The organism is Ruegeria sp. AF8 (assembly GCF_056541825.1).
The window spans coordinates 112,381-168,025 of record NZ_JBQFYW010000004.1 but is presented as its reverse complement, the minus strand read 5'-3'; the positions used below and the strand labels follow the sequence as shown (position 1 = coordinate 168,025).

Genomic DNA, 55,645 nt, shown 5'->3' with positions numbered 1-55,645 from the left:
CCGGCGACCTCACGGTTGCCTGTGCCCAGCAGGGCGTGAATCGGCTGGCCGGTGATCCAGTGCATCTGCAGGAACGTGTCCACCGGCCGGTCGATGCGCCCGGTCGCCGCCAGCAGCCGTTTCGCGGCATTTTTCCCGACCATCTGGCATACGCATTGCAGGGCGATAATTTTGGGCAGGATCAGCTTCAGGTCGCCCCGTTCTTCCAGCACCTGCGCGGGAACCTCGCGCTGTTTCACCGGCAGACGGATATAGTGATCCGGCGTTGCATGGTCCCGCAGCAAATCCAGCGCTTCCGCGAACCTGTCAGGATCGACCTGCAGATCGTCCTCGGTGATGATCGCCAGATCGATGTCTTCTTCGACCAGCTTGCGCCACACCCGCCGGTGGCTTTCGAACACCCCGATCTCGGTCGGGCGCAAGGCGAACGGATAGCGGGGGCGATAGAGGTCGCCATTATGCAATTCGACCTCGGAGATCTGCGCGGGGTCGCGGCCATTGACCGCCTCGAACAACTCGGCGCCGGGCAAGTCCGCGCACAGCCGTTCGGCATTTGGCCGCCGCGCCGTGCTGGAAGACATATGAATGACAAAAGATCGCATGCCCCCGTGCATAGAACACGAGGGCATGCTGTGGAAGCGAAACCGGGACGGTGGCTTCCACCAGGGGATCAGAAATTGAAACGCACACCGAAATTGACGCTGAACGTGTCCAGATCGTCCTCAACCGTTCCGGTCGAAACGCCGTTTGGCGCCAGACGCGGGCTTGAGACGTCAAAAGCGCGCGAATACCGCGCATCGAGCGTCAGGGCGGTGGCGTCGTTCAGGTCATAAGCGACACCCGCGATCAGTTGCGCCGCGAAATTCGTGTCATCACCGTCGATCGCGACACCGGGGCCATAGACGATATCGATATCCGAATAGGTCGCACCGATGCCGAACCCTGCATAGGGGGTCAGTTGGCCGCTCCGCTTGAAATCGAACAGCACGTTGGCAAACAGCGATGTCTGGGTCACGTCGCCCGACACGTTGCCTTCGGCGCCCGGACCGTTGCCCGAGAAATTGACCCCGTCCACGTCATTGTCGCGATAGGACAGTTCCAATTCGATCCGGGTGCCGATATTCCCGTTCGACCATTGCGGAATTTCCCGGCCAATCGCGACGCCCAGGCCATAGCCGGTGTCGAAATCGGTGTCGACGCTCTGAGCCGAGCCGCCGATCACACCCGAAAAATCGGTGTCCTGCAACTGGCTGAAGCCGGCGTAGCCCTGGAAATACGTGCCTTCGGGAAGGCTTTGGGCCGACAAGGCGGTGGCCGACAGCGCCAACAAAGCGGCGGCAGAAAGTGGGCGGAAAGTCATGTCTGGGGATCCTCTGTTCCGGATTGTGCGGTGTGCAAAACACATCTGGTGACGCGGAACCCAAAGAAAAGAACTGGCCGGATCACATACCGTCACGGCTGCTTTGATAGGCGTGAGCGTGCATCCGAAACGAAAAAGACCCCGGCAATTGCCGGGGTCCTGCAGATCAGTCCGAGGGGCGGTTTATTCCGCGCTTTCCTCTTTCTTTTCTTTTTTCTCGGGCACGACTTCTTCGCCAGTTTCCTGATCGACGATCTTCATCGACAGGCGCACCTTGCCACGATCGTCAAAGCCCAGCAGCTTGACCTTCACTTCCTGACCTTCCTTCAGAACATCCGACGGATGGTTCAGGCGGCGGTTTTCGATCTGGGACACGTGGACCAGACCGTCGCGCTTGCCGAAGAAGTTCACGAAGGCGCCGAAGTCGACGATCTTGACCACTTTACCGGTGTAGATCTGACCTTCTTCCGGCTCGGCCACGATCGAATAGATCATGTCATAGGCCTTCTTGATCGAATCGCCGTTGGGCGAGGCGATCTTGATGACGCCGTCGTCGTTGATGTCGACCTTGGCGCCCGAAACCTCGACGATCTCGCGGATGACCTTGCCGCCCGAGCCGATCACTTCGCGGATCTTGTCGGTCGGGATGTTCATGGTCTCGATGCGCGGGGCGTGGACCGAGAATTCGTTGGTCTCGGACAGGGCTTTGCCCATCTCACCCAGGATATGCATCCGGCCGTCCTTGGCTTGCGCCAGGGCCTTCTCCATGATTTCGGGCGTGATGCCCGCAACCTTGATGTCCATCTGCAGCGAGGTGATGCCATTTTCGGTACCAGCCACCTTGAAGTCCATGTCGCCCAGGTGGTCTTCGTCACCCAGAATGTCCGACAGGATGGCATAGTCGCCGTCATCTTCCAGGATCAGACCCATGGCCACACCGGCAACCGGTGCTTTCAGCGGAACGCCTGCATCCATCATCGACAGCGAGCCGCCGCAGACAGACGCCATCGAGGACGAGCCGTTGGATTCGGTGATCTCCGACACGATGCGGATCGTGTAGGGGAAGTCGGTCGCCGCAGGCAGAACCGCCTGCAGGGCGCGCCATGCCAGCTTGCCGTGGCCGATCTCACGACGGCCCGGGCCACCCACGCGGCCAACTTCACCAACCGAATACGGAGGGAAGTTGTAGTGCAGCAGGAAATTCGATTTGAAGTTGCCATGCAGCGCGTCGATGAACTGTTCGTCATCACCGGTGCCCAGCGTGGTCACAGCCAGTGCCTGGGTTTCACCACGGGTAAACAGGGCGGAACCGTGCGTCCGGGGCAGCATCGAGGTCTCGGCCACGATGGAACGGATATCGGTGGTAGACCGACCGTCGATCCGCTTGCCGCCTTTGACAACGTCGCCGCGCAGAATGCCGGCTTCCAGCTTTTTCATTGCGGAACCGAGGTTGCCGTCTTCCAGCTGTTCTTCGGTCAGTGCTTCCTTGATCGCTTCACGGGCAGCGGCAACAGCGGCAGTGCGCTCCTGCTTGTCGGTGATCGCGAAGGCGGCGCGCATCTGCTCTTCACCGGCGGCCTTAACGGCAGCGGACAGTTCGGAGTAATCCGGTGCCTGGAAGTCGAACGGCTCTTTGGCAGCTTCTTCTGCCAGCGAGATAATCAGGTCGATCACCGGCTGAATCTGCTCATGTGCGAAGTTTACCGCGCCCAGCATTTCCGCCTCGGACAGCTCATAGGCCTCCGATTCCACCATCATCACGGCGTTCTTGGTGCCAGCCACGACCAGATCCAGACGCTGTTCGGGGTTCAGGCGCAGGTCCTGCATATCGTCCACGGTCGGGTTCAGGACATATTCGCCATCCACGAAACCAACACGGGCACCGGCGATCGGGCCCATGAACGGTGCGCCGGAAATGGTCAGCGCAGCCGAGGCGGCAATCATCGCTACGATGTCGGGATCGTTGACCAGATCGTGGCTCAGCACCGTGCACATCACCAGAACTTCGTTCTTGAAACCGTCAACGAACAGCGGGCGGATCGGACGGTCGATCAGACGCGCGGTCAGCGTCTCTTTCTCGGTCGGGCGCGCCTCGCGCTTGAAGAAGCCACCCGGAACCTTACCGGCGGCATAGTATTTTTCCTGATAGTGGACGGTCAGCGGGAAAAAGTCCTGACCCGGTTTTTGCGCCCGTGCAAAGGTCACGTTTGCCATGACGCTGGTTTCACCCAGCGTGGCAATCACGCTGCCGTCGGCCTGACGGGCAACCTTGCCGGTTTCCAGTGTCAGCGTCTCTTCGCCCCACTGCATAGATTTCTTTGTTACATCAAACATATGCGTATCCTAGATGGGAGCACTCCCGCCCCTGCGGGTCTCCCGTTTGCATGGCGGCCCCATTGCCGCCGACCCCATTTTAGCTTTCGTCTGAGTGCCGGGGTCAGGGCACAACGTCTCAGATGTTGGGCGCATACATGAGATTGGGGAGGAAGGGAAGGGTTGGTGCGAAAGTGATCCCGGCTGATCGGTTTACCGCCTTTGCATCGGCTTCAGGTGCCTACTTCGGCCCGGACAACGACAATCGCCACACATTTGGACGCCCCCACCCGCCGATAACTGTGCTCGGGTGAGGCATCGAAATACATTGAATCGCCCTCTTCAAGGCAATGGGTACGTTCAGCGACGCGCACTTCCAGATGTCCGCAGATGACATAGATCATCTCGACGCCGCGATGGCTGTGCGGATCGGTGGCCCTGTTGCCCGAGAACTCGGCCAGATAGCTTTCAACCGCGCGGTCGGGAACGGGAAAATCCAGGCTTTCGAAATGAAACTGCGGGCGCCCTTCGGTCGTGTTCGGCAGTTTCAGCCGATCTGCCCTGCGCACGACCGCAAGGGCAGGCTGGTCCTTTGGCGTCATGAAAAAATGTTCGAGCCCGACCCCGAACACCATGGCAATCCGCAGCAATGTCGGCAGCGTCGGAAAGATCTGGTTCCGCTCGATCCGTGACAGCATGCTGGCCGACAGCCCCGTGTGCTGTCCCAACTGTTCCAGGCCTATGTCCTTTTCGGTCCGAAGATTGCGAATCGCGGCTCCGATCCCGTAGGCTTCCAGCCCTTTGCTCAGCGTTTCCGACAGCATTTCCGGCCTCCCGTTTGCATCATATGCAACTTTTTTTCGCAAATTTCACCCTGGTTTAAAAAAGAGTGAATTTGCCAAAATTTCGGTTGATGCAAAACTTTTGCATATTTAGCAAAAGTCAGCAACCGCATAAACGCGGGCGCGTTCAACTCTTTCCCGAAAGGACTTGGAAATGACACATCTCTTTAAGCTTCTTCCCGCAGCCGCCCTTGCACTGGCCGCGACCACGGCAAATGCCAACAACATCGTCGATACCGCGGTAGAGGCGGGACAATTCTCCACGCTCACCGCAGCTCTCGAAGCCGCAGGGTTGGTGGACACGCTGAAAGGCAAGGGGCCGTTCACGGTTTACGCCCCCACGGATGCAGCATTTGCCGCATTGCCCGAAGGGACGGTCGAGACGCTGCTGAAACCCGAGAACAAGGCGAAACTGGTCAACGTCCTGCTGTACCACGTCGATGACCGAAAGCTTACTGCCGGAATGATCCCGGCGGGTTCCACTTATTTCAAGCCGGTCCTCGCCAGCGAACGCCTGTGTATTACGGCCGGTTCCAACGGGGTCACGATTGCGGACGGCACCGGCTCGGTGGCCAATGTCATCGCGGCCGACATTATGGCCGACAACGGAGTCATCCATGTTGTCGACAAGGTGTTGCTGCCCGGTACACGCCCGAGCTGCGGCTAGGGGCTCAGCCCCTCGTCACGGCCGACCCGAGTGCGAAACATGGGTCGCGAACACAATGACCGCCCGCCAATTGGCGGGCCACGGCCCTGTCACCCGCCTGCAGTCCGATCCGCAATCAGAGGTGCCATGGCCAGACGGTCCAGGATCTCGCGGTCTTCCTCGGGTAGGATCGGTGTCACGGCCAGAATGTCGGGGTGATGCCCCAACTCCGCGATGCGTGGGACCATCTTCCCGGCGGCATCCGATCGTCCCGCACGGCGAAAAATCTCGGCTTTGAGCGCCAGGAAAATGCGGCAGGTCGAGCGGAGTTCAATCGAGGTGTCGATATGCTCCAATGCGGTTTCGAACCGCCCGTCCAGCATTGCGGCAAGCGCTGCCAGAAAGCAGATATAGGGCCGATCCATGTCGCTTTTGAAACTGCGGAAATACGGGACCAGTACCTCCTCGACAGCGGCATAATTCCCCTCCGCCAGCGCCAGTTCGGCCTCCACCTCGAACCGCAGGTGATAGTCGGGGTTCAGCGCCATAATACGGGCGTTGTTTCGCCGCGCGCCCGCAAAATCGCTAAGAACGTTGATCATCACCTCGGATCGCACCTTGCAGACAAAGTCGCTGCGCGGAGCGTTCTCAATCGCGATGTTGGACAGTTGCACCATCCGCTCCAATATTTCCGGCTCAGGCGGCTGCGCACCGCACCGGATCAGGCGCAGCCGGGCATGAGACCACATGGCCTGCGCCATCGGATCGCTGGGTGACAGGGACAGGCAGCGATCCAGCACCTCGATCGCCTTGAGATAGCCTTTGATGGTCCCGCGATAGAAATTCTGTGCCGCGCGCGCACGCAGTTCGGACGGATTCAGTGCATCATCCGGCAGATCCGTCAACCGTTCGGCATCGCGAGCGTTGATCTCGGTGCGCAAATCCTCGTCACAGACCTGAGCCGCTTGGGTAACCAGTTCATACAGGCGGTCAGGCCTGTCCTCAAATCGGTTCGACCAGAATACCTGTCCGGTCCGGACCCGGACCATCGAGGCCACCAATTGCGCCGAGTTGCGCAGACTCAACCGGCTTTGGAAACGATAGGTTGGCGCTGGGTTGGCACCCTTTGTGGCGGATGACACCTGGATTCCGGTGCGCCGGGACAGGCGGTAGATCATCTGTTCGTGGAACTCGTCGGCCAGTTCCCGCAACTCCGCGCTTTCCGGGGAAACGCGGGTACGCTCCACGCCGATGACAGGGATTTCATCGCGATTGTCCGACCGACGAAATTTTGGCCGCCATTGGTGTGCCTGCACCGGATACGAAATATTCTTGAGTTCGAACGTTCCCGCTTCGGAAAACTCGGCCACCAAAGCCCTGTCGAGTTGCCGCCTGGTTTCCTCCGAGATCATGAACCCACCCGGCGGTGCCTCGGATTGCAGACGAGCCGCTATGTTCAGGCAGGTGCCATACAGGTCCTCGCCATCATCGACATATTCGCCAATGTGGATGGCGGCACGGATTTTGATCGCGGAGTTCTGGCCAAGTTGGTTCTGCAACACGCGGGCACATTCCACCGCATGGGTTGCGGCGTCGAAACCGACGATCCAACCATCTCCCATGCGCTTCAGGATCATCCCGCCATGAGTAGAGACCGAAGGCTCCAGACATTGTTCGTAAAGCTGGCGCACATGGGCGATGGTGGCGGCCTGATCCGCCTCCATCATGCCGGAATATCCGACCACGTCCGCAGTCAGAATGGCGGCGAGCCTGCGTCGCATCTCTGGCCCCTCCCCTTGACCGGAATCTAGACCAAACCGGTTCGGGTTGTCATCAGCCGCAGCACTCGCGAACGAAAACGCCCGCCAAAACGGCGGGCGTACAAACCGGACAATGCCGGTTTCAAATCCTGTACGAACCGTACAAAACGCGCTTAGCGGCGGATGCCCAGGCGTTTGATGAGGTCCTGATAGCGGGCCTCTTCTTTGCCCTTCAGGTAGTCCAGCAGCTTGCGGCGCTGGGCAACCATCTTGAGCAGACCACGACGACCATGGTTGTCTTTCTTGTGGGTCTTGAAGTGCTCGGTCAGGGTGTTGATACGCGAGGTCAGGATGGCAACCTGAACTTCCGGCGAGCCAGTGTCGCCTTCCTTGGTTGCGAATTCTTTCATGACGCGTGCTTTTTCAACGGCAGTAATCGACATCGGGGTCTCCTTTAAAAGGTTAGAGTGAATGGCGCAGGCCGGGATGTCGTCCAGCACAGGCCCATGGAGAAAACCGCCCTGATTCCAGAGCGGATGCGCGCGTATAAGCGCATTTTCAGCAGATGGCAAAAGGATTTTGCCCGTCTAAGCGTCAAATCCGTATTGCGCCAGATCGCCTTCGCGTATCAGCTGGATGTCGGAATCCGTGATGGCGCCGTCGCCATAAAGCGCGGCGATCTCATGCCCGGCAACCAGAACATGGGTCAGCTGCGCGTTCTCCTCGTCCGGCCTGATCTCAATTTCGGGCGGTTCGTCCTGATCCCAGGTCACCAGCAACCGGTCTTCGCCCGGCTCAAAATCCATCACGGTCACGACATCTTCGGCCGCCTGCGCGCTGACAATGATGGTGTCCGCATCCGCGCCCAAAGTCACGATATCCCCCTCACCGGCCAGAACGGAATCCTCGCCGGACCCGCCATTGAGATAGTCGACCTCTGCCCCTTCTACGTCGCGCCCGGACAGCGTGTCGTGCCCGTCGCCGCCAAACAGCGTGTCCGAGCCGGCACCGCCCGACAGACGGTCGTTCCCGTCCCACCCATGCAACGCATCGTCGCCCGCATCGCCGGACAGGTCGTCATCACCCTGCCCCCCTGTCAATGTGTCCTGCCCGTCGCCGCCCGCGATCCGGTCGGCACCGAAATCTCCGTAGAGCGAGTCGTTTCCGCCCCCCCCAAACAGATGATCATCCCCATATTCGCCATGGATTTCATCGTGCCCGTCTTCACCCCAAACGGAATCGTCTCCGCCGGAACCGTGCAACGTATCATTGCCCGCGCCGCCCCGGATATCGTCATGACCGGAATAGCCGTTGATCTGATCATTGCCCCCGCCGCCACCGAGGAGGTCGTTGCCATCATGCCCCGCGATGACGAGATTGCCCTCGAAATCGCTGACAATCGAATTGTCGGCAACGGCACTCGGGCGGTCCGTATTCTCGGGCAATTCCCCGATCACCAAAAGATCGCCCATTGTTTCCTGCTCTTCGCAGCTGTCTTCGCTCTGGACGTCCGGATCTTCATCCTCATCCGATGTGTCGCCACCAATGAGGTAAGCGGCGCCACCGGCGGCAGCCACGCCCAGCAACCCAGCAATCCAGAACATACCCGCCCTCCGCACAACTTGCGCCCAGCCAGGGAAACATCCCATCTTTCAGCGGGTTCGGTCAAAGCCGAACTGAACACCTGGTTAACGAGCCGTCTACACGAGCCACCGCTCGGGTTGCTGGGTATATGCGATATACAGCGGATGTTTCGGGTGCCCCGCCTTGGTCAGCCCGAGATGAAACAGCGGTTGACCAGAGCCGCGCAACAGCCGTTCCACTTCGGGTCCCCGCTTCAGATGGGCGCCATGGGTGCCCCAGGCGGCAATGACCTGATCGGCCCATTTCACTCCGTCCAGAATGGCGTCATCATTCGCAGGCCCCACCGGATCGGTGGCGGCGCGCATCTTGCGCGGATCAGTGTCGCGCCAGGCAAATATGTTGGTCACCTGAAACGCGCCGAACCCCAATGCCCGCGCACGGCGTTCGCATCGCTCGACGGTTGGGTCGTTCTGCACCTCGGTCGCGGTCGAGGGGTTCAGCATCACGAACAGCGCCCTGCGCCCGTCCGGGTCCCAGATGCGGGTCAGGCTATAGCGATAGTTCTCGCAATCGGAATAGATGGCGGTCGAGGGCGCGTCGCCCTTGGTATGGGAACGGGTGATCATACCGCTGACCTATCACGCCCGATCAAGCAGGGCCAACGACTATGTCCAGAAAAACCTATATGCCGATTCTGCGTAAATTTCTGGTCAGTTTGACCGGATCAACTCATTGACATAGCTGGGGACGCCGCGCCCTCCTGCCAAGTGCAAAAAAGAGTATAAGCGCCGCGGCCAGCAAAGCGAACGGTGCAGGAAGCGGAATGGGGCTCATCGGCGGTTCCTGCGATATTGAGTACTCGCCAGAATTAGTTACAGTACCTGGAAATCCGCCGACTAGGGGGAAGATTGCAAAAAGAGGCGGTTCGACTCCCGGATTTCCCGAGTCCTCCAACGACAGGATGCACTCCGTTGCCAGACAACCTCCACCGGCCATGGAATTCGATATAAACCCTTCCGTACCCGGATTCCCGCGGATGTCATTGGCCACCGCATCATATACAGGCGCAGCGTTTCCGACGCCAAGAGTGTCAAAGGTGACGCCATCAATGGTAATCTCAAAACTCGAAAGAAGACCACCGGTATCCGGCGCTTCAAATGTGCCAATCGCACCGTCGATTTCGATTTGGTACTGCAATGTAATTGCGTGTGCCGCCGGAACGGAAAAAAAGGCCGCCGTAAGTGCAACAGCAATTGCTCTTATCAACTTGTCACTCGAGAAACTCAACATAGCCACACTCCGAAAAGTTCAAGCGATAATGCTGATCACATCAAATTTCAGGCTTTTCGTCCAATTTACCTGATACAGCCTGGTTCCCGAATGCGGTGGTGCAATGTCCGATTTACTTGTGGGCGTTTGCTCTCGTTCTATCAGACCGGCTGAACGAAGACCCGGCTGGGCTGCAATTCGCCGGATTTGTAGATACCGACAGCCACGGCCTTGCCGTCCAGCGAAGCCCAGGCCTCGTCGCCATACTCAACGTCAGATGCCAGCACCATACCCGGATTGCCGTTGCGCAGGCGCGCGGCACCTTCAGGGGTACATTTCAGCTCGGGCAGGTCCGACAGGCCGGTTTCCAGCGGGTGCAGGTAGTCGTCCAGCGCGGGGGTTTTGGCCATCTCGTCGATCTGTTCGATGCTCAGCCCGTCTTCGGCCTCGAACGGACCCGACCAGATGCGGCGGAGTTCCTTGACATGGCCGTGGCAGCCCAGCGCCGCGCCCAGATCGCGGGCGACGGAGCGGACGTACCCGCCCTTGCCGCAGGTCATTTCCAGCACGACGTGATCTTCGTCGGGCCGGTCGACCAGAACCAGTTCCTCGACCCACAGTGGCCGGGCGGCCAGTTCCACATCCTCGCCATCGCGGGCCAGATTATAGGCGCGCTGGCCGTCGATCTTCACGGCCGAAAACTTGGGCGGCACCTGCATGATCTCACCCAGAAAGAGCGCCAGCGCCTGTTTGATATCCTCATCCGACGGGCGCGCGTCGCTTTGTGCAATCACTTCGCCCTCGGCATCGTCGGTGTTGGTGGCCTGACCCAGACGCACGGTGAAGGTGTAGGCTTTCAATGCATCGGTAATATAGGGAACGGTCTTGGTCGCCTCGCCCAAAGCCACGGCCAGAACACCTGTTGCCTCGGGGTCCAGCGTGCCCGCGTGGCCCGCCTTTTTGGCGTCCATCGCCCAACGCACCTTGTTGACCACAGCGGTCGAGGTCAGACCTGCGGGCTTGTCCACCACCAGCCAACCGGAAATGTCGCGACCCTTGCGTTTGCGTCCCATCTTGCACCTTGCCTTTTGCCGAGGCGCGCGAGTTAGCGGATCACTCTGCCCCTGTCAATTTCAGGGTGCATCTTCGACCACGCCGACGATCGGCCCCAGCGAAAACCCGACATCGGACCGATTGCTTGCGCGATCATACATGCGAGAGATATTGCCGTCGAAGAATAACGCATTCGGCGTGTTCAGCACATCGCGAAACAGGCTGCCGAACTCGTGGAAGGTAACGTAATCCTCGGAAATCGCGAACACCGCACGCGTGCCATTGTCACTGGTACCCACCCCATTGCGGATATAGCGCGAGGTCGAATCGGGCAGGAACCGCGGGTGCAGCGCGCCGTCGATCACCAACATCGGGCCGCTTTGTGTGGCAAAGCGGCAGTCCGGGGCCTGATCGACATAATCCAGCGTCTCGAACACATCGGCGCGGCCGTCGCGAATGCAGAACACCCCATTGGGCAACAGGCCGAAGTTGCCGGGGCCGGGGTTCGGGATCACGCGCATGATCTCTTCGCCCTTTTCCACATAGTGGCCAACGGGCGAACGGTCATCGTGGTACATGCCCGCGTTCATCGCAAATGCCAGACGCTTTCCACCGGTTTCAAGCGCCTCGTTCACCGAGGAAAAATGCCCCAGCAGATCGCCGTTTTCATCATTCAGAAAAAGGCGCAGCTCTTCGTTGGCGGCGTCCACTTGGCAAACGGTGTACCGCTTATCCTCATGGGTCAGCCTTTCGCACGTGACCGCAGAGGCTTGCGCGGCCCAGAAGACCGCGCCCAAAGTGGCCAGTGTGCGGATCACTCGTCCAGATCGCGGCGCACCGCGTCCTGTTCGAACATGCGGCGGGTGTCGTCCAGACGGTCAAACGTGTCATCCAGACGGAACCGCAGGTCGGGCGAGAATTTCAGGCCCACCTTCTTGCCAACCATCCGCCGCAGCTCGCTCTTGTTGCGGGCCAGCAGTTCGATCACGTCCTCCTGCCCTTTGCCGCCCAGCGGCAGCACATAGGCGGTGGCGATCTTCAGATCGGGCGAGGTACGGACCTCTCCAACAGTGATCGACATACGGTTCAGGTCGGGGTCGTGGACATCTCCGCGTGCCAGAACCTCGGACAGGGTGCGGCGGATCAGTTCGCCGACACGCAATTGCCGTTGGGACGGGCCGGGGCCATCGTGGAATTTGTTCTTTGCCATGTCTCCGATCTAAGCCCAAAGCTGGGCTTTGCCAAGCGGGCGCGAACCGGTTAGGAGGCTTTGAGCCGACCAACGCAAAAGGATAGGTACAATGACCCATATTCCGGGGATCGTTATCACAGGGGCTTCGGGCCGTATGGGGCAGATGCTGATCAAGACCGTGTCTGACAGCGATCAGGCGCGCCTGGTCGGTGTGGTCGAGCGCAAGGGGCATGACTGGATCGGTCGCGATGTGGGTGAGGCAATGGGCGGTCAGGCGCTGGGCGTCAAAGTGACAAGCGACCCACTGGAAGCCTTCGCGCAGGCGCAGGCCGTGATTGATTTCACCGCGCCCGAGGCGACACTGGAATTCGCCGCATTGGCGGCACAGGCGCGCTGCGTGCATGTGATCGGCACCACCGGCATGAGCGACGAGCAGATCGCGGCGCTTGAGCCGGCCGCGCGCCATGCGGTGATCGTGCGGGCGGGCAATATGAGCCTTGGCGTAAACCTGCTGGTGCAACTGACCAAAAAGGTCGCGGCCGCATTGGACGAGGATTTCGATATCGAGATCATCGAGGGCCACCACCATCACAAGGTCGATGCGCCTTCGGGCACCGCGCTGATGCTGGGCGAAGCCGCTGCCGAAGGGCGGGGGGTCAACCTGTCCGAGGTCTCGGACCGGGGACGCGACGGGATCACCGGGGCGCGTAAGCGGGGCGATATCGGGTTTCATGCGGTGCGTGGTGGCGACATCGTGGGCGAGCATGACGTGCTATTTGCCGCCCCGGGTGAGCGTATCGTGTTGCGCCATCTGGCCACCGACCGCAGGATCTTTGCGCGCGGTGCGCTGAAAGCGGCGCTGTGGGGGCTGGGCAGGTCGCCCGGCCAATATGACATGGTGGATGTGCTGGGTCTGTGATGTACCCATGGCCGCCGCGCCAGTGACCCGGCGCTGGATCTGGCCTAAGGTCGGGACATGTTGAGATCATGGTCGGGCATAGCGGCAATTCTTCTGTTGTCGCTGTTCTATCTGACGCTGTTGCCATTTGTGGTACATGGGTTCGGAATGCTCGGGGTCGGATTGTCCGCGGACGCCGCTGGCCAAAGCTATCTGTTTGCCGATGAGCGCCCGGTGGCGAATTTCGCCATGCTGCTTCATATTCTGGCCGGGTCGGTACTGGTGATCCTGGTGCCGCTGCAACTTCTCAGGGTGCTGCGGCTGAAATATAACCGTTTTCACCGTGCTCTCGGGGCGGTGCTGATCGCGCTGGCGCTGATCACGGGCCTTGCGGGGATGACCTATATTCCCCTGCGCGGCACCATCGGCGGACCGGTCATGTCCGCCGCCTTTTTCCTCTATGGCCTGTGCCTGTTTACCGCCGCGCTGATGCTGGCAAGGATGGCCCTGTCCGGCAACCGCGAGGGGCATTGGGCCTGGGGACTGCGGCTGTTCTGGCTGGCGCTGGGGTCGTGGCTGTACCGGCTGCACTATACGCTGTGGTATCTGCTGACCGGAGGGCTGGGGTCCGAGCCCGATTTCTCGGGCCCGTTCGATCAGATACAGAATTTCGCCTTTTTTCTTCCCTACCTGCTGGCGGTGCAGATTTGGATTTCAAGGCGGCGCTTTGCCCATCGCGGGGCGTTGATCACAAGTCCCTGATCTTGTCCGCGCGCAAGGGACAGGCAAGGTAGACGCCGAACTCTTTGCCGATATCGGCGCTGACCCGCGCATGAACGCGGCCTTGTCGGTCGAGGAAACGCTGCTTGTCCTCAACCGGGAAAATCCCCTCGTGCCAGATGCCGGGATGGATATACAGGCCGCGCGAGCCGTCGCACCAGAACGCCACCACCTTGTCCGGGGTCAGATTGTCGCCGGGCAGGGCGGCGGGGATGATGAAGGGCTTGTTGTCCAGCGGCCAGAACATCTGCCCGCCATCGGGGTGGTAGTTCATGTGCCACAAGAGCACCTGATCACGCGGCGCTGATTGCCGAGCGGTTTGCGCCTGCTGCGGGTCGGTCGACCAGCCCAGAACATAGTGGCCATTAACCGCCTCGTTCTCACCATAAAGCACATCGCCCTGCCATTCGCCGCGAAAGGTGCCCTCGACCCAGCCGCCTTCGTCGCCGGTGCCTTCGTCGATGGGCCGCCAGCCTTGTTGTGGCCAACGGGTGATCTCGATTTCAAAGCTTTCGGGATCATCGACCAGACAGCCATACCCCTTGACGCTTTCATCCGTCGCGCGGATCAGTGGAACCTCGTGCCAGGGCAGCGAGGGCTTTGTACTTGCTTCAAAGATATATTCAGGGGCGTTCATGCGGCCTCCATGTGCTTGTCGACCATGCGCTGCACCATCGGCGCAAAATGTGCAAAGTCGGGGGTTTCCATGTCAGCGCGCTTGCCCGCCTCGTCCAGATAGCGGACCTGAATGATCTCTCTCAGGTTCGGGTTGGCCTCGAACGCGGCGACTTCTTCGCCGTTCATCGGGCCACCCTGCAGTTCCAGCGTGTGAACGGAGGCTGCAGACAGGCGATTGAAATACTCGGGCTTGGTAGCGCAGAGATAGCGTTTCGCCGCCACATGATAGCGGCAGCAATCGGTGATGACCGAAGGGAAGAACTGCTCCAGCACTTCTGCGCCTGCGTCCTCGTGATGGCGATCCTCGGTATCATCGGGATGATAGGTGCCAAATTCGGATGTGAAATGGCCGATATCATGCAGCAGCGCGCCGACGATGATTTCCTCAGGCATACCGTTCTGTTCGGCAATCGTTGCCCCCTGCAGCATGTGCTGGGCCATGGTGACGGGTTCGCCCAGATATTCTTCGCCGCCGCGGCGGGCGAAGATATCACCGATGAAGGCCACGATATTGTCGCGGGTCAGAGTCGAGAAATCGGGTTTCATTCCGCCGCCTCCGGTTGTGCCATCTGCATTGCCGCCAGCGTCGACAGCAAGCCATCCTTGTCGGCGTAGCAGCCCTGCAACCAGCGCGACCCGGCACCGGAATAGCCCAGACGCGCGTGCAAGACGCGGGTGTTGTCGACAATGAAGCTTTCGCCCGGTTCCAGCTTGAACGACACGCCCATCGCCGGGTCGTCGATGATCTCGCCCAACTGGCGATAGGCGGCGTAATAGGCCTCCATCCTGTCGAAAGGCACGTCCACGAACGGTGCCGACGAGCGGTTGTTGAAGCGGATGCCGATCAGTTCGCCATCCGGCGACAGTTCGATCATCGGGCGACGCGACCGCAGGCAGACCCCGTCCGCGCCCTTGTATTCGAACCGCGCCGGGTAACCAGCCAGCAGTGCAAAACCTTCGGGGTTCTGCTCGCGCAGACGTTCGGCGGCGCGGAAGCCGTCCACCACGATGGAATCGCCGCCCTCGGCGCTGTTCTCAAGGCAATAAAGAATTTGCAGCGTCGGCACCGGATCGCGATAGGGGTTGTCGGTATGAGCCTGCAAACCCAGCCCGGTATAGGCGAGGTTGGTGGGGTTCACCTCGGTCCGGACCTCGAAATAGGGGCCATAGTTGGTCTCGCGCACATAGCCGAACAGGTCGGCTACTTTCAGCAGCGATTCCGGCGCGGTCGGGCCGCCCGTCAGTTTGGCAAAGCCGTATTCGGCCACGGCGGCCAGCCAGTCGCGCTTGGTGGCGGAGTTGGCGTGAACCTGTGTCCAGTCCGCGCCAGGCGCGTCGATGCCGCGTTCCCATGTGGTGATGCCGGGAGCGATGCGCCCGAATTCAGCGGCCTGATCGCGGTCATAGACATGCCCGGCCAGCCAATCGGCGGGAAAGGTCACGGTCTTGCCCTCGGGCTGGAAGGTGATCGACAGGTCGCCGTTCACCACTTCGGTGGCGCTGACCGAGATATCTGCCGGAATGTCGCCAATGGTGATCAGGCGCTGGCCATTGCCGGGCGCGCGGGTATCCGGATCAAGCGCATTGTCGCGCAGCCAGATGGCGTGAAAACGGGCGCGGGTGCCATCGGCGAAATCCAGCGTGACAACAGATGTGTTGTGGGTGGCGGTGCGCAGCATTGGGTGTCTCCTGTTCGGCGCGGCTATACTTGAGGAAATACCTCCACTGTGGCATTACGACAATTAATCCTTATTTCGGCTGAGGGTCGGAAAATCTTATGGGTGAAAGAAAGCGCGGCCTACCACCGCTGGATTGGCTGCGGGTGTTCGAGGCGGCGGGCCGCCTGGGTGGATTTTCAGCCGCCGCCCGCGAATTTGGACTGACGCAGGCCGCTGTCAGCCAGCGCATCGGAAATCTCGAGGCCTGGCTGGGCCGGTCATTGTTCGTGCGCGAGGCGCGCGGCGTATCGCTGACGGTCGAAGGCGAAAGCTATCTGCCGCTGGTACAGGAAAGCCTGACCGCGCTGGAACGCAATACCGAGGACCTGTTCGGCAAATCCCCAAGCGAACTCCGCGTCGCGGGCATGAGTTCTCACATCAATGCTCTGGTGGTGGCGAGATGCGCCGATTTTCACGTGAAGTACCCCGAGGTGCGGTTGGTCACCGAGTCCCTTGCGCTGAGATCGGAACTGGACGAGGCGCGGACCTGGCTGCAGGTCCGCTCCGGTCGCGGTATTTGGCCGGGACGCGAGGCGCAACTGATCGCTCAAGAGGTTTTGACCCCCTTGGCGGCCCCGGGAACGGATTGGGGGGCACCCGTGATCGAGTTGCGAGGCGAACGCCCCGGCTGGCGCGAATGGGGGCGCAACACCGGTCAGCCGGACGTACCGCCCGCGCTGCTCAGCGTCGATTCGATGGGGCATGCGCTGACGGCGGCGGAACAGGGGCTTGGCGTAGTTCTGGGATCTATCGCTCTGGCGCAAAAGGCATGTGAGGCGGGCCGGTTGCGCCCGCTTGGCCTGCCCGCGATACAAACCCGCGACGGGTACTGGCTGACATGGCCCGAAGGACGGTTTCAATCCCGGCGACAGCGGGCGCTGGTGAACGGCTTTCTGGAACTGCTTCGTCAGGACAAATGAAATACCGTGCCTGCACCGGCTCCGCACAAATCGGACTGATTTTGAGGCGCTCCCGAATTGCGGTATCCTGCACGCAGGAGATTTCCGATGCCTGCAGTTGTGTTCCGAGTTCTGGTGGTCATCCTGATGTCTGCCCTTCCCGCCGCAAAACTGGCGGCCCAAGGCCCGCAAGAGCTTGTTCAATGGATCTATGTGTCGCTGTCGCAGCCGGGTCTTCAGGGTGTGCCTTACCTGACCGCCCCAGAGAGGCGGCACCAGTTCTTTACCGATCGTCTTGCCCGCCTTTTTGCCGAGAACGAGAGGCGTGACGCCAATCATCAGCCGCCCTGTATCGGGTTCGGGGTGGACGTATCAGGGCAGGACTACGACGCGGCAGAGATTCTGCGGACCCTGCATATCGACTCCGTAAACGACGGCGCTCGCCACATCGTGCATGCGCGGTTCCGGAACTTCGGGAAGCCGGCAATCGTGAGTTACGAGTTTATCCCGGTCGATGGCCTGTGGCGGATCGATGATATTTCCGGTCAGGGATGGCGCTTGTCAGAAATACCGTGCGCCACAACCGGAAACGCGGCGCCTCCCGTGTTTACCGGGTATTGCTATGTCCAGGACGGCGCGACGCTGAGGATCGAGCTTGACGGCACAGGCGCGGGAATTTTCGACCTCATAATCTTTGGAGCAACCGGTCATTCCTGCGGGATTAGCGGGGCGCTGAGCCCGACATCAACTGGCTGGTACTATCGGGAACAGTTGACTGGCGGGCTGCTATGTCGCGTCGAGCTTGAGGTAACACCTGACCAGGGGGTCAGAATCCGCGACAGGGAAAATGCGTGCAAGTCAGTTTATTGCGGAATGCGAGCGGTGATGGATGGCGCCGAATTCCCCCGATCGTCGCAAGTCGATTGCGCGCAGATCCCGCGTGAGTGGAACTGAGCTTGATCAGAAGTCGATCGCGATGCCCTTCTTCTCCCAATCGCCGTAGCGTGCCGGGTCGGGTCCGTCACGACCGCCCAGTTCCTTGGGCATTTCCCGGGCCTCGGCGGCGGCCTTTTTGCGGCGCTCCTCGGCCTCGGCCAGGGCACGCAGCGCGGCGGCAGGGAGCTCTTTGCGGTCATCGCTCATGTCTTCGGGTTCCTTTTCGTCCGTGGCCCTGATATACGCCCACGTCCGTCCATGGCAATGCGGGCGGAAGTCACAGGCAAAAGGCGGCACTCATGGCAGACAGCGCAACTTCGGCGCGGCGCAGCGCGATCTATCTGCTGGACCAGATATTGGGCGAAGGCCGGTTGCTGTCCGAATGTCTGGCCGCAGGCGCTTTGGACCGGTTGCAACCCGAAGACCGGGCGCGGGCGCAGCGGCTGACACTGGAAACCCTGCGCGGTCTGGAACGCGCCGACCGGTTGCTGAGCGGTCACTTGCAGAAAACTCCGGCGCTGACGGTCAGGAATGCCCTGCGTCTGGGAACGGTCGAACTGTGTCAGGGCGAGGCGGCGCATGGCGTCGTGAACGCGATGGTCGAGATCGTCGGGCGCAACCGAAAGCATGGGCGTCTCAAGGGGCTGGTCAATGCGGTTCTGCGCAAGATCGCGGCGGAGGGGCCGGACGCGTGGCCACGCATGCGTGTGCCGCGCATGCCCGGATGGCTGCGCGAACCGCTTGTGGATGCCTGGGGCCAAGAGGCCGTGACCGGGATGGAGCGCGCCCATTTCGCGGGCGCTCCGCTGGATCTGACCATGAAACCGGGGGCCGCAGGGCCAAAGGGCGATAGCCTGCCCACCGGTTCGGTGCGCCTGCACGATACCCGTCAGGTGTCCGCCCTGCCCGGCTTTGTCGATGGCGACTGGTGGGTTCAGGACGCGGCGGCGGCATTGCCGGTCAGGGTGCTGGCTCCGGGCGCTGGCGAGCGCGTGCTGGATCTGTGCGCGGCGCCCGGCGGCAAGACGATGCAACTGGCCGCCGCCGGGGCCAGTGTCACGGCGCTGGATATCTCCGAAACGCGGATGGCGCGGGTACGACAAAACCTGAAACGAACGGGATTGAAGGCCGAGCTGATTACGGGCGACGCGCTGGAACACTCGGGTACTTACGATGCGGTCCTGCTTGACGCGCCCTGTTCCGCGACCGGCACAATCCGGCGGCATCCAGACCTTCCCTACGCCAAGGACGGTTCGGAATTTGGCGCATTGATCGAGTTGCAGATGCAAATGCTGGCGCATGCCTGGGGGATGGTGCGGCAGGGCGGCCGGATGGTCTATTGCACCTGTTCGCTGTTGCCGGACGAAGGCGAGGTACAGATCGAAGAGGCGCTTGAGCTGTTTCCGGATATGACAGTGGACCGGGATGCGCTGAAACTGCCGGGAATCGATCCCGGCTGGGTGACCGAAGAAGGCGGCCTGCGCCTGCGCCCAGACTATTGGCCGGACCGGGGCGGGATGGACGGTTTCTATATCGCGAGCCTGCGCAAAGCGGGCTGAGGCGGACTCTTTTCGGTGACTTGGCACCGATCACCGGCTATCTTCGCCTCAAACGCCCACAGAGCGTAAGAGGCAGGTTAACGAGATGTCCGGTCCGGATACATTTTCAACCAGATGGGTGCGGTTTCAGAACCGTCTCTATGCGCGTCTCAGCCAGCGGCGCAAATCGGCCGGCGGGTTCGTGTCCCGGCCCGAACCTCGCACCGTCGGGTCTTATGCGCGCGGGCGACAACTGGTGGCGGGCAATCTGCTGTTCGCAGGTTATCTCGTTGAATCCCGGGACAGCGGATTGTGGGAGGTCGAGGCGCCAAATGCCGCCTTCGATGCCGAGCGGCACGGATTCGCCTGGCTAGACGATCTGGCGGCGGTCGGTGACCCGAAGGCGCGCGAAAAGGCGCAGTTTTGGCTATGGGGCTGGATCGGGACGCACGGTCGGGGATTCGGTTCGGGATGGGCGCCGGATCTGACGGGCAGACGCTTGATCCGCTGGATCAATCATTCGGATTTCCTGCTGCGCGGCATGGACAATGCCCGGAACGAGGCATTTCTGCGGTCGCTGGCCCAGCAAACGTGGTATCTGTCGAAACGCTGGCACCGCACGACGCCGGGCCTGCCGCGTTTCGAGGCGCTCTGCGGTCTGATCCATGCCAGTCTGGCCCTGGAAGGGCTTGAGGCCATGGCCGATCCCGCCATCATGGCGCTGGGCAAGGAATGCGAAGTGCAAATCGACGGGTCCGGCGGTATTCCGACGCGCAATGCCGAAGAGCTGCTGGAAGTGTTCACGCTGCTGACCTGGACCGCGGCGGCGCTGCATGACGTTGGCCGCGGTACACCATCGGCGCACACGGCGGCGATCAGGCGAATTGCGCCGACCCTGCGCAGCCTGCGCCACACCGATGGCGGGCTGGCCCGGTTTCACGGCGGCGGTCGCGGACTGGAAGGGCGGCTTGACCACGCGCTGGCGCAAAGCGGGGTCAAGCCGCAGCATCCGGTTGGTCTGGTCATGGGATATGCCCGGCTGTCCGCCGGCCGAACCAGCGTCGTGGTCGATGCAAGTTCACCGCCCACAAAGCAGGCATCTTACAACGGCCACGCCTCGACCCTGGCGTTTGAACTGACCTCGGGGCGGCGGCCCCTGATCGTCAATTGCGGCTCGGGGGAAAGTTTCGGGATGGAGTGGCGCCGCGCGGGCCGGGCAACGCCCTCCCATTCGACAATTTGCCTGGACGGATTTTCCAGCGCGCGCCTGACCGGATTGCAAAGGAGCACCGAATTCGAAGCCTTGGTGGATGGCCCCGCGAATGTACCCGTAGAGATCGAGGAAACCCATGGCGGCGTCCGCTTTCAAGGCGCGCATGACGGCTATATCAAGGCGTTTGGACTTACTCATGCACGAACGCTGGACCTTACCTTTGATGGCCGTGAGCTGGCAGGCGAGGATCTGTTGCTTGCCTTGGGCGATGCCGCCAAGCGCAGGCTCGACGGCGCGGTGGACGCATCGGGGCTGAAAGGTATCGGATTCGATACCCGCTTTCATCTGCATCCCGACATCGATGCGGCGCTGGATCTGGGCGGCGCGGCGGTGTCGATGGCACTCAGAAGCGGGGAAATCTGGATTTTCCGCCACGACTCGCCCTGCGAATTGTCACTGAAACCAAGCGTTTATCTTGAAAAAGGCCGCCTGAAGCCACGCGCGACAAAACAGATCGTTCTATCCGGGCGCGCAATGGAGTATGCGACACGCATCCGGTGGTCGCTGAGCAAGGCGCACGACACTGCTGTTGCCGTTCGCGACGTAAACCGGGACGAACCCGAATTCGACTGATCCGCACAAGGACCCCGAACACATGACTGACCTTCACCCCGTGCGCCGCGCGTTGCTTTCCGTTTCCGATAAGACAGGACTGATCGAGCTGGGAAAGGCTTTGGCGGACCGGGGGGTCGAGCTGTTGTCGACCGGCGGCACCGCCCGCGCGCTGCGTGATGCCGGGCTGGAGGTGAAGGACGTCAGCGAGGTCACCGGCTTTCCCGAAATGATGGATGGCCGGGTCAAGACGCTGCACCCGATGGTGCATGGCGGCCTGCTGGCGTTGCGCGACAACGACACGCACGTCGCCGCGATGGAGGAACATGGCATCGGCGCCATCGACCTGCTGGTGGTGAACCTTTATCCGTTCGAAGCGACCGTGGCCAAGGGTGCGGGTTATGACGAATGTGTCGAAAACATCGACATCGGCGGCCCGGCGATGATCCGCGCGGCGGCCAAGAACCATGCCTTTGTCAACGTCGTGGTGGATGTCGAGGATTACGACAAGCTGCTGGGCGACATGGATCAGCACGACGGCGCGACCTGCCCCAAGTTCCGTCGTAAACTGGCGCAAAAGGCCTATGCCCGCACCGCCGCCTATGACACGGCCGTGTCCAACTGGCTGGCCGATGCGCTTGAGCTTGAGGCCCCCAAACGCCGCGCCTTTGCGGGTGAGTTGAAACAGACCCTGCGCTATGGCGAAAACAGCCATCAATCGGCGGCATTCTACACCGACGGCACGGGCCGCCCGGGCGTGGCCACCGCCGTTCAGCATCAGGGCAAGGAACTGAGCTACAACAATATCAACGACACCGACGCGGCCTTTGAGCTGGTGGCCGAGTTCGATCCCGCCGACGGTGCCGCCTGTGCCATCATCAAACACGCCAACCCCTGTGGTGTAGCCAGGGGCGCGACACTGTTGGAGGCCTACAAGGCTGCTTTCGACTGTGACCGCACCTCGGCCTTTGGCGGCATCGTGGCGCTGAACCAACCGCTGGACGCTGAAACAGCGCAGGAAATCACAGGCATTTTCACCGAGGTGGTGATCGCGCCGGGTGCCTCGGATGAGGCCAAGGCGATCTTTGCGGCCAAGAAAAACCTGCGCCTGCTGACAACCGACAGCCTGCCCGATGTGACCGCCGGTGGAAAGACCGTCCGTCAGGTGGCCGGTGGCCTGCTGGTACAGGACAAGGATAACGGTTTTGTCGGCATGGATGACCTGAAGGTGGTGACCAAGAAAGCCCCGACCGAGGAACAGATGCACGACCTGCTGTTTGCCTGGAAGGTGGCGAAACACGTCAAGTCCAATGCTATCGTCTATGTCAGGGACGGCGCGACCGTTGGCGTGGGCGCCGGTCAGATGAGCCGCGTCGACTCGGCCCTGATCGCCGCCAAAAAGGCCGAGCGCATGGCCGAAACGCTGGGCCTGCCGCAACCGCTGACCATCGGCTCGGCGGTGGCGTCGGATGCGTTCTTCCCCTTCCCGGACGGTTTGATGGAGGCCGCCGAGGCGGGCGCAACCTGTGTGATCCAACCGGGCGGCTCGATGCGCGATGACGAGGTGATCGCGGCGGCGGACAAGGCAGGTCTGGCGATGGTCTTTACCGGCATGCGGCATTTCCGGCACTGATGCGGTACGGGATTCTTTTCTGGACCGGGCTCGCGGCCTTTTTGGTCGACCAGATCAGCAAATTTCTGGTCGTGCATGTCATGGACCTGGCCCACCGCAACAGCATCGACGTGTTGCCGCCCCTGTTGGTGTTCGTCTACGGCGAAAACCGCGGCATCAATTTTGGGTTGTTCCAGGGCAATGGAGACGCGGGCCGGTGGTTTCTGATCGGCCTGTCTCTGGCCATCTGCCTTGCGGCTCTCATCTGGCTGCGCCGCGCACCACGGCCGAAGCTGATGCTGGTCAGTGGCGGGCTGCTGATCGGCGGGGCTCTGGGCAATGTCGCAGACCGTCTGATTTTCGGCTATGTGCAGGACTTCCTGAACATGTCCTGTTGCGGCATACGAAACCCCTTCGTTTTCAACGTGGCTGACATTTTCATCTTTGCCGGCGCTATCGGCCTTGTGATGCTGGACGGCAAAAAAGGCCCCGTGACGGGCCGGACGAAATAGGCTAAAAGCGCCTGAAACTGGCTGGAGAAAACCATGCGGATGCCGCTGGCGATAATCGTTGTGACTGCCGCTGTCGCAGTGACGGGATGCTCGAACAAGGGGCTCAAGAATATCCGTGCGCAAGGGGCCGGACCGGATGAATTCTCGGTTCTGCCGGTCAAACCGCTGACCTCGCCCAAGGATTACCAGTATTTGCCGGCGCCCACACCCGGTGGCGGCAACCTGACCGATCCGAATCCGGTCGAAGAGGGAATCATCGCCCTTGGCGGCACCGCCGCCGCGCTGAACGCCCAGGCGGTTCCCTCGTCCGACGCCGCGCTCGTGACGGCAACCAACCGGTATGGCGTGCCGTCGAATACGCGTCAGGTCGTGCAGGAAGAGGACGCCCAGTTCCGTGAGCGTCAGGGCCGCCTGTCGGGATTCCGCCTTTTCCCGGTAGACCGGTACGAGCAGGTCTATCGCAGCCAGTCAATCGATCCCTACGTTCAGAATGACGCATTGCGGAGTCAGGGCTATACCACCCCGTCGGCGCCCCCGGCGGCCGATGAATAATTTTTAACTTTCCGTCATCTCTCTTGAACCCGCGCGCCGCCATCGTAGGTTGACACCTGAAACGACACGGAGGATGCCGCATGGTCCGGGCATTGGCATTGTCAGCCGCCCTGCTTTCCGCAACCCCGCTTTTCGCCAGCGACGGGCGGGAAGCGGTCACGACTTTTACGTTGGACAATGGTATGGACGTGGTGGTGATCGAAGACCACCGCGCGCCGGTGGTTCAGCACACGGTCTGGTACAGGGCCGGATCTGCCGACGAACCCGTGGGTTCGTCCGGCGTGGCGCATTTTCTGGAACATCTGCTGTTCAAGGGCACCGACACGCTGAAGCCTGGCGAATTCTCGGCCACCGTGGCGGCCAATGGTGGCACCGACAATGCGTTCACCTCTTACGATTACACCGCGTATTATCAGCGGGTCGCGGCGGACCGGCTGGAGCTGATGATGCGGATGGAAGCGGACCGTATGCGTAACATCCGCCTGACCGAAAACGACATCGCAACCGAACGCGGCGTGATTTTGGAAGAACGCAACCAGCGCACCGAAAACAGCCCCCGTGCCCTGTTCGGCGAACAGATGAATGCCGCCCAGTACCTCAACCACCGCTATGGTGTACCGATCATCGGCTGGAAGCATGAGATGGAGGAGCTGGACATGGAGGACGCCCTGTCCTTTTACCGGACCTACTATGCGCCCAATAACGCGATTCTCGTCGTGACCGGCGATATTGATCCGGATGAGGTCAAAACCCTGGCTGAAACGTATTACGGGGTGATACCGGCCAACCCGGATCTGCCGGAAAGGATGCGTTCGCAAGAGCCGCCGCAAACCGCCGAACGGCGATTGATCTACAAGGACCCGCGCGTATCGCAGCCCTACGTTCAGCGCAGCTACCTTGCACCCCAGCGGAATGCGGGAAGCCAGGAACAGGCCGCCGCGCTGTTCATGCTCGCGGAGCTTCTGGGCGGAGGCACAACATCCTACCTGAACGAAAAACTGCAGTTTGAGGCGCAAAAGGCGGTCTATACCGGCGCGTTTTACAAGGATGTCTCGCTGGACGACACCAGTTTCGATTTCATCGTGGTGCCGTCCGAAGACGTATCGCTGCAGGAAGCGGAAGAGGCGATGGATCAGACTATTGCCGGTTTCATTGCCGAAGGCGTCAAGCAGGAGGATCTGGACCGGATCAAAATGCAGTTGCGCGCCGCGCTGATCTATGAGCGCGACAATGTCGATGGCATCGGCAACCGGTATGGCGCCGCATTGACCAGCGGCCTGACGGTCGAGGATGTGCAGGCCTGGCCGGATATTCTGCAGGCCGTGACCGGAGAGCAAATTATCGCCGCTGCCCGTGACGTGCTGCGGCCCGAAGCCTCGGTGACCGGTTGGCTGATGCGTGACGAGGAGGTGACGCAATGAAGGCATTCTTCACAACCGTGATAGCGTTTCTCATCGCCCTGCCCGCCTGGGCGGAAATCGAGATTCAGGAAGTCACCTCGCCCAAAGGCATCAAGGCGTGGCTGGTCGAAGACGACTCGATCCCCTTTACCGCGTTGGAGCTGCGGTTTCGCGGCGGCACTTCGCTGGACGACCCCGACAGGCGGGGTGCGGTCTATTTGATGAGCGGGCTGCTTGAGGAGGGCGCGGGCGATATGAATGCCCAGAGCTATGCGCGCGAACTGGAATCGTTGGCGGCGTCGTTCTCATACCAGGCGACGGATGATTCCGTGGCGATCTCGGCGCGGTTCCTGACCGAAAACCGCGACGACGTTGTCGACCTGTTGCATATCACGATTCACGAACCACGATTCGATCAGGACGCAATCGACCGGGTGCGGGCACAGGTGCTGTCGGGTCTGAAATCGGACGAAAAGGACCCCAACGACATTGCCGGGCTCAACTTTGCCACAATGGCCTATGGCGATCATCCTTATGGGACCGACGGCAAGGGAACGCGTGAAAGCGTGTCGTCCCTGACCCGCGAAGACATCGTCGCGGCCTATGAAGGCGTGTTTGCCCGGGACCGCCTGTATGTTGGGGCGGTCGGGGATATCACACCCGAGGCACTTGGCGCGTTGCTCGACGAATTGCTTGCCGACCTGCCCGAAACCGGAACACCAATCCCGGGCAAAGCTGAAGTCAACATTCCCGGCGGGATCAGCGTAGTCGAATTCGACACGCCGCAATCGGTGGCGCTTTTTGCTCAAAAGGGCATCGACCGGGACGATCCTGATTTCTTTGCCGCCTATCTGCTCAACCACGTCCTTGGCGGCGGCGGCTTCGAAAGCCGCCTGATGCAGGAAGTACGTGAGAAGCGCGGGCTGACCTATGGCGTCTATTCCTATCTGGTGCCCAAGGATCTGGCTTCGGTCTATCTGGGCTCGGTCGCGTCGGCCAATGAACGGATCGCGGAAGCGATTGAGGTAATCGAAGCGGAATGGGCGCGTGCGGCGACCAACGGTGTAAGCGAGAAGGAACTGGCGGATGCCAAGACCTATCTGACCGGTGCCTATCCCCTGCGTTTCGACGGCAATAGCCAGATCGCGGGGATCATGGTCGGTATGCAGATGGAAGGGTTGCCCATCGACTATATCGCGACCCGCAACGACAAGGTGAACGCGGTGACGCTCGACGACGTCAACCGGGTGGCGCGCGAGCTGCTTGACCCGGAGGGTCTGCATTTCACGGTAGTCGGAAAACCGGTTGGGCTGGAAACCACCAACTGAAAGGGGGGACAAGGCTTTTGCAAACGCCTTGAAGCGGTTTGAAACCGCTTAAGCCGCTTTCAAGCGGCTTTACTCCCGCCGCAGCGGTATCTGGCGAAAGACCCGTTGTGCCGATATATCGGACCATGGCCAATCCGGTGTGTCCAGAGCCGAAAATTCCAGCAGGCCTCGAATGGGGCACCCTACTCGCCGTAGGGCACCCAGACATTTTTTACTTCGGTCGCCGCCTGCAGAAAGCGGCGGGAATGGTCCGTGTTCCAGTCAAAAGCCGCCGCGTTGTTGACCCAGGTCCGTTTCAGGTTTCCGGCTGAGGCTTTCTCGATCTCCGCCGACAGATCGGTGGAGGAGAAGCTCCAGACCGCATCGACGTTCAGATGCGCGGCAAGCGGCTTGGCCAGTTCCGCATGGCTGCCGGTCAGGATGTTGACCACGCCAGCAGGGACGTCCGAGGTCTCGAGGATCTGGTAGAAATCCGTTGCCGCCAGCGGATAGGGTTCGCTTGCCGCCAGCACCACCCGGTTGCCCATCGCAATCGCGGGGGCCATGGCCGAGACCAGACCCAGCAGAGGGGCCTCATCCGCGCAGAGAGCACCGATCACGCCGACCGGTTCCTTCATGGCAATGGCAACGCCCCGGATCGGAACGCCATGCACCTGTCCGTCATACTTGTCGGCCCAGGCGGCGGCGGTGAACAGGCGCTGGATCGAGGCTTCGACCTCTTTCGCGCCATCTTTCTTGCCGGTCATGGCGTCGATACGGGCCGCAAACTCACCTGCGCGGGCCGAGAGGTTCTCGCCGATGTAATACAGGATCTGCGCCCGCAGATGGCCTGTGGTCCTGGACCAGCCCTTGGCCCCAGCCGCGGCTTCGACCGCATTTCGGACGTCCTTGCGGTTGGCGAGCCCTACATGGCCCAGCAGGCCGGACTTGCCCCAGACGGGTTTCGAATAGCCGCTATCGGGTCGTGCCTGCTTGCCGCCGACATACATCTTGGCTGTGCGGTCGATGGGATCGACCGGGGCGCCTTCGCCCGTTGTTGCCTCGATCCTCGCCAGCGGCTTGGCCTTGGCCTTGGGCCTGGTGTACGCAGCCAGCCCTTCCCAACCGCCTTCGCGGCCAAAGCCGCTTTCGCGCACCCCGCCAAACCCGGCGGCGGCGTCGAACAGGTTGGTGGCATTCACCCAGACCACGCCCGCAACCAGCTTGGGCGCAGTGTCCAGCGCGAGGTTCACGTTCTCGGTCCACACGGTTGCCGACAGACCATAGCGGGTGTTGTTGGCCAGCTCGACCGCCTCAGAAGGTGTGCGGAAGGTCGAGGACACCAGAACCGGGCCAAAGATCTCTTCCTGCATCAGCGGGTCGGATGTTTCGAGGCCCGAGATCAGTGTCGGCGGGTAGTAGCAGCCGTTTTCGGGCAGTTCGCAGGCAGCGTGATGCACGTGGCCGACGGTATTGCTTTCGACCATGCCTTTGATGGTCTGCAACTGGACCGGGTCCACAACCGCACCGACGTCGATACATTTGTCCAGTGGATCACCTACACGCAGCTTGTCCATCCGCGCGCGCAGCTTGTCGTGAAAGCGGTCGGCGATGCCTTCCTGCACCAGCAGACGCGAGCCCGCACAGCAGACTTGACCCTGATTGAACCAGATCGCATCGACCAGACCTTCGATCGCTGAATCAATATCGGCGTCGTCAAAGACGATATAGGCGGACTTGCCACCCAGCTCCAATGTCAGTTCCTTGCCCGAGCCCGCCGTGGCTTCGCGGATGCGGCGGCCGACGACGGTCGAGCCGGTAAAGGCAATCTTGTCCACGTCAGCAGCCACGATCATCTCGCCTACCGCACCATCGCCGGTGACGAAGTTGACCACGCCTTTGGGCAACCCGGCCTGCGTGCAGATATCGGCAAATAGCAGCGCAGTCAGCGAGGTGTATTCTGCCGGCTTCAGAACCACGGTATTACCCATTGCCAGCGCAGGCGCAATTTTCCATGCCAGCATCAGCAGCGGGAAGTTCCACGGGATGATCTGCCCGCATACACCCAGTGCCTGCGCGTCGGGCAGTTCGCTCTCCATCAACTGCGCCATTCCGGCGTGGTAATAGAAGTGCCGCTGCGCCAGAGGGATGTCGATGTCGCGCGATTCACGGATCGGTTTGCCATTGTCCATGCTCTCCAGCACCGCAAACAGGCGCGAATGTTTCTGCAACAGACGTGCAATGGCGTAGAGGTGTCGTGCGCGACCCGCGCCACCCAGCTTTTCCCATTTCGGCTGCGCCTTGCGGGCGGCGGAAACGGCGGCATCCACATCGGCTTGTTTCGCCTGCGTCAGCTGGGCCAGAACTTCTCCGGTCGCCGGGTTGCGGCCATCGAACCCTTTGCCGGGTTTGGTGAAGGCACCGTCAATATAGTGACCGAACTTGTCGCCCTGATCGACCAGCCAGGCCAGAACCTCGGCAGCGCTTTCGGGGGCAGGGCCATAGTCCATGTTTTCGAAAATCTCTTTGACTGTCATTGTTTTGTCCTCAGCCCATGGAGTGACGGTAGCCAGCGGAGTATGCGCCGGTGACATAATGTTCCAACTGCCGCTCAATGTCGCCCAGCAGGGATGATGCGCCAAAGCGGAACAAGTCGGGTTCTAGCCAGCGGTCGCCCAGTTCGTCCTTGATCAGCGACAGATACACCAGCGCGTCCTTGGCTTTCGAGATGCCGCCCGCAGGCTTGTAGCCGACGCGATACCCGGTGCGGTCATAAAAGTCGCGAATGGCGCGGATCATCACGAGGCTGACGGGCAAAGTGGCGTTCACGCTTTCCTTGCCGGTCGAGGTCTTGATGAAATCCGCCCCCGCCATCATGCACACCAGCGAAGCGCGGGCGACGTTGCGCAGGCTGCCCAGCTCACCGGTGGCGAGGATGGCCTTCACATGCGCATCGCCGCAGGCCACGCGGAAGGCCTTCATTTCATCGTAAAGGGCCTGCCAGTCGCCCGACAGCACATGGCGGCGCGAGATCACGATGTCGATCTCTTCGGCTCCGGCCTTCACGCTTTCTTCGATCTCGGCCACACGCAGGTGGAAGGGCGACAGGCCCGCCGGGAAACCGGTCGAAACGGCGGCAATCGGAATACCGGTGCCCTTCAGCGCCTCGACTGCAGTTTCGATCATATCGTGATAGACGCAGACCGCCCCGGTTGTGATCGGCGGCATGTCCAGCGCTTGCAACACCGACGGCGCCACGGGTTGCCGCGCCTTGGCGCACAGGCGGCGCACGCGGCCCACGGTGTCATCGCCCGACAGGGTGGTCAGGTCGATCATGGTGATCGCCTTCAGCAGCCACGCCGCCTGATAATCCTTTTTAACCGACCGCCGTCCGGGCAGGGTCGCGGCGCGTCGCTCGATTGCCGAGGTGTTGGCCTGTACCCCACGCACCCAGTCCAGATCCAGATCCATCCCCGGATTACGGGGTTCGGTCACTTGCGGCAGATGCGCGGTGCGCACGGGGCTCTGCGTTTCCATCATCGCTTCCTTTGGGAGGTTTGCGTCAAAATCGCACGGGACGCACAGGAATGGAAGGTGCCTGAAGCCATGGCGTGTGAATTTTTTGACCAAATGGACAAAACACGCATTTTCTTGCGAATGGTTCTCAATTGCATTGACTTAATTGCGAATGGTTCGCATATTCATATCGAACACAGCGCGAAAACAGGAGTCACCATGATTCGCCGCAGCTTTATTCTGGCATTGGGACTGGCCACGGCACTGCCTTTGGCGGCCTGGGCCGAGGCGCCGCTCAAAGTCGTCGCCACAACCGGCATGATCGCGGACGCCGCCCGCCAGGTGGGTGGGGATCAGGTCGAGGTCAAGGGGCTGATGGGTCCGGGCGTCGACCCGCACGCCTATCGACAGACCCGCAGCGACATCGTGGCGATGACCCGCGCCGATCTGGTTCTGTGGCACGGCCTGTATCTGGAAGCGCAGATGGAAGAGTTCTTTCACGATCTCGAACGCAAGCGGAACGTGGTGGCCGTGGCCGAGGGGGTCAACAAGAACAAGCTGCGTGCGCATGACGATTATGCCGACAAATACGACCCGCATGTGTGGATGACCCCCGAGTTGTGGCGGGATGTTGTGGTTCAGGTGCAGGCGGCCCTGACCGAAACCCGCCCCGAAGCGGCCGGCATCTTCGCGGCCAATGCCGAGCGTCACCTTGCCGATATCGACCGCCTGACCGCCTATGCGCAAAAGACGCTGACGACCGTTCCGGAAAACAACAAGGTTCTGGTCACCGCCCATGACGCATTCGGTTATTTCGGCCAGAGCTTCGGGTTCGAGGTCATGGGCATTCAGGGTATCTCGACCCAGTCCGAAGCGGGTCTGAACCGGATCGGAGAGTTGGTGGATACGCTGGTCGAACGCAGGATTTCGGCCGTTTTCGTGGAAAGTTCAGTCTCGGATCGTTCGATGCGCGCCCTGATCGAAGGCGCTGCGGCCAAGGGGCATGAGGTTTTGGTCGGCGGCGAGCTGTTCTCGGACGCGATGGGCGAGGACGGCACCTATGAGGGTACCTATCTGGGGATGCTCGACCACAATATCACCGTGATTGCTGGAGCGCTGGGGGCAGATGTGCCGGCACGCGGCATGGACGGCAAACTGTCGGCGGGGTTTTGAACGGTGCTTGAGCTTGCAACCAGCCACGGCGCCGAGGTCCAGTCGCCCGATTTTTCCGACAGCCCGCTGGCGATCCGGGGTATGACGGTTTCCTATGGGCAGAAACCTGCGGTGTTCTCGCTGGATATGACGGTTCAGGTCGGGGCCATGACGGCAATTATCGGCCCCAACGGCGCCGGGAAATCGACGCTGCTCAAGGCTGCTTTGGGGATCGTCAAGCCACTTTCGGGACAGGTCACGGTCTTTGGTGAGCCGCTGGAAGCCCAGCGCGGCCGCATCGCCTATGTTCCGCAGCGTGCCAGCGTGGACTGGGATTTTCCGACCCGCGTGATCGACGTGGTGCTTATGGGCCTCTATCGCCAGCTTGGCCTGCTGGGACGGGTGCGCGCCCGCCATCTGTCGCGCGCGATGGATTGCCTGAACCGGGTTGGCATGCGTGATTTTGCCGACCGGCAGATCGGCCAGTTGTCGGGTGGTCAGCAGCAACGGGTATTCCTGGCCCGTGCACTGGCGCAGGATGCCGATCTGTATCTGCTGGACGAACCCTTCGCCGGAGTCGATGCGGCCACCGAAAAAGCGATCATCTCGGTTCTGAAATCCCTGAAGGAGGACGGAAAGACCGTCATCGTCGTGCATCACGATCTGGCAACCGTAACCGATTATTTCGACCATGTGCTGCTGATCAACACCAGCAAGGTCGCCGAAGGCACCGTGACCGAAGCCTTTACCGCCGAGACCCTGCAAGCTGCCTATGGCGGTCGCCTTGCGACCGCACAGATCGATCAGATTTCAAGCGCTCTGGGATAGGCATATGCTTTGGGACGCCCTGACCCTTCAGCTTGGCTACAACGCCACGCTGGTTGCCATTGGCGCAACACTGCTCGGCATATCCGCCGGCGTGACCGGCACATTTCTGTTCCTGCGCAAACGTGCCCTTGTCAGTGACGCCATCAGTCACGCCACCCTTCCGGGCGTCTGTATCGCATTCATGGTGATGGTGGCGCTGGGCGGCGACGGGCGTAACCTGGTCGGATTGCTCGCCGGATCGGCCGTTTCGGCGTGGATCGGTCTTTTGTGCATGAACTGGCTGACCAGCCGAACCCGCCTTGCCGAAGACGCCGCCATCGGATCGGTCCTGTCGGTCTTTTTCGGCTTTGGCGTGGTCTTGCTTACCGTGATCCAGACCATGGGCGTCGGGCGGCAGGCGGGGCTGGAAGGCTTTCTTCTGGGATCAACCGCGGGAATGCTCTGGACCGACGCGATGGTGATCGCGGTGGGCGGCGCTGCGACGCTTGCGCTGGTCATGCTGATCCGCCGCCCGATGATGCTGGTGGCATTCGACCCCGAATACGCCGCCGCGCGCGGGTTGCCAGTGAACCGGATCGACCTTGCGATGATGGGCCTGGTCATGGCGGTCACGGTCGTGGGCCTGAAAATCGTCGGGCTGATCCTGATCGTGGCGCTACTGATCATCCCCCCGGTGACCGCCCGTTTCTGGTCCGAACGTTCCGATCGGGTCGTGTTGCTGAGCGGCCTTGCGGGAGGCGTCGCAGGCTATCTGGGCGCAGCACTCTCGGCCTCGGCCCCGAATTTGCCGACAGGTCCGATTATCGTTCTGGTAAGTTTTGGCTTTTTTGCCCTTTCGCTTTTGCTCGCCCCCGGGCGCGGCGTGCTGGCCGCTGTACTGCGGCACCTCCGGTTCCAGCGCCGGGTGCATATGCGGCAGGGGCTTCTGGCGTTGGCTCAAGGGCAGACGATCTATGAACCCCTGACCCTGCGCCTGTTGCGCCGGGCCGGGCTGGTGCGCCGCGACGGCGTTCCGACGGACCAGGGCCGCGCCCGCGCCGCCAAGGCGCTCAGGGACGAAAAAAGATGGGAAATTGTGCGCGCCGATCTGGCGCACGAGGCGACGGCGGCCCTGTACGACGGGCTGCGCGATATCGAAACGGTGCTGACCCGCGACCAGATCGCGGAAATCGACCGCCGGATCGGTGGCCCGAAGGAGGTGCCGGCATGAGCGGCGAAGAGTTTGTCCCCCTGTCGCTGACGCCGCTTCTGATCGGCATCTGCGCCGCCGTCGCCTGCGCCCTGCCCGGCAACTTTCTGGTGCTGCGCAAGCAGGCCCTGATCGGCGATGCGATCAGCCACGTGGTTCTGCCCGGAATCGTCGTGGCGTTCTTGCTGACCGGGGTTATCGCGGCCGGGCCGATGATGCTGGGCGCTGCCGGAGCAGCGGTCCTGGCGGTTGTCCTGATCGAGGCGATCCGCCGCCTCGGACAGATCGAGCCCGGCGCCGCGATGGGCGTCGTCTTTACCACGATGTTCGCGGGCGGCGTTCTGTTGCTGGAGCAGACCGACACGTCCGCGGTGCATCTCGATGTCGAACACGCGCTCTATGGAAATCTGGAAAGCCTGATCTGGCTGGATGCGACCGGCTGGTCCTCGCTGCTTGATCCGCAGGCTCTGGCGGCGCTTCCGGCAGAGCTGCTACGCATGGCTCTGACACTGGTCGCGGTCAGCCTGTTCACATGGCTGCTGTGGCGTCCCCTCAAGATTTCGACCTTCGACGAAGGTTTTGCCCGCACCGCCGGAATCCGCACCAACCTGCTGGGTCTCGCCCTGGTGATGATGGCAGCCGTCGCAGCCGTGGCGGCCTTTGACGCAGTGGGGTCGATCATCGTGATCGCCATGTTCATCTGCCCTCCGGCGGCGGCGCGCATGATGACCAACCGGCTGGAACGGCAGGTGGCGTGGAGCGTTGTCTTTGCGGTGGCCTCGGCCGTGTCGGGTTACGTTCTGGCCGGATATGGCCCGTTATGGATTGGCGGCACGGATGCTGTCAGCGCGGCAGGCATGATCGCGGCGATGTCAGGGCTGATTCTGGCCGGTGCCGCGTTATTCGGACCCTGCCGCACCCGATCCGGTGCCCCCAGCCAGGCTTGACTTGGCATGATCCCGCCAAGTTGACCTTAGATAAACCGGCTGATCCTTGCCCAGATTCCGATTTTGGGCTGGGTGCTGCTGCATTTACGTCAATACTGTGATCATGTTACCGAATTGGAAGGGATACATCACACCCCACCACTCACAAAACGCCCGGCCTCGCCTGAGATCTGTTTGTCACCGCGTTCGACGAATGTGATCCGTAGGGTCGGGCGTAAGTGATTTTCTGACCCGAATCCAGTGGCAGAATCGATTGCAGCCATGCTAGGTTTAGGGGTATGGCGCAACCAAACCCCAATATCAGCGAAAATCAGCCCGTCATCCGGCAACTCGATGAAACCGCTATCAATCGCATTGCTGCCGGTGAGGTTGTCGAGCGCCCGGCGTCGGCGGTCAAGGAACTGGTCGAAAACGCGATTGATGCCGGCGCCAGCAGAATCGCTGTCGACATCGCGGATGGCGGCAAGACGCTTATTCGTGTCACAGACGATGGTTGCGGTATCGCGCCCGACGATCTTCCGCTGGCGCTGGCGCGGCACGCGACCTCAAAGATCGATGGCTCGGATCTGTTGAACATCCATACGTTCGGATTCCGGGGCGAGGCACTGCCCTCTCTGGGTGCGGTCGGACGCCTGACCATCACCAGCCGCGCATCCGGCGATGAGGCGGCGTCGGTCCGCGTCGCGGGCGGCAAGATGGAGCCGGTAAAACCGGCGGCCCTGCGCATGGGGACTGTCGTCGAACTACGCGATCTGTTCTTCGCCACCCCGGCCCGGCTGAAGTTCATGCGCACCGGCCGGGCCGAGGCGCAGGCCGTCGCGGACACCGTCAAGCGCCTTGCCATGGCCGAGCCTGCGATCACCTTCACGCTGCGCGATGTTTCGGGAGGCGGTGAAGGCCGGACGGTTTTTCGCGCCGACCGCGAAAATGGAGATCTGTTCGATGCCCTGTATGCGCGGCTTGCCCGCGTGCTGGGACGCGAATTTGCCGAAAACGCCTTGCGGATCGATGCCTCCCGCGACGGCATACGGCTCTATGGCTACGCTGCGCTGCCGACCTATTCACGCGGGGCTGCGGTGGCGCAGTATCTTTTCGTCAACGGTCGCCCCGTCCGCGACAAGATGCTGACCGGGGCGCTGCGGGCCGCCTATTTCGATTTCCTCAGCCGCGACCGCCACCCCGCCGCGGCGCTGTTCGTCGACTGCGACCCGACGCTGGTCGACGTGAACGTTCATCCGGCGAAATCCGAAGTGCGGTTTCGTGATCCCGGCGTTGCGCGGGGTTTGATCGTCTCGGCCCTGCGCCACGCGCTGGCGGAAGCTGGTCACCGTGCCTCCACCACCGTCGCAGGGGCAACGCTGGGGGCGATGAGACCTGAACAACCCGCCCCCCCACCGGGGCGCGTCTATCAGATGGACCGCCCCTCGCCAGAGGCACGTCAGGCCGCTTATCAGGCACAGGCGCCGGGATTTGCCGATTTCGCCGACAGCTATAGCGGTCAGGTTGTCGAGCACGTTCCCGGCGAAGACACCCATCGGGCGGATGAGCAGGCTGTCCAACCACCGGAACAGCTGCCATTGGGGGCCGCCCGCGGACAGGTACACGAAAACTATATCATCGCTCAAACCGCCGATGGAATGGTGATCGTGGATCAGCACGCCGCGCATGAGAGGCTGGTCTATGAGAAACTCAAACGTCGCATGTCAGAGAATGGCGTTGCATCCCAAGCCCTGCTGATCCCCGAAATCGTGGAGCTGTCGAACAGCGACAGCGCGCGCCTTCTGGAAATCGCCGATGACCTGACCCGACTCGGCCTGACCATCGAACCCTTTGGCGGCACTGCGATTGCCGTGCGCGAAACCCCGGCCATTCTGGGCGAAGTGGATGCCCGCGCCATGATCCTCGATATTCTCGATGAACTGGCCGATCAGGGCGAAAGCCAGACGGTTCAGGCCCGGATCGAGGCAATTCTCAGCCGCATGGCTTGTCACGGCTCGGTGCGCTCGGGCCGCCGGATGCGGGCCGAAGAGATGAACGCGCTGTTGCGCGAGATGGAGGCGACGCCGCATTCCGGCCAGTGCAACCACGGGCGGCCTACCTATGTCGAATTGAAACTCAGCGATATCGAACGGTTATTCGGACGCAGTTGACGGGTACCGCCGGCAGCAATAGATATAAAAGAAACAAAACGAGAACAAGTGAGGGGAAATGATCGAGATCGCAGGCACGGGTTTATCGCTGAATGACTCTGCCCTCCTTGCCGTTGGCGGCGTGGTAATGCTGTTTCTGCTGTTGCTTCTTCTGTCGCTGCGCGCCGCAAGCCGTTCGGCGCGCATGGCCGAGCCATTGGCCCGGCAACTGGACTATCTGGGCCGGAACGTGCAGCAACTGGGCCAGGGTCAGGAGCAGCTGCGGGGCGGGTTGCAACATGTTTCGGACACGCAGGCCAACGCGCAGGTTCAGATGATCCAGACGGTCGAGGCGCGCTTGTCCACAGTGCAGCAGCACATGAACGACCGGCTTGCCGACAACGCGATGAAGTCCACGCGCGCGCTGGCCGAGATGCAGGAGCGGATGAAGGAAACCCTGCACGGGTCCTCCAAGCAAACGGCAACCTCGTTGACGCAGCTTCAGGAACGGCTGGCCGCAATTGACAAGGCGCAAGACAACATCACCCGGCTTTCCGGCGACGTACTGAGCCTGCAGGACATTCTGTCGAACAAGCAGACGCGGGGCGCATTCGGGGAAATTCAACTCAATGACATCGTCTCCAAGGCCCTGCCTTCGGACAGTTACGCGCTGCAAGCCACGCTTTCGAACGGCAAACGCGCGGATTGCCTGATTCACCTGCCGCACCCACCCGGGCCCATCGTGATCGACAGCAAATTCCCGCTGGAGGCCTATGAGGCGCTGATTGGTTCAACCAATGATGTCGAACTGAAAACCGCCGTGCAGATGTTCCGCAGCACGGTGCGCAAGCACATTTCCGATATTTCTGAAAAGTACATCCTCGACGGTGAAACCGCCGATGGCGCGTTGATGTTCCTGCCTTCCGAGGCGGTCTATGCCGAACTGCACGCCAAATTCCCCGAACTGGTGCAGGACAGTTTCGCCAAACGCGTCTGGATCGTCTCTCCGACCACTTGCATGGCGACGTTGAACACCATGCGGGCAATCCTGAAAGATGCCCGGATGCGGGAACAAGCCGGCGCGATCCGCAAAGAACTGGGCCTTCTGCACAAGGATGTCGAACGACTGGGGGACCGTGTCGCCAATCTGGACCGGCATTTCGGTCAGGCCGCCAAGGATATCTCCGAGATCAAGATCAGCGCGGAAAAAGCCGGACGCCGCGCGCAACGTCTGGATAACTTCGATTTCGAGGAACTTGCACCCGACGAGCAGGGAAACGTTGTGCCGCTCAGCAAATCGGAACTCTGACGGCCCCGCGCGTTGGCATCCGCGAACACACCGCATGCCGGAAGTTTCGGGCTGTCGCTGTTGAGAATGTTGCGGTGGTATGCCGAATATCCCTGCTGTAGACGCGATTGCCCCAGCGTGCAGCAAACATCGATGGCGGAGTTGTCAAACCCGGACCGCGCGGGTGATCATCCCGCCATGTTGTGCGAGTCGAAGGCACCCACAGTCATCATCGGTTTGCTCAAGATCAAAGACGGGACGCGTCCCGTTTGATTGTGATGGATGCAAGCAAGCGGACAGAGGAGTTTTGGAAATGTTGGAAATATCGCCCAGAAAGGTGGCGCAAGTGGCCCTGATGGGGCGGGAACTGGGTCGTGCCGAAGGCGAGTTGCGGGCGTTCATCGACCGGATGAGCGAGGACGAGCAAGCCGAACTGGTCGCGATCATGTGGGTCGGGCGCGAGAGCTTTTTCGCCGAGGACCTGGCCGAAGCGATCGCCACCGCCAGGGCCGAGGCATCCACCCCCTGTGCCGACTATCTGATCGGTACGCCTCATCTGTCGGATCATCTTGAAAACGGATTGGACGCCCTGGGCATTTCGGCGGAGGATGTAGAAAACGACCTGATGTAAGCCTTTCCCTGCTCAAGAAAAAGCCGGGGCCACAACCCCGGCTTTGTTATTCTAGATTCTGGCTTGGTCAGACTTTGACACGCTCGGATTTCGGGTCATACATCGGCTTGAGAGATGCTTCGGCCCGGATCTTGGTGCCGCACACATCGATCTCGTAGGTCGAGGCCACGACCTCCGCCGCCTTTTCGCCCTCGCACGGCACATAGCCCATGCCGATGGCACCGCCCAGCGTGTGGCCGTAATTGCCCGAGCTGAGATAGCCCACATATTCGCCGTCACGAACAATGGGTTCGTTGTGGAAAAGCAGCGGCTCGGCATCGGTCAGCCTGAACTGTACCATGCGGTGTTTCGGCCCGCTTTCCTTGCGCTCGACCACGGCCGCCTTGCCGACGAAGTCGGGTTTTGACAGATCGACGGCAAAGCCCAGACCAGCGTCGATCACGCTGTCTTCGCAGGTAATGTCGTGGCCGAAATGGCGAAATGCCTTTTCGATGCGGCAGCTGTCCATCATGTGCATGCCGCACAGTTTCAGGCCCATGTCCTGACCGGCATCCCACAGGGCCTCGAACACATGGCCCGAGAATTCGGTCGGGATGTAAAGCTCCCACCCCAGCTCGCCCACATAGGACACGCGATGCGCCCGGGCGAGGCTCATGCCGATCTCAATCTCCTGCGCGGTGCCGAACGGGTTTACCGCGTTTGAAAAGTCGTTGGGCGAGACTTTGTTCAGCAATTCGCGCGAGTTCGGCCCCATGACCGCCAGAACGCCTTCGGTGCTGGTCACGTCGGTGATAACGACGCGATATTCGCCCGTCAAACGCCGCATCCGGGTTTCATCCGCCAGACGCGTTACCGCTGGGGTCACCACCAGATAGGCGGTTTCGGACAGGCGGGTGACCGTCACGTCCGCCTCGATGCCGCCACGTGTGTTGAGGAACTGCGTATAGACGATCTTGCCCAGCGGAACTGAGAGGTTGGCGCCACAGATATGGTTCAGGAACGCTTCGGCATCCGGCCCTTCGACCCGCAGTTTGCCGAACGAGGTCATGTCGTACATGCCTACATTCTCGCGCACGGCGCGGTGTTCGGCGGCAGAGTTTTCAAACCAGTTCTGGCGCTTCCAGCTGTACCGGTATTCACGGTCCTGACCTTCGTTGGCAAACCAGTTGGCTCGCTCCCAACCGCCGATTTCGCCAAAGACCGCGCCCTGCTCTTTGAGGTGGTGGTGAAACGGTGTGCGCCGAACACCGCGCGCCGTTGCCATCTGGCGATAAGGGAAATGGTCGGCATAAAGCAGACCCAGCGTTTCCTTGGACCGCTCGTACAAATAGTGCTTGTTGCCCTGGAACGGATGCATCCGGCCAACATCCACGTCGCCCAGATCAAACGGCTTTTCGCCATCCTCCATCCATTGCGCCAATGCCATGCCGGCGCCGCCCGCCGACTGGATGCCGATCGAGTTGAACCCGGCCGCGACCCAGACATTGTCCATCTCGGGCGCAAGGCCCAGGTGATAGGCGTCATCCGGCGTAAAGCTTTCGGGGCCGTTGAAGAAGGTGTGAATACCCGCCTCGGCCAGCATCGGCATCCGGTTGCAGGCCGCTTCGAGGATCGGTTCGAAGTGATCGAAATCCTCTGGCAGCTGGTCGAATTCGAAGCTGTCGGGGATACCGTTCATGCCCCACGGCTTGGATTTCGGCTCGAACGCGCCCAGCAGGATCTTGCCCGCGTCTTCCTTGTAATAGGCGCATTCGTCAGCCACCCGAAGCACCGGCATCTGCTTCAGGCCCGGGATGGCTTCGGTCACGATATAGAAATGTTCGCAGGCGTGCAGCGGTACGTTCACGCCCGCCATCTTGCCAACCTCACGGCCCCACATACCGGCGCAGTTGACGATGTGGTCGCATTCGATATGGCCCTGTGCCGCACCATCATCCGACACCCAGTCCACCCCCGTCACGCGGCGGCCACTACGTTTGAGTCCAGTGACCTTGACGCGTTCCCTGACGGTGGCCCCGTTCTGACGCGCACCCTTGGCCATCGCCAGCGCGATATTGGCCGGATCGCCCTGCCCGTCTGTCGGCAGCCAAACCCCACCGGTCACGTCATCGGTGTTGAGGTGTTCGTATTTCTCTTTTACCTCGGCGGTGGTTAGCTCGTGCACTTCGACCCCAAAGGCGCGGGCCATGGCAGCAGTGCGGAACAGTTCTTCGCGGCGCTCCTCGGTCAGGGCCACATTGATCGAGCCGGTCCGGCGGAACCCGGTTTCCACACCGGTTTCCTCGCTGATTTTGCCGTATAGCTCCTGCGTGTATTTCGCCAGCTTGGTCATGTTCGACGACGGGCGCAACTGTGCGATCAGACCCGCCGCGTGCCAGGTGGTGCCCGAGGTCAACTGCTTGCGCTCCAGCAGCACCACGTCTTTCCAGCCCAGTTTGGTCAGATGATAGGCGACCGAGCATCCGATCACACCGCCGCCGATGATGACCACACGGGCCTTGTTGGGAAGATCAGCCATATTCAAAGACTCCGATTCTGAATTTGGCGTATCGTGCCATGGAAAGGCGGCAGGAAATCCATCAAAAACGTCAGAATGAATCGGATATTCACCCTGTTCCGCCGGTGCGTCGTTTGCTGCGCATAGCGAAGGGCGTGACCCCGAAAACGCTTTTGTAGACTGCCGAAAATCCGTTCGGAAAACCGCAGGCCAGCCCGATTTCATGGATGCTCATGGTGGTGTTGAGCAGCAGATTGTTGGCCTTGGCCAGACGCATTTCCCGATAGTATCCGTTCGGCGTAGCGCCCAGGTAGGTCTTGAATTTGCGTTCCAGCGACCGGTTTGAAAGACCCAGAGCCGCGACGATTTCATTGATCGGCACCGGCTCTTCGATATTGGCCTGCATGATCTCGATAGCCTGATCCAGCTTCCCGTCGCCCGTTTCGGTCATCCGGGCGCCCGAATAGGGTTGCATTGAGCCATAGTCGCGAATGCTTTCGTGCAGCATCACATTTGCAACTGTCATTTTGGCGGCGCCCGAAACATGACGGCCGATCAGTTCCAGGGCAATATCGACGGTCGAGCCCATGCCGGCGCAGGTAACCACAGGCCCATGTTCGGTGGCTATCGAATACCTGGCGGTGAACCCGCCGCCACGTTCACTCAGAAATGACGCGTTTTCCCAATGGGTCGCATGATCCTCGGCGCCCTTGTCCTTGATGTACCGGCTTGCCGCTTCAGCCAGCAGAAATACCTGTGCGCCGCGAAACGTATAGTCTGAAATCACCCGTGTCAGGGACAGCGACGGATTGTCCGGGTCGGAATTTCCAATGACGAATACATAGTCGGCATCGGGATGCGCGGGAATTGGCGTCGTCTCGACAAATGCTTCGGACCGGCTGCGGACAACGCCACCCTGAAGCGACCGATAGGCCCATTGAAAGGGAGGTTGAGGGCAAACACGATTGGCAATTCTGATGACGTCGACGACCCCCGCCACCTCGATCAACACAAAGCCGTCCGCGACGACGATATCGATGTTCCATCGTTTCGGAATCGCGCTGTCGTATCGCCCACCGGATCTGGCTGTCACGTGTCGCTCCTCAGGTAATCTTGTGCCCGGCGGCTCGCAGACGTCGGGCCAGCGCCTCGATGTGATCCGGACCCACCTCGCAGCAGCCTCCGACGATGGTGGCGCCCTGTGCCACCCAGCCCATGGCGAATTCGGCATAGGCATCCGGATCAAGATCCGTGCGCTGTTCCAGCGCGTCCACGGTCGGCGCGTCCTTCAGGAATTCTTCGGAGATGCGCGTAAATCCATTGGCGTAGGCTCCGAAAGGTTTACCAAGCGTTTTGAGGATATCGAGCGCCGCCGCGATAGCTTCGGGGCGGGAACAGTTGATCAGAACCGCTTCGGGTTCGAACCGCGCAACCAACGGGGCAATATCGCCCAGCGTCTCGCCCGAACGCAGACGGGTGCCGTCATCATCCATGACGGTCAGCGACAGCCAAACCGGTTTGCCACAGCCTTGCGTTCCACGCAAAACCCCTGTTGCCTCCTGAACCGACGACACGGTTTCGATCAGGAACAGGTCGACGCGTGGGCTCATCAGCGCAACAAGCTCAGCGAATTTCTGCGCCGCTTCGTCCGGATCCGGCATCAGGTCGGGCCGATAAGAGGCAAGCAACGGCCCCAATGATCCGGCAATGCGGCCACCCGTGCCTTCGCGCGCTCTTTCCGCCTGCGCAACAGCGGTGTTGATCAGGGCAGGCACCTGATCCTCCAGCCCAACCCGGGCAAGCCGCGAGCGATGCACAGCGTAGGTGTTCGTGGTGGCGATGGTCGCGCCTCGCCGGAAGTAATCCGCGTGCACCTCGCCCACCAGTTCGGGATGGTCGATCATCACGCGGGTAGACCAAAGGGGCGTCGCCCTGTCGCCGCTTCGCTTGACTAGTTCCTGACCGATCGAGCCGTCGAGAAGAGTGATTTCGGTCATGCAATCCTCCCTAGGGAATCAATACCAGTTTGCCGGGAAAAGCTTTGGATTGAAAATCCTCCTGCGCCCTGGCGATCTCACGCAGAGGATAGGTTTTTGAGATCAGGGGTTTGATCCTGCCTTCGTTTATCAGCGTGACCAAGCGGCCGAACACGTCGGGCGCCTGATGGGTGCAGCCGTGGATGGTGATATCCCGCAGGTAGATGTCGCGCAAATCCGCCTGCACCATCGGACCGGCGATTGCGCCCGAGACGGCATAGTGTCCACCGGGTTTCAGCGCCAGAATGAGGCCGGGCCAAGCCGGGCCGCCAACGACGTCGATCACCATGTCGAAACTGTCTTTGGGAAGCGGGGTATCGCGGTCGAAAGTATCGCGTGCGCCCTGCCCTTTGACCACGCCCGCCTTGGCCGGGCTGGTCACACCCCAAACGGCAGCCCCACGCAGGGCGGCCAGTTGCACGGCAGCCAAACCCACACCGCCAGAGGCGCCGGTAATCAACACCCTGTGCCCGGCAGTCACGCCCGCGCGCGAAAGCAGGTTTTCCGCCGTGCCAAAGGCGCACGGAATGGCGGCGATTTCGACATCCGAAAGTGGCGAGGCGGTGACATCGTAAAGATCATCCGCCTCGACCAGGCAATATTGCGCAAAGGCCCCGTCCAGTTCCGAACCAAGGGCAACGAAACCCTGCGGATTGCCGGGGCGCGGGCGTGGCAGGTTGATCGGGCAGGTCACGCGCTGACCCGGCTGGAACACCGTGCCGGAACCGACCTTTTCCACGATGCCGCAAAGATCGCCGCCCTGAATTCGGGGAAAGGTCAGCGCACCGCCCCAGCCGCCGGCCTCAACCTGCTGATCGACCGCGTCGGTCGCACTGGTCACGTCGGACGAATACCAGCCCACGCGAGTGTTGATGTCGGTGTTGTTGACGCCGGCCGCGGCGACGCGAACCAGCACCTGCCCCGGCCCGGGGGCCGGAACAGGGATGTCTTCGCGCCACTCCAACGCGTCCGGTCCGCCATGCCGGGTCAGGTAGATGCCGTTCATTTGCCGGGTCATCACTGTCATCCCTTGTCAATGGCGGGCCAGCTTTGTCAGGCGCGGAGCCGTTCGTTGCCGGGGTCCCAAAGCGGCTGGTCTTCCTGGACCACGGCACGATGTTTCCGGCCGTAGATCTCGACCTCTAGCTCGGTACCCGGCACCGCCAGTTCAGGTCGCACCATGCCCAGCGCGATCGAGGCATTCACACGATAGCCCCACGCACCCGATGTGGTCTCGCCGACGATCTTCCCGTCATGCCAGATGCAGGACATATAGGGTGCGTCCGCGTCACCAGCATCGACCATCAGGGTGACAAAGCATTTCTTCACGCCCTGCTGCTTTTCATTCTGGATCGCAGCCTTGCCCGGGAAATCCTGAGGCTTGTCAAGCTTGACAAAACGGCCCAGCCCGCCTTCCAGCAACGAATAGTCGGAGGACAGATCGCCCTTCCACGCCCGGTATCCCTTTTCGATACGCAGGGAATTCAGCGCATACATGCCAAAGGGCTTTGCCCCCGCGCCGATGATGGCGTCATAGATGGCGGGCATGTGTTCGTTCAGGGCATGAACCTCCCAGCCCAGTTCACCCGCGAATGAAACGCGGATCAGATGCGCAGGCTGCCCGGCCACTGTGGCGGCCTGATGGGTCAGCCACCCCGAAGACAGGTCCGCATCGGACAGCCCCGACAGGATCTCACGCGACTTCGGGCCGGTGACGATCAACGTGTCGCGGGTGGTGGTCACGTCCTCGACGCTGACGCCCGCTGGCATCACATTCCGCAGGATGTCGCGGTCATGCCACTGCGCGGTTGCCGCCGTGATCATCAGGAACTCATCCTCACCCAGACGGATACAGGACATTTCGGTCAGAATGCGGCCACGGTCGTCGGAGACATAGATGAGGTTCATCCGGCCGACCTTTGGCAACCCACCGGTTGCGAGGCCGCGCAGCGCCTCGGCGGCGCCTTCTCCCTTGACCATGAAGCGCGAGAAGCCTGGCAGATCTAGTACGCCACAATGGTCTCGCACGGCCTCGCATTCTTCTTGGATCCGCTGCTCCCACGGGCCGGAACGACCCCAGGTATGGGTCGCCTCAAGCGACGTGTCATCGCCCGGCTTCGCGAACCAGTTGGCACGCTCCCATCCGTTATAGGCACCCATCACGCCGCCCACCGCTTTGACCTTGTCATGCACCGGCGACAGTTTCTTGTCGCGCGCGGCGGGCCATTCGTGATGGGGGAAGTGCATGGCGTATTCGTTGCCATAAACCTCCATGCCTTTCTGGTTGCAGTAGTCCTGATCGGTGTAATCGGTATAGCGGCGCGGATCGACCGCCCACATATCCCATTCGGTATGGCCATCGACGATCCATTCGGCCAGCACCTTGCCGGCCCCGCCGCCCTGGGCGATACCGAAGGTAAAAGTGTGCGCCTCGAACGCGTTTCTCACACCCGGCATCGGGCCGATCAACGGCAGCCCGTCCGGCGCGTAGGGGATGGGACCGTTGATGACTCGGCCAACACCTGAGGTTGCCATCAACGGCACACGTTCCATCGCGTCGGTGACGATGTCTTCGATGCGGTCCAGATCGTCATTCCACAGCTGGAACGAGAAATCCTCGGGCATCGGATCATCCTCGGTCATCCAGTGGCCCTTACAGTTGGGCTCATACGGGCCAAGGTTGAAGCCATTTTTTTCCTGCCGCAGGTAGTACGAGACATCCACGTCGCGCAGCAGCGGCAGCTTTTTGCCACCGTTCGCTTTGGACCATTCTTCAACCTCTGGCACCTCATCGGTCAGCAGGTACTGATGGCTCATCACCATCGCGGGAACGGTACGGCCACCAAAGGGCTTGAACCATTCACCCACGCGCTGCGCGTAGTAGCCGGCCGCGTTCACCACATAGTCACAGTCGATGTCGCCCTTGTCCGTGTGGACGGTCCAGGTGCCATCATCATGTTGGGTCACGCCGGTCGCCGGGCAGAAGCGGATGATCTTCTGGCCCATGTCGCGGGCACCCTTGGCCAGCGCCTGTGTCAGCTGGGCCGGATCAATGTCGCCATCACTGGGGTCGAACAGCACGCCTTCGAGATCATGTGTCTCAAGGAAAGGGTATTTTTCCTTGGCTTGTTCAGGCGTCCACATCTCCATCGCGATGCCCTGATAGCGGCCCATCGAACAGGCGCGCTCGAACTCCTGCATCCGTTCCTTGCTGTGTGCCAAACGGATGGAGCCCGAGACATGGTAGTTCATCGGGTAATCGACCTCTTCGCCCAGACGGGAATACAGCTCGGTCGAATAGCGCTGCATGTTCATGATCGCCCACGAAGTGGAAAAGGTCGGCACGTTGCCCGCCGCGTGCCATGTCGAGCCGGCGGTCAGTTCGTTCTTTTCCAGCAGTACGCAGTCGGTCCAGCCCTTCTTAGCCAGATGGTACAGTGAGGAGGTTCCCACCACACCGCCACCGATGATGACCACGCGGGCCCTTGTTGGAAAATCGCTCATTTGTCTTGATCCCTGTTATTGCGCCACTTGAGGCAGGTCGTCTGAGATGTCGTAATAATCACCCTTGTCGGCGACAAAGATGTGTTTCGAGAGTTTCAGGCCGGTGGGCTCGTCCAGCGACCCGACCGAAATTGATATCGTGTCCTCGTCATTATGCTGCCAGAACAGGAACGAGCCGCAGGCCGAGCAGAACCCGCGCCGGGCGATATCCGAGGCGCGATACCAGCCAAGCGAATCGCTGGCCGTGAAACTCAGATTGTCCTGATGGGTCGAGGTCGAACCCCAGAGGTGGCCCGACTGCTTGCGGCACTGGCCGCAATGGCAGGCGACGGGCGGCGACAGCTCTCCGTCGATTGTGAACGCGACTGCGCCGCAGAGGCAGGAACCGGCATGCATCAGATTACCCCTTTGCCAAAGTCGTGGTGCTGGTTCCCAGAGCCACGCCATAGATGATGAAGCAGGTGGCCATGACCCGGCGCACCCAGACATTGAATACGGCCCCCAACGCCGCTTTGCCCATCAGCGCGCCCAGCAGGGTAAAGCCGGTATAGCTGAGCGTGGTAATGATCAGTGCGGTGGGCATGATGGTCGTCATCTGCTGCCAGATCGGTACATCCGGCTGCACGAACTGCGAGAAGGCCGCGAGGTATCCAGCGACGCTTTTCGGGTTGATCGTCGCGATTGCGAGGGCATGCAGATAGACGTGACGCGCGGGACGCTCATCCGCCCGGACAGGCGTCTTCGCGGTCATCCAGCCTCGAATGCCCAGCCAGATCAGGAATCCGGCACCAATCAGCTTGGCAATGAAAAACCCGGCCGGAGAGGTTGCAATCAGTGCCGTCACGCCCAGCGCCGACAGGATCAGAAACGCGCTGGCCTGCGTCAGAATTGCCAGTACCCCCAGCATCGCCCTGGCGAACGGCAGGCTCATCCCGTTCGAGACGCAATTGACCGCATTTGGCCCCGGTGTGGTGACGAACACCACCCAGAACAGCGCGAATATGGTCCAGGCCTCGAAGCTCATCAGTATACCGGCGGGGCGATGACCCAGACGGCCACGGCGGGGTCGTCATAGGGGTTTGCCCATTGATAGGGTTCGTTCTTGAACCGAAAGCTGTCGCCGGGTCCGACGGTAAAGGAGCGGTTGCCGATAATGAGGTCCAGGCGGCCCGAAACCATGTACCCGACCTCTTGCGTTGGCCGGTGAGCCGGCGTCTGCATCCGCGAGCGGGGGCGGAAGGTGGAATGAACCACCTCGAAGTCATCCGTCAGGTCGGGGGACAGAAGTTCTTCGATCAATCCCTCGTCGCCCGATCCCATCGGACGACGCGATCCGGCGCGAACGATATAGCCCTGTTCGTCCGCAGGTGCCGCGGAATGGGTAAACAGCATCGACATCGGTACACCCAAACATTCAGCAATCTGCCGCAGGTCCGAGATCGAAGGTTCGGACATGTCCCGCTCCACCTGGCTGAGCCAGCCAACGGAGCGTTCGAGCCGCGCTGCGATCTCGGTCAGCGTCAAACCGCGCGCCTTGCGCAGGGCGCGGATATCGGCCCCGAGTGTGGCGCTGTGGCGGGCTTGGGTGTTCACCGGGCGCTCCGATTCTCGTGAAAAAAACATCCTCTTTTTCACGGTCGCTCAATTTCGTGAAATTTTCAAGAATTTTTTCATTTGAAGGTCGCGTTGGGATTGGATATGCCCAAACCATGTGGATCGCGGTGATGTATCTGTGGGTGGTCAACGGGTTGACCCTATTGGCTTTTGGTTGGGACAAGCTGCGCGCGGGTCGCAGAAAGCGGCGATTCTCCGAACGCACGCTTTTGTGGCTGGCGGCTCTTGGCGGCAGCCCCGGTGCCGTGTTGGGCCGCTGGATGTTCCGGCACAAGACCCGCAAACGGGGTTTCACGGTCTGGCTGTTCGTCATCGTCGCCGTGCAGGCGGCGGGGTACTACTGGTGGACGAACGGAGACCTGTCGGTCCTCGGCTGACCATCAGCGGCAGGCGGCTGTAAACCGGCTTTGGAACTTAGCGAAGCGCATTATTGCGCGAAAACCTGCGACAGGATCGATGACAATGCACCGGCATCCTTTGGCGTGAACGCATCCGGCTGATCGCTGTCGATGTCGAAAACGGCAATCAGGTCCCCTGCCTCATTGTGCACCGGCAGGACCAGTTCGGATCGCGTGGAGGAAGCGCAGGCGATGTGTCCGGGAAAGGCCTCGACATCCGGGACGAGTTGAACCTCGCCGGTTCGCGCCGCAGCGCCGCAAACGCCCCGTTCGAACGGTATGGTGAGACAGCCATGGCCGCCTTGATAGGGGCCTATCTTGAGCAGACCGGGTTCGGTCACGCGATAAAAGCCGGTCCAGTCGAAGCGGTCATCGGCGTGATGCACCTCGCAGGCGACAGTGGCCATCAGCGCCACCTCGTCGGTTTCACCTTCCGTCAGCGCGGCAATCGTTTTCGCGAGTGTATCGTAGTCGGCAGTCATCTCGGCACTCTTATCTGAAGGTGAAGGGGACCAGCCCCTTCCCGAACCTCAGGCTCAATTCGTTCCCGCCGTATTGGAAACGAGAAAAAGGGTCAAACCCGTTCGATGGCGATGGCGGTGCCTTCGCCTCCACCGATACAAATGGCGGCGACACCGCGTCTGAGACCGCGCTTTTCAAGTGCATTGAGCAATGTGACCATGATGCGTGCGCCGGAAGCCCCGATCGGGTGCCCCAAAGCGCAGGCGCCGCCATTGACGTTCACGATGTCGCGCGGCAGACCCATCTCGTGCATGAAAGCCATCGGCACGACTGCAAAAGCCTCGTTGACCTCCCAGAGATCGACGTCTTCCTTGCTCCAGCCGATACGGTCGAGAAGCTTTTGCGTCGCCGGAACCGGGGCCGTGGTGAACAAACCCGGAGCCTGCGCATGGCTCGCGTGGCCAACGATACGGGCCCGCACCGCAAGACCCCGGGCCTCGGCCGCTTCGGCAGAGGCCAGCATCAGGGCGGCGGCCCCGTCAGAAATGGACGACGAATTCGCGGCCGTCACCGTGCCATCCTTGCGGAAGGCCGGTTTCAGGGATGGGATTTTTTCGGGCCGCGCGGATTTTGGTTGCTCGTCAGCATCGCAGGAGATCTCCCCCTTGCGCGTCTTCACGGAAACAGCGGTGATTTCGCCATCGAATGCGCCGCTTTCCTGAGCTTTTAGAGCGTTGGAGAGCGACTGCAGAGCGTATTCATCCTGTGCCTCGCGGGTGAACTGGTAGGCTTCGGCGCAGTCCTCGGCGAAGGTGCCCATCAGCCGGCCCTTGTCATAAGCGTCTTCAAGGCCGTCCAGGAACATGTGATCCACCACCTGGCCGTGGCCGATCCGGGCGCCGCCGCGCATTTTGGGCAACAGGTAGGGCGCGCCTGTCATGCTCTCCATCCCGCCGGCAATCATCGTTTCCGCATGGCCCAGCGCAATCTGGTCAAAAGCCATCATCGCCGCCTTCATGCCCGACCCGCACATCTTGTTGAGCGTCGTGGCTGGAACTTCTTCGCCCAAACCGCCGGCGAACCCAGCCTGGCGCGCAGGAGCCTGTCCCTGCCCTGCGGGCAGAACACAGCCCATCAGAACCTCATCCACGGTGTTCGCCCCCGCCCCGTCAAGCGCGGCGCGGATGGCGGCACCGCCCAGATCGGCTGCGGGAACCCCGTCGAACATGCCCTGAAATCCACCCATGGGCGTTCGTGCGGCGCCTGCGACAACAACTTCCTTCATCCCAAATCCTCCTGATCCGGAAACTGAATACCGAATGGTAAGATTTGGCGTCTAGCGTATTTCTACGCAAGGAGTACGCTTTTTTATGGGGGCAGGTATGACTTTGACCAGCACCGCAGCCGGAAATGTTCAGGTGATCACCGTTGACGCCGACCGGATCGACGCGGCGATGGCGATCCAGTTCAAGGAAAACATGCGGAATGAGACGAACAGTGGCGCGCAACGGGTGGTTCTTGATCTGACGGCTGTCGAATTCATCGATTCCAGCGGGTTGGGGGCAATCGTGGCCTCGATGAAACAACTGGGAGAGGGCCGCCGTCTTGATCTGGCGGGGCTGTCACCGATGGTTGAGAAAGTCTTCCGGCTGACACGCATGGATACCGTTTTTGTTCTTTTTCCGACATTGAACGGTGCGCTGTCCGAAAACGCGGATTCGCGGTAGCCGGAGGTCAACGCATTGAAGCGCGCGTTTGACAACGGCGGTTTCGAATTGGCGTTTCCGGCGACCGAGACCGAGGCCAGCGCAGGTCTGGCGGCCCTGGCCGATCATTTTTGTTCACTGGGACTTTCCGAGGAATGCGCAGGCGATATCAGGATCGCCCTGACGGAGGCAATCAACAACGTAGTGGAACATGCCTATGCAGGGGTGGAACCGGCACAGGTTCAGGTCATTTGCCGCCAAAGCGAAGATCGTCTGGACATTCTGGTTTCGGATACCGGCGTCCCTTTGCCTGGAGGGACCGTCCCTAGGGGAGAACCTGCAAATGTGAATACCCGCCTGCAGGATTTGCCCGAAGGTGGATTTGGCTGGTTCCTGATTCGCCAAATCGCCAACGACATCACGTACAAGCGTGAGAAAGAGTATAATCACCTGTCATTGCGCTTTGATTTGCCACGCAAAAACAATCACAAGCCACAATAAGACCAAAATCGCAACATGGTCCCGCCGCAAAGACGAGTATTATTAGGTATGTAGCTCAAGATAGCTTCCCTCGGCGCCAAGCGTCACAGCCCCCACCAGTGAGCGGCGCCGAGGAACACCCCCCACAGATATTGGACTTTTGGCTGGCGCGATCTAGTTTCGGCACGTTCCACAGGGAGAGCCAAAAATATGCGCGACTATCATCGGCCGGGACGATCCGAGGTTCTGGCAACCGAGGGGATGTGTGCAACTTCTCATCCGCTTGCGGCGCAGGCCGCTCTGGACATTCTCAAAGCCGGCGGAAATGCGATGGACGCGGCGATTGCCGGTGCCGTCCTTCTGGGCATCTGCGAGCCGCAAATGACCGGGATTGGCGGGGATTGCTTTGTTCTCTACACGCGTGCAGGCAGCTCTGAAATCCGCGCCCTGAACGGGTCCGGCAGGGCTCCGGCAGCAGCAAACGCACAAGTGCTGCGCGATGGCGGATTTGAAGCAATCCCTTTGAACAGCCCTCACGCGGTGACGGTGCCCGGGGCCATCGACGCGTTTTGCCACCTGTCAGAAACCGAAGGACGCCTGGGGCTGGACAAACTGCTGCAGCCGGCAATCCGCTATGCCGATGCGGGGGTTCCCGTCGCGCCGCGCGTGGCTTTGGACTGGAAGCTTGGTTCAAAAAACCTGCAGGGTACTGCACGAGACCACTATTTACTCGACGGAAAGGTTCCCCGAACCGGGCAGGTCTTCCGGGCTCCGCAACAGGCCGAAGTCCTGCGGCGCATCGCGCGGCACGGGCGCGACGCCTTTTACTCCGGTGAGGTCGCCGAAGACATGGTGGCCGCGCTCAAGGAGCTGGGCGGAGGTCACACGCTTGAGGATTTTGCCAATACCAGATGCACGGAAACAAATCCCGTAAGCGCCGGATATGGCAAGGTCGAATTGGTCGAGCACCCACCAAACGGCCAGGGCGCGACGGCGCTGTTGCTTCTCAATATTCTCGATCATTTTGATCTGGCGTCGATGGACCCGCTGGGTGCGGAGCGCATTCATATCGAAGCCGAGGCGACAAAACTGGCATATGATGCCCGCAACCGTTTCATTGCCGATCCCGATTGCACGGAACGTTTGGATCACATGCTCGCCCCGGAGACCGCCGCGAAACTCGCGCAATTGATCAATCCTGCCAAAGCGATGCCCTCAGCGGCCCCCCTGACAGAAGCCGTACACAAGGATACCGTCTATATCACGGTTGTGGACCGCGACCGGATGGCCGTGTCGCTGATCTATTCGATCTTTCACAGTTTCGGATCCGGGATCGCTTCGGAAAGGTTCGGCATCTTGTTGCAGAACAGAGGCGCGGGTTTCACCCTGGCTGCAAACCATCCGAACGAGTTGGGCGGCGGAAAGCGTCCGATGCACACGATCATCCCCGGCATGCTGCGTGAAAATGATCGGGTGAAGATGCCCTTCGGGGTCATGGGCGGCGCCTATCAGCCAACGGGTCACGCCCGGATTGTTTCCAACCTGACCGACTCGGCGATGGGTTTGCAGGAGGCTGTGACCGCGCCCCGCGCCTTTGCCGATAGTGGAGTTCTCAAGGTCGAGCGCGGCTATTCCGACGCGGTGCGGCAGCGGTTGTCCGATCTGGGGCACACTGTCGAAATACCGGATTTGCCGATCGGCGGCGCTCAGGCCATTCGCATTCGGGATGAGGGTATTTTGGAGGGTGCCAGCGATCCACGGAAAGATGGGTGTGCGCTGGGATTTTAATGACTTTCAAAAATGACTGACGCCGACTGGCTTTCAATTCAGTTGGAAATGCAGCGGGTAAGACCCGTCCTGAAATGGTCCGAACATATCTGGAATATCAGGGTGATCCACCGGCTCACCAGACCAGTCTTCGATCAGGTTCTGTTCGGAAACATAAGCAACGTAATAGGACTGATCGTTTTCAGCGAGAAGATGATAGAAGGGCTGCTCTTTCGCAGGCCGACTGTTCTCGGGAATCGCTTGATACCATTCCTCAGTATTTGAAAATTCCGGATCGACGTCAAAAACCACCCCCCGGAAAGGGTGTTTTTTATGACGGACCACCTGTCCCAGGTGGTACTTTGCATGTGTCTTCAACATAATTTCGCCCCCAAGGTCATTTTTACCCTTAACGCACCCTAAAAGTCCAATATTTGCTCTCAAATCGTTGGAAACAGACTGTGAACTCTGCCTTAACAGTTATTTCCCTCGCGCAAAACGACATCTTTTTTTCCTTTTTTCGTTGACTGTTGCTCATCTTGAGCATCCGGCAAAAAGAAACATTCAATTGTCCCGTTCACGGCCAGCCGGACCGGATTGTGATTTCATCGTGCCGGAAAATGCGCTATAATTTCCAAAAAAAGGCAAGAGGCAGATGAGCAGATCTCTTTGCGCGATATTGGCGGTGCTGATTTTGGCGTCGTGCAGCGGTGGGTCAAAGACTCCACCGCGCAATCTCAATGACGCTTGCAGCATCGCGAGAGAGCGCCCCGACTACATCAAGGCTTTCAAGTCGACCGAACGCAAATGGGGCGTTCCGGTCCATGTACAGATGGCGACCATCTATCAGGAAAGCCGGTATCGTGCCGACGCCCGCACGCCGCATAAATTCGTGCTGGGCGTAATCCCGATGGGGCGCCAAAGCAGCGCCTATGGCTTTAGTCAGGCCCTGGACGGCACGTGGGAGCAATACCAGAAGGAAACCGGCAAACGGCGCGCGAAACGGAACCGGATTCGCGACGCGTCTGATTTTATGGGCTGGTACATGAATAAAAGCTGGGAAAAGAACGGTATTCACCCCAGCGACACGCGCAATCAATATCTGGCCTATCACGAAGGCCATGCCGGTTATGCTCGCGGCAGCCATAGCGGCAAATCTTGGCTGTTGCGCGTGGCCGATGATGTGGATGCCCGTGCCAGACTGTACCGCCAGCAATTGTCAGGCTGCCGGTACTGATCCTGCAAAAGCGCGACTCAGCGGTTGCCTGAGACGCGCGGCTCTCCGTCGTTGAACAGGTTCTGGTTCAGGCTGTTTCCCTTGGTCAGCGGCCCGAGGATCACTGTCGTCCGCGTGCCTGCGCTGTCATGGACAACCCATTTACGCAACTCGACCGGTTCGTCCGTGAACATCAGTTCGATCTTGCCGTATTCCGGATTTTCAGGATCCTGCGCCGTGACCACGGTTGCGGTGCCGTCAAAATCATGCCCCACGACCATGTTGGCCCGCCCCAGATCCACCGTCCGGGCCAGAACGATCGAGAGCGGCGTGCGTCTGAGCGGATACTGCTCGGGCGGCTGGTTGGATTTGGGATCGTGGATGATCACCGACCCGCCCTTGGCCAGAACCACCGCGCGATCTGGCGGGTCATATTCGAACCGCATCCGCCCGGGTCGTTGCAGCCACAGTTTTCCGGTACTCAAAGAACCGTCATCATTGACTTGCGTGAACGTGGTTTCGACGGTTTTCAGCCCGTTCAGATAGGATGAAATCTCGGCCAGCGGCAATTTTTCCGCCGCCCAGACGGCAGGAGCCATCAAGAAAAGCGCAAGGGCATAAGCGATCTGTTTCATGATCGAACAGATAGGTGCTCTGCACCCGCTTTGGAATGCCCTATTGCTCGGGTACCAGAATTTCCCGCTTGCCGACATGGTTGGCCGGCGAAACTATGCCTTCGTCCTCCATCTGTTCGACTAGCCGTGCGGCCTTGTTGTACCCGATGGCCAGCTTGCGCTGGATGTAGGAGGTCGAGCATTTGCGATCCTTGATCACGATGGCGACGGCAGTGTCGTAAAGCGCGTCCTCGCCATCGGTGTTGCCGCCGGTGTTCAGACCCAGCACCGCGTCGATATTGTCGGCCTTTTCCTCATCCGGGCCTTCGACAACACCGCCCACATAGTCGGCCGGGCCAAAGGCCTTGAGGTGGTTGACGACCTCTTCGACCTCTTCATCGGACACAAACGGGCCGTGGCAGCGGGTGATCTTGGCGCCGCCGGCCATATAGAGCATGTCGCCCTGCCCCAGCAGCTGCTCGGCGCCCATTTCGCCGAGGATGGTGCGGCTGTCCACTTTCGAGGTCACCTGGAACGAGATCCGGGTCGGGAAGTTGGCCTTGATCGTGCCGGTGATCACGTCCACCGAGGGGCGCTGCGTTGCCATGATCAGGTGAATGCCCGAAGCCCGCGCCATCTGCGCCAGACGCTGGATGCAGGCCTCGATCTCTTTGCCCGCGACCATCATCAGGTCGGCCATCTCGTCGACGATGACGACGATATAGGGCATTGCCCTGGGTTCGAACTCTTCGGTCTCGAACACCGGTTCGCCGGTCTCATCATCGAACCCGGTCTGAACGGTGCGGCTGAACATCTCGCCCTTGGACAGCGCGTCCTTTACCCGGCCGTTATAGCCGGCGATGTTGCGCACACCCATTTTCGACATCTTGCGATAGCGGTCCTCCATCTCGCCCACGACCCATTTCAGGGCGACAACGGCCTTTTTCGGGTCGGTGACCACGGGGCTGAGCAGATGAGGGATACCGTCATAAACCGA

55 protein-coding genes (2 of these 55 running past the window's edge) are annotated in these 55,645 nt (G+C 60.9%); 24 read left to right on the top strand and 31 right to left on the bottom strand.

The features are described 5' to 3' along the window. From ACR0AO_RS09690 to ACR0AO_RS09675, 4 genes are all read right to left on the bottom strand, one after another. Positions 1-602, bottom strand: partial view of a glycosyltransferase family 25 protein gene (locus tag ACR0AO_RS09690; protein ID WP_480602902.1) — the 5' portion only. 115 nt of this gene lie to the left of the window's left edge; only the first 602 of its 717 coding nucleotides appear in the window; the start codon lies at positions 600-602; the stop codon falls past the left edge of the window. A 68-nt stretch (positions 603-670) separates the two neighbouring features. Next, positions 671-1,360: an outer membrane protein gene (locus ACR0AO_RS09685; protein WP_480602900.1), complete on the bottom strand. Its 690-nt coding sequence runs from the start codon at positions 1,358-1,360 to the stop codon at positions 671-673. A gap of 183 nt (positions 1,361-1,543) precedes the next feature. Continuing rightward, positions 1,544-3,694, bottom strand: a complete 2,151-nt coding sequence (pnp, locus tag ACR0AO_RS09680; RefSeq protein WP_480602898.1) for a polyribonucleotide nucleotidyltransferase — start codon at positions 3,692-3,694, stop codon at positions 1,544-1,546. A gap of 212 nt (positions 3,695-3,906) precedes the next feature. Further along, entirely contained in the window at positions 3,907-4,497 is a 591-nt protein-coding gene (locus tag ACR0AO_RS09675; protein ID WP_480602897.1) for a helix-turn-helix domain-containing protein, read from the bottom strand. 172 nt (positions 4,498-4,669) lie between these two features. Here ACR0AO_RS09675 and ACR0AO_RS09670 point away from each other — a divergent pair, with 172 nt between their 5' ends. Next, positions 4,670-5,182: a fasciclin domain-containing protein gene (locus ACR0AO_RS09670; RefSeq protein ID WP_480602896.1), complete on the top strand. Its 513-nt coding sequence runs from the start codon at positions 4,670-4,672 to the stop codon at positions 5,180-5,182. Positions 5,183-5,271: 89 nt separating this feature from the next. Here the strand turns inward: ACR0AO_RS09670 and ACR0AO_RS09665 are convergent, their stop codons facing one another. From ACR0AO_RS09665 to rbfA, 8 genes are all read right to left on the bottom strand, one after another. After that, positions 5,272-6,942: a hypothetical protein gene (locus ACR0AO_RS09665; protein WP_480602894.1), complete on the bottom strand. Its 1,671-nt coding sequence runs from the start codon at positions 6,940-6,942 to the stop codon at positions 5,272-5,274. 152 nt (positions 6,943-7,094) lie between these two features. Further along, a complete protein-coding gene (gene rpsO, locus ACR0AO_RS09660; RefSeq protein WP_480603168.1) occupies positions 7,095-7,364 on the bottom strand; it encodes a 30S ribosomal protein S15 in 270 nt (89 codons plus the stop codon). A gap of 144 nt (positions 7,365-7,508) precedes the next feature. After that, positions 7,509-8,525 carry a calcium-binding protein gene (locus ACR0AO_RS09655; protein WP_480602893.1) on the bottom strand — a complete coding sequence of 339 codons (1,017 nt, stop codon included), beginning with the start codon at positions 8,523-8,525 and terminating at the stop codon, positions 7,509-7,511. Positions 8,526-8,621: 96 nt separating this feature from the next. Then, positions 8,622-9,131 (bottom strand): DUF1643 domain-containing protein, encoded by a 510-nt coding sequence (locus ACR0AO_RS09650; RefSeq protein WP_480602891.1) that lies wholly within the window; start codon positions 9,129-9,131, stop codon positions 8,622-8,624. A 103-nt stretch (positions 9,132-9,234) separates the two neighbouring features. Beyond that, positions 9,235-9,795 carry a hypothetical protein gene (locus tag ACR0AO_RS09645; protein ID WP_480602890.1) on the bottom strand — a complete coding sequence of 187 codons (561 nt, stop codon included), beginning with the start codon at positions 9,793-9,795 and terminating at the stop codon, positions 9,235-9,237. A gap of 140 nt (positions 9,796-9,935) precedes the next feature. Next, complete coding sequence (gene truB, locus ACR0AO_RS09640; protein WP_480602889.1) at positions 9,936-10,847, bottom strand: tRNA pseudouridine(55) synthase TruB; 912 nt, start codon at positions 10,845-10,847, stop codon at positions 9,936-9,938. A gap of 60 nt (positions 10,848-10,907) precedes the next feature. Further along, on the bottom strand, positions 10,908-11,645 hold the full coding sequence (locus ACR0AO_RS09635; RefSeq protein ID WP_480602888.1) for a phosphodiester glycosidase family protein: 738 nt from the start codon (positions 11,643-11,645) through the stop codon (positions 10,908-10,910). Further along, positions 11,642-12,037, bottom strand: coding sequence for a 30S ribosome-binding factor RbfA (gene rbfA, locus ACR0AO_RS09630; protein ID WP_170735813.1), 396 nt, complete (start codon positions 12,035-12,037; stop codon positions 11,642-11,644). Before rbfA ends, ACR0AO_RS09635 begins: the two co-directional genes overlap by 4 nt. A 91-nt stretch (positions 12,038-12,128) precedes the next feature. Here rbfA and dapB point away from each other — a divergent pair, with 91 nt between their 5' ends. Continuing rightward, positions 12,129-12,938 (top strand): 4-hydroxy-tetrahydrodipicolinate reductase, encoded by an 810-nt coding sequence (gene dapB, locus ACR0AO_RS09625; protein WP_480602886.1) that lies wholly within the window; start codon positions 12,129-12,131, stop codon positions 12,936-12,938. A 57-nt stretch (positions 12,939-12,995) separates the two neighbouring features. Beyond that, positions 12,996-13,679, top strand: coding sequence for a DUF2306 domain-containing protein (locus ACR0AO_RS09620; protein WP_480602885.1), 684 nt, complete (start codon positions 12,996-12,998; stop codon positions 13,677-13,679). On the opposite strand, the gene ACR0AO_RS09615 is transcribed toward ACR0AO_RS09620, so the two are convergent. Genes ACR0AO_RS09615 through tmpA form a run of 3 tightly spaced genes read right to left on the bottom strand, consistent with a single transcriptional unit; the run spans position 13,666 to position 16,054 of the window. Beyond that, complete coding sequence (locus ACR0AO_RS09615; RefSeq protein ID WP_480602884.1) at positions 13,666-14,334, bottom strand: ureidoglycolate lyase; 669 nt, start codon at positions 14,332-14,334, stop codon at positions 13,666-13,668. The genes ACR0AO_RS09620 and ACR0AO_RS09615 overlap by 14 nt on opposite strands. After that, positions 14,331-14,921 carry a (R)-1-hydroxy-2-trimethylaminoethylphosphonate oxygenase gene (tmpB, locus tag ACR0AO_RS09610; protein WP_480602882.1) on the bottom strand — a complete coding sequence of 197 codons (591 nt, stop codon included), beginning with the start codon at positions 14,919-14,921 and terminating at the stop codon, positions 14,331-14,333. The genes ACR0AO_RS09615 and tmpB overlap by 4 nt, the downstream gene beginning before the upstream one ends. After that, complete coding sequence (gene tmpA, locus ACR0AO_RS09605; protein WP_480602880.1) at positions 14,918-16,054, bottom strand: 2-trimethylaminoethylphosphonate dioxygenase; 1,137 nt, start codon at positions 16,052-16,054, stop codon at positions 14,918-14,920. The genes tmpB and tmpA overlap by 4 nt, the downstream gene beginning before the upstream one ends. A 98-nt stretch (positions 16,055-16,152) precedes the next feature. Here tmpA and ACR0AO_RS09600 point away from each other — a divergent pair, with 98 nt between their 5' ends. Together ACR0AO_RS09600 and ACR0AO_RS09595 are read left to right on the top strand one after the other, a co-directional pair. After that, entirely contained in the window at positions 16,153-17,013 is an 861-nt protein-coding gene (locus ACR0AO_RS09600; protein WP_480602878.1) for a LysR family transcriptional regulator, read from the top strand. An 87-nt stretch (positions 17,014-17,100) separates the two neighbouring features. After that, positions 17,101-17,946 (top strand): hypothetical protein, encoded by an 846-nt coding sequence (locus ACR0AO_RS09595; RefSeq protein ID WP_480602875.1) that lies wholly within the window; start codon positions 17,101-17,103, stop codon positions 17,944-17,946. 6 nt (positions 17,947-17,952) lie between these two features. Here ACR0AO_RS09595 and ACR0AO_RS09590 read toward each other — a convergent pair whose 3' ends face one another. After that, positions 17,953-18,135 (bottom strand): DUF1674 domain-containing protein, encoded by a 183-nt coding sequence (locus ACR0AO_RS09590; protein ID WP_480602873.1) that lies wholly within the window; start codon positions 18,133-18,135, stop codon positions 17,953-17,955. A 92-nt stretch (positions 18,136-18,227) separates the two neighbouring features. Between ACR0AO_RS09590 and ACR0AO_RS09585 the strand changes: the two genes are divergently transcribed. From ACR0AO_RS09585 to ACR0AO_RS09555, 7 genes are all read left to right on the top strand, one after another. Then, entirely contained in the window at positions 18,228-19,487 is a 1,260-nt protein-coding gene (locus ACR0AO_RS09585) for an RsmB/NOP family class I SAM-dependent RNA methyltransferase (RefSeq protein ID WP_480602872.1), read from the top strand. 85 nt (positions 19,488-19,572) lie between these two features. Further along, positions 19,573-21,312, top strand: coding sequence for a heparinase II/III family protein (locus ACR0AO_RS09580; protein ID WP_480602871.1), 1,740 nt, complete (start codon positions 19,573-19,575; stop codon positions 21,310-21,312). A 22-nt stretch (positions 21,313-21,334) separates the two neighbouring features. Next, on the top strand, positions 21,335-22,924 hold the full coding sequence (gene purH, locus ACR0AO_RS09575; RefSeq protein WP_480602870.1) for a bifunctional phosphoribosylaminoimidazolecarboxamide formyltransferase/IMP cyclohydrolase: 1,590 nt from the start codon (positions 21,335-21,337) through the stop codon (positions 22,922-22,924). Continuing rightward, entirely contained in the window at positions 22,924-23,415 is a 492-nt protein-coding gene (gene lspA, locus ACR0AO_RS09570) for a signal peptidase II (protein WP_480602869.1), read from the top strand. Before purH ends, lspA begins: the two co-directional genes overlap by 1 nt. A gap of 33 nt (positions 23,416-23,448) precedes the next feature. Next, positions 23,449-23,967 carry a DUF3035 domain-containing protein gene (locus ACR0AO_RS09565; protein ID WP_480602868.1) on the top strand — a complete coding sequence of 173 codons (519 nt, stop codon included), beginning with the start codon at positions 23,449-23,451 and terminating at the stop codon, positions 23,965-23,967. Between the two features lie 80 nt (positions 23,968-24,047). After that, positions 24,048-25,388 carry a M16 family metallopeptidase gene (locus tag ACR0AO_RS09560; protein WP_480602867.1) on the top strand — a complete coding sequence of 447 codons (1,341 nt, stop codon included), beginning with the start codon at positions 24,048-24,050 and terminating at the stop codon, positions 25,386-25,388. Then, positions 25,385-26,695, top strand: coding sequence for a M16 family metallopeptidase (locus ACR0AO_RS09555; RefSeq protein WP_480602866.1), 1,311 nt, complete (start codon positions 25,385-25,387; stop codon positions 26,693-26,695). Before ACR0AO_RS09560 ends, ACR0AO_RS09555 begins: the two co-directional genes overlap by 4 nt. Before the next feature lie 182 nt (positions 26,696-26,877). On the opposite strand, the gene ACR0AO_RS09550 is transcribed toward ACR0AO_RS09555, so the two are convergent. Both ACR0AO_RS09550 and deoC read right to left on the bottom strand, forming a co-directional pair. After that, a complete protein-coding gene (locus ACR0AO_RS09550) occupies positions 26,878-29,211 on the bottom strand; it encodes an aldehyde dehydrogenase family protein (protein ID WP_480602865.1) in 2,334 nt (777 codons plus the stop codon). A 10-nt stretch (positions 29,212-29,221) separates the two neighbouring features. Continuing rightward, a complete protein-coding gene (gene deoC / locus ACR0AO_RS09545) occupies positions 29,222-30,211 on the bottom strand; it encodes a deoxyribose-phosphate aldolase (protein ID WP_480602864.1) in 990 nt (329 codons plus the stop codon). A 198-nt stretch (positions 30,212-30,409) separates the two neighbouring features. On the opposite strand from deoC, the gene ACR0AO_RS09540 reads away from it, so the two are divergent. The 7 genes from ACR0AO_RS09540 (at position 30,410) to ACR0AO_RS09510 (ending at position 38,354) form a co-directional block, all read left to right on the top strand. Next, complete coding sequence (locus ACR0AO_RS09540; protein WP_480602863.1) at positions 30,410-31,363, top strand: metal ABC transporter solute-binding protein, Zn/Mn family; 954 nt, start codon at positions 30,410-30,412, stop codon at positions 31,361-31,363. A gap of 3 nt (positions 31,364-31,366) precedes the next feature. Beyond that, positions 31,367-32,170: a metal ABC transporter ATP-binding protein gene (locus tag ACR0AO_RS09535; RefSeq protein ID WP_480602862.1), complete on the top strand. Its 804-nt coding sequence runs from the start codon at positions 31,367-31,369 to the stop codon at positions 32,168-32,170. Positions 32,171-32,174: 4 nt separating this feature from the next. Next, the gene (locus tag ACR0AO_RS09530) at positions 32,175-33,380 is read left to right on the top strand and encodes a metal ABC transporter permease (RefSeq protein WP_480602861.1); all 1,206 of its coding nucleotides are present in this window, start codon (positions 32,175-32,177) and stop codon (positions 33,378-33,380) included. Beyond that, positions 33,377-34,306 carry a metal ABC transporter permease gene (locus ACR0AO_RS09525; RefSeq protein WP_480602860.1) on the top strand — a complete coding sequence of 310 codons (930 nt, stop codon included), beginning with the start codon at positions 33,377-33,379 and terminating at the stop codon, positions 34,304-34,306. The genes ACR0AO_RS09530 and ACR0AO_RS09525 overlap by 4 nt, the downstream gene beginning before the upstream one ends. Before the next feature lie 278 nt (positions 34,307-34,584). Continuing rightward, entirely contained in the window at positions 34,585-36,456 is a 1,872-nt protein-coding gene (gene mutL, locus ACR0AO_RS09520; protein WP_480602858.1) for a DNA mismatch repair endonuclease MutL, read from the top strand. Positions 36,457-36,514: 58 nt separating this feature from the next. Continuing rightward, a complete protein-coding gene (locus tag ACR0AO_RS09515) occupies positions 36,515-37,744 on the top strand; it encodes a DNA recombination protein RmuC (RefSeq protein WP_480602856.1) in 1,230 nt (409 codons plus the stop codon). Between the two features lie 292 nt (positions 37,745-38,036). After that, a complete protein-coding gene (locus ACR0AO_RS09510) occupies positions 38,037-38,354 on the top strand; it encodes a DUF3775 domain-containing protein (protein ID WP_480602855.1) in 318 nt (105 codons plus the stop codon). A gap of 67 nt (positions 38,355-38,421) precedes the next feature. On the opposite strand, the gene ACR0AO_RS09505 is transcribed toward ACR0AO_RS09510, so the two are convergent. From ACR0AO_RS09505 to ACR0AO_RS09470, 8 genes are all read right to left on the bottom strand, one after another. Next, positions 38,422-40,872 (bottom strand): GcvT family protein, encoded by a 2,451-nt coding sequence (locus ACR0AO_RS09505; RefSeq protein WP_480602854.1) that lies wholly within the window; start codon positions 40,870-40,872, stop codon positions 38,422-38,424. A gap of 88 nt (positions 40,873-40,960) precedes the next feature. Next, the gene (locus ACR0AO_RS09500; RefSeq protein ID WP_480602853.1) at positions 40,961-41,944 is read right to left on the bottom strand and encodes a GlxA family transcriptional regulator; all 984 of its coding nucleotides are present in this window, start codon (positions 41,942-41,944) and stop codon (positions 40,961-40,963) included. 10 nt (positions 41,945-41,954) lie between these two features. Continuing rightward, the gene (locus tag ACR0AO_RS09495; RefSeq protein WP_480602851.1) at positions 41,955-42,848 is read right to left on the bottom strand and encodes a homocysteine S-methyltransferase family protein; all 894 of its coding nucleotides are present in this window, start codon (positions 42,846-42,848) and stop codon (positions 41,955-41,957) included. 10 nt (positions 42,849-42,858) lie between these two features. Continuing rightward, the gene (locus tag ACR0AO_RS09490; RefSeq protein WP_480602849.1) at positions 42,859-43,905 is read right to left on the bottom strand and encodes an alcohol dehydrogenase family protein; all 1,047 of its coding nucleotides are present in this window, start codon (positions 43,903-43,905) and stop codon (positions 42,859-42,861) included. Positions 43,906-43,940: 35 nt separating this feature from the next. Beyond that, the gene (locus ACR0AO_RS09485) at positions 43,941-46,391 is read right to left on the bottom strand and encodes a GcvT family protein (RefSeq protein WP_480602848.1); all 2,451 of its coding nucleotides are present in this window, start codon (positions 46,389-46,391) and stop codon (positions 43,941-43,943) included. Between the two features lie 15 nt (positions 46,392-46,406). Continuing rightward, positions 46,407-46,787 carry a GFA family protein gene (locus ACR0AO_RS09480; protein WP_480602846.1) on the bottom strand — a complete coding sequence of 127 codons (381 nt, stop codon included), beginning with the start codon at positions 46,785-46,787 and terminating at the stop codon, positions 46,407-46,409. Positions 46,788-46,791: 4 nt separating this feature from the next. Then, entirely contained in the window at positions 46,792-47,415 is a 624-nt protein-coding gene (locus ACR0AO_RS09475) for a LysE family translocator (protein ID WP_480602845.1), read from the bottom strand. Further along, on the bottom strand, positions 47,415-48,014 hold the full coding sequence (locus tag ACR0AO_RS09470; protein WP_480602842.1) for a helix-turn-helix domain-containing protein: 600 nt from the start codon (positions 48,012-48,014) through the stop codon (positions 47,415-47,417). The genes ACR0AO_RS09475 and ACR0AO_RS09470 overlap by 1 nt, the downstream gene beginning before the upstream one ends. 86 nt (positions 48,015-48,100) lie before the next feature. Here ACR0AO_RS09470 and ACR0AO_RS09465 point away from each other — a divergent pair, with 86 nt between their 5' ends. After that, positions 48,101-48,382, top strand: coding sequence for a DUF1294 domain-containing protein (locus tag ACR0AO_RS09465; RefSeq protein WP_480602841.1), 282 nt, complete (start codon positions 48,101-48,103; stop codon positions 48,380-48,382). Positions 48,383-48,432: 50 nt separating this feature from the next. Here the strand turns inward: ACR0AO_RS09465 and ACR0AO_RS09460 are convergent, their stop codons facing one another. Further along, positions 48,433-48,885 carry a GAF domain-containing protein gene (locus ACR0AO_RS09460; RefSeq protein WP_480602840.1) on the bottom strand — a complete coding sequence of 151 codons (453 nt, stop codon included), beginning with the start codon at positions 48,883-48,885 and terminating at the stop codon, positions 48,433-48,435. Between the two features lie 92 nt (positions 48,886-48,977). Then, positions 48,978-50,150 (bottom strand): thiolase family protein, encoded by a 1,173-nt coding sequence (locus ACR0AO_RS09455; protein WP_480602838.1) that lies wholly within the window; start codon positions 50,148-50,150, stop codon positions 48,978-48,980. Positions 50,151-50,247: 97 nt separating this feature from the next. On the opposite strand from ACR0AO_RS09455, the gene ACR0AO_RS09450 reads away from it, so the two are divergent. From ACR0AO_RS09450 to ggt, 3 genes are all read left to right on the top strand, one after another. Beyond that, entirely contained in the window at positions 50,248-50,592 is a 345-nt protein-coding gene (locus ACR0AO_RS09450) for an STAS domain-containing protein (RefSeq protein WP_480602836.1), read from the top strand. 15 nt (positions 50,593-50,607) lie between these two features. Further along, positions 50,608-51,072: an ATP-binding protein gene (locus tag ACR0AO_RS09445; protein ID WP_480602834.1), complete on the top strand. Its 465-nt coding sequence runs from the start codon at positions 50,608-50,610 to the stop codon at positions 51,070-51,072. A gap of 189 nt (positions 51,073-51,261) precedes the next feature. Beyond that, a complete protein-coding gene (gene ggt / locus ACR0AO_RS09440; RefSeq protein WP_480602832.1) occupies positions 51,262-52,839 on the top strand; it encodes a gamma-glutamyltransferase in 1,578 nt (525 codons plus the stop codon). 33 nt (positions 52,840-52,872) lie between these two features. Here ggt and hspQ read toward each other — a convergent pair whose 3' ends face one another. Next, positions 52,873-53,199 carry a heat shock protein HspQ gene (hspQ, locus tag ACR0AO_RS09435; RefSeq protein ID WP_480602830.1) on the bottom strand — a complete coding sequence of 109 codons (327 nt, stop codon included), beginning with the start codon at positions 53,197-53,199 and terminating at the stop codon, positions 52,873-52,875. A gap of 274 nt (positions 53,200-53,473) precedes the next feature. On the opposite strand from hspQ, the gene ACR0AO_RS09430 reads away from it, so the two are divergent. After that, complete coding sequence (locus ACR0AO_RS09430; RefSeq protein WP_480602828.1) at positions 53,474-54,055, top strand: transglycosylase SLT domain-containing protein; 582 nt, start codon at positions 53,474-53,476, stop codon at positions 54,053-54,055. A gap of 17 nt (positions 54,056-54,072) precedes the next feature. On the opposite strand, the gene ACR0AO_RS09425 is transcribed toward ACR0AO_RS09430, so the two are convergent. Together ACR0AO_RS09425 and ACR0AO_RS09420 are read right to left on the bottom strand one after the other, a co-directional pair. Continuing rightward, on the bottom strand, positions 54,073-54,669 hold the full coding sequence (locus ACR0AO_RS09425; protein ID WP_480602826.1) for a LolA family protein: 597 nt from the start codon (positions 54,667-54,669) through the stop codon (positions 54,073-54,075). 40 nt (positions 54,670-54,709) lie between these two features. Next, a protein-coding gene (locus tag ACR0AO_RS09420) for a DNA translocase FtsK (protein WP_480602824.1) crosses the window boundary here: on the bottom strand, positions 54,710-55,645 show its 3' portion. It continues 1,974 nt past the right edge of the window; only the last 936 of its 2,910 coding nucleotides appear in the window; its start codon lies off the right edge, out of view; it ends in the stop codon at positions 54,710-54,712.

What these genes read in the sequence shown, in the direction of transcription:
- ACR0AO_RS09490 (WP_480602849.1), bottom strand. Translation starts at nt 43,905, where the DNA reads ATGACCCGGCAAATGAACGGCATCTACCTGACCCGGCATGGCGGACCG.
- ACR0AO_RS09675 (WP_480602897.1), bottom strand. Translation starts at nt 4,497, where the DNA reads ATGCTGTCGGAAACGCTGAGCAAAGGGCTGGAAGCCTACGGGATCGGA.
- ACR0AO_RS09620 (WP_480602885.1), top strand. Translation starts at nt 12,996, where the DNA reads ATGTTGAGATCATGGTCGGGCATAGCGGCAATTCTTCTGTTGTCGCTG.
- dapB (WP_480602886.1), top strand. Translation starts at nt 12,129, where the DNA reads ATGACCCATATTCCGGGGATCGTTATCACAGGGGCTTCGGGCCGTATG.
- lspA (WP_480602869.1), top strand. Translation starts at nt 22,924, where the DNA reads ATGCGGTACGGGATTCTTTTCTGGACCGGGCTCGCGGCCTTTTTGGTC.
- ACR0AO_RS09665 (WP_480602894.1), bottom strand. Translation starts at nt 6,942, where the DNA reads ATGCGACGCAGGCTCGCCGCCATTCTGACTGCGGACGTGGTCGGATAT.
- ACR0AO_RS09510 (WP_480602855.1), top strand. Translation starts at nt 38,037, where the DNA reads ATGTTGGAAATATCGCCCAGAAAGGTGGCGCAAGTGGCCCTGATGGGG.
- ACR0AO_RS09555 (WP_480602866.1), top strand. Translation starts at nt 25,385, where the DNA reads ATGAAGGCATTCTTCACAACCGTGATAGCGTTTCTCATCGCCCTGCCC.
- ACR0AO_RS09480 (WP_480602846.1), bottom strand. Translation starts at nt 46,787, where the DNA reads ATGCATGCCGGTTCCTGCCTCTGCGGCGCAGTCGCGTTCACAATCGAC.
- ACR0AO_RS09515 (WP_480602856.1), top strand. Translation starts at nt 36,515, where the DNA reads ATGATCGAGATCGCAGGCACGGGTTTATCGCTGAATGACTCTGCCCTC.
- ACR0AO_RS09585 (WP_480602872.1), top strand. Translation starts at nt 18,228, where the DNA reads ATGGCAGACAGCGCAACTTCGGCGCGGCGCAGCGCGATCTATCTGCTG.
- truB (WP_480602889.1), bottom strand. Translation starts at nt 10,847, where the DNA reads ATGGGACGCAAACGCAAGGGTCGCGACATTTCCGGTTGGCTGGTGGTG.
- ACR0AO_RS09600 (WP_480602878.1), top strand. Translation starts at nt 16,153, where the DNA reads ATGGGTGAAAGAAAGCGCGGCCTACCACCGCTGGATTGGCTGCGGGTG.
- purH (WP_480602870.1), top strand. Translation starts at nt 21,335, where the DNA reads ATGACTGACCTTCACCCCGTGCGCCGCGCGTTGCTTTCCGTTTCCGAT.
- ACR0AO_RS09560 (WP_480602867.1), top strand. Translation starts at nt 24,048, where the DNA reads ATGGTCCGGGCATTGGCATTGTCAGCCGCCCTGCTTTCCGCAACCCCG.
- ACR0AO_RS09670 (WP_480602896.1), top strand. Translation starts at nt 4,670, where the DNA reads ATGACACATCTCTTTAAGCTTCTTCCCGCAGCCGCCCTTGCACTGGCC.
- ACR0AO_RS09470 (WP_480602842.1), bottom strand. Translation starts at nt 48,014, where the DNA reads ATGTTTTTTTCACGAGAATCGGAGCGCCCGGTGAACACCCAAGCCCGC.
- ACR0AO_RS09595 (WP_480602875.1), top strand. Translation starts at nt 17,101, where the DNA reads ATGCCTGCAGTTGTGTTCCGAGTTCTGGTGGTCATCCTGATGTCTGCC.
- deoC (WP_480602864.1), bottom strand. Translation starts at nt 30,211, where the DNA reads ATGGAAACGCAGAGCCCCGTGCGCACCGCGCATCTGCCGCAAGTGACC.
- ACR0AO_RS09590 (WP_480602873.1), bottom strand. Translation starts at nt 18,135, where the DNA reads ATGAGCGATGACCGCAAAGAGCTCCCTGCCGCCGCGCTGCGTGCCCTG.
- ACR0AO_RS09550 (WP_480602865.1), bottom strand. Translation starts at nt 29,211, where the DNA reads ATGACAGTCAAAGAGATTTTCGAAAACATGGACTATGGCCCTGCCCCC.
- ACR0AO_RS09465 (WP_480602841.1), top strand. Translation starts at nt 48,101, where the DNA reads ATGTGGATCGCGGTGATGTATCTGTGGGTGGTCAACGGGTTGACCCTA.
- ACR0AO_RS09655 (WP_480602893.1), bottom strand. Translation starts at nt 8,525, where the DNA reads ATGTTCTGGATTGCTGGGTTGCTGGGCGTGGCTGCCGCCGGTGGCGCC.
- ACR0AO_RS09460 (WP_480602840.1), bottom strand. Translation starts at nt 48,885, where the DNA reads ATGACTGCCGACTACGATACACTCGCGAAAACGATTGCCGCGCTGACG.
- ACR0AO_RS09565 (WP_480602868.1), top strand. Translation starts at nt 23,449, where the DNA reads ATGCGGATGCCGCTGGCGATAATCGTTGTGACTGCCGCTGTCGCAGTG.
- rpsO (WP_480603168.1), bottom strand. Translation starts at nt 7,364, where the DNA reads ATGTCGATTACTGCCGTTGAAAAAGCACGCGTCATGAAAGAATTCGCA.
- ACR0AO_RS09540 (WP_480602863.1), top strand. Translation starts at nt 30,410, where the DNA reads ATGATTCGCCGCAGCTTTATTCTGGCATTGGGACTGGCCACGGCACTG.
- ggt (WP_480602832.1), top strand. Translation starts at nt 51,262, where the DNA reads ATGCGCGACTATCATCGGCCGGGACGATCCGAGGTTCTGGCAACCGAG.
- ACR0AO_RS09430 (WP_480602828.1), top strand. Translation starts at nt 53,474, where the DNA reads ATGAGCAGATCTCTTTGCGCGATATTGGCGGTGCTGATTTTGGCGTCG.
- ACR0AO_RS09530 (WP_480602861.1), top strand. Translation starts at nt 32,175, where the DNA reads ATGCTTTGGGACGCCCTGACCCTTCAGCTTGGCTACAACGCCACGCTG.
- ACR0AO_RS09615 (WP_480602884.1), bottom strand. Translation starts at nt 14,334, where the DNA reads ATGAACGCCCCTGAATATATCTTTGAAGCAAGTACAAAGCCCTCGCTG.
- tmpB (WP_480602882.1), bottom strand. Translation starts at nt 14,921, where the DNA reads ATGAAACCCGATTTCTCGACTCTGACCCGCGACAATATCGTGGCCTTC.
- tmpA (WP_480602880.1), bottom strand. Translation starts at nt 16,054, where the DNA reads ATGCTGCGCACCGCCACCCACAACACATCTGTTGTCACGCTGGATTTC.
- ACR0AO_RS09650 (WP_480602891.1), bottom strand. Translation starts at nt 9,131, where the DNA reads ATGATCACCCGTTCCCATACCAAGGGCGACGCGCCCTCGACCGCCATC.
- ACR0AO_RS09645 (WP_480602890.1), bottom strand. Translation starts at nt 9,795, where the DNA reads ATGTTGAGTTTCTCGAGTGACAAGTTGATAAGAGCAATTGCTGTTGCA.
- ACR0AO_RS09505 (WP_480602854.1), bottom strand. Translation starts at nt 40,872, where the DNA reads ATGGCTGATCTTCCCAACAAGGCCCGTGTGGTCATCATCGGCGGCGGT.
- ACR0AO_RS09475 (WP_480602845.1), bottom strand. Translation starts at nt 47,415, where the DNA reads ATGAGCTTCGAGGCCTGGACCATATTCGCGCTGTTCTGGGTGGTGTTC.
- ACR0AO_RS09485 (WP_480602848.1), bottom strand. Translation starts at nt 46,391, where the DNA reads ATGAGCGATTTTCCAACAAGGGCCCGCGTGGTCATCATCGGTGGCGGT.
- ACR0AO_RS09685 (WP_480602900.1), bottom strand. Translation starts at nt 1,360, where the DNA reads ATGACTTTCCGCCCACTTTCTGCCGCCGCTTTGTTGGCGCTGTCGGCC.
- ACR0AO_RS09455 (WP_480602838.1), bottom strand. Translation starts at nt 50,150, where the DNA reads ATGAAGGAAGTTGTTGTCGCAGGCGCCGCACGAACGCCCATGGGTGGA.
- ACR0AO_RS09425 (WP_480602826.1), bottom strand. Translation starts at nt 54,669, where the DNA reads ATGAAACAGATCGCTTATGCCCTTGCGCTTTTCTTGATGGCTCCTGCC.
- hspQ (WP_480602830.1), bottom strand. Translation starts at nt 53,199, where the DNA reads ATGTTGAAGACACATGCAAAGTACCACCTGGGACAGGTGGTCCGTCAT.
- mutL (WP_480602858.1), top strand. Translation starts at nt 34,585, where the DNA reads ATGGCGCAACCAAACCCCAATATCAGCGAAAATCAGCCCGTCATCCGG.
- ACR0AO_RS09450 (WP_480602836.1), top strand. Translation starts at nt 50,248, where the DNA reads ATGACTTTGACCAGCACCGCAGCCGGAAATGTTCAGGTGATCACCGTT.
- pnp (WP_480602898.1), bottom strand. Translation starts at nt 3,694, where the DNA reads ATGTTTGATGTAACAAAGAAATCTATGCAGTGGGGCGAAGAGACGCTG.
- ACR0AO_RS09580 (WP_480602871.1), top strand. Translation starts at nt 19,573, where the DNA reads ATGTCCGGTCCGGATACATTTTCAACCAGATGGGTGCGGTTTCAGAAC.
- rbfA (WP_170735813.1), bottom strand. Translation starts at nt 12,037, where the DNA reads ATGGCAAAGAACAAATTCCACGATGGCCCCGGCCCGTCCCAACGGCAA.
- ACR0AO_RS09525 (WP_480602860.1), top strand. Translation starts at nt 33,377, where the DNA reads ATGAGCGGCGAAGAGTTTGTCCCCCTGTCGCTGACGCCGCTTCTGATC.
- ACR0AO_RS09495 (WP_480602851.1), bottom strand. Translation starts at nt 42,848, where the DNA reads ATGACCGAAATCACTCTTCTCGACGGCTCGATCGGTCAGGAACTAGTC.